General features: G+C 30.9%; 61 protein-coding genes and 1 tRNA gene (2 of these 62 cut by a window edge). 60 read left to right on the top strand and 2 right to left on the bottom strand.

Translation table 11 applies throughout. From position 1 onward, the window contains the following. Positions 1-1,020, bottom strand: partial view of a redox-regulated ATPase YchF gene (ychF, locus tag CCE28_RS13040; RefSeq protein ID WP_095134169.1) — the 5' portion only. Its footprint begins 72 nt before the window's first position; the window shows 1,020 of its 1,092 coding nt (coding positions 1-1,020); its start codon is at positions 1,018-1,020; the stop codon falls past the left edge of the window. Positions 1,021-1,158: 138 nt separating this feature from the next. Between ychF and CCE28_RS13045 the strand changes: the two genes are divergently transcribed. The 48 genes from CCE28_RS13045 (at position 1,159) to pyrR (ending at position 45,263) form a co-directional block, all read left to right on the top strand. After that, positions 1,159-2,334 carry a hypothetical protein gene (locus CCE28_RS13045; RefSeq protein WP_095134170.1) on the top strand — a complete coding sequence of 392 codons (1,176 nt, stop codon included), beginning with the start codon at positions 1,159-1,161 and terminating at the stop codon, positions 2,332-2,334. 77 nt (positions 2,335-2,411) lie between these two features. Then, positions 2,412-3,689 carry an EF-P 5-aminopentanol modification-associated protein YfmF gene (yfmF, locus tag CCE28_RS13050; protein WP_095134171.1) on the top strand — a complete coding sequence of 426 codons (1,278 nt, stop codon included), beginning with the start codon at positions 2,412-2,414 and terminating at the stop codon, positions 3,687-3,689. Then, entirely contained in the window at positions 3,689-4,972 is a 1,284-nt protein-coding gene (gene yfmH, locus CCE28_RS13055) for an EF-P 5-aminopentanol modification-associated protein YfmH (RefSeq protein ID WP_095134172.1), read from the top strand. The genes yfmF and yfmH overlap by 1 nt, the downstream gene beginning before the upstream one ends. Positions 4,973-5,061: 89 nt before the next feature. Next, complete coding sequence (lgt, locus tag CCE28_RS13060) at positions 5,062-5,802, top strand: prolipoprotein diacylglyceryl transferase (RefSeq protein ID WP_095134173.1); 741 nt, start codon at positions 5,062-5,064, stop codon at positions 5,800-5,802. Positions 5,803-5,938: 136 nt separating this feature from the next. Continuing rightward, entirely contained in the window at positions 5,939-6,070 is a 132-nt protein-coding gene (locus tag CCE28_RS13065) for an aspartyl-phosphate phosphatase Spo0E family protein (protein WP_095134174.1), read from the top strand. Positions 6,071-6,482: 412 nt separating this feature from the next. Further along, positions 6,483-6,914 (top strand): division/cell wall cluster transcriptional repressor MraZ, encoded by a 432-nt coding sequence (gene mraZ, locus CCE28_RS13070; RefSeq protein WP_095134257.1) that lies wholly within the window; start codon positions 6,483-6,485, stop codon positions 6,912-6,914. A 59-nt stretch (positions 6,915-6,973) separates the two neighbouring features. Next, positions 6,974-7,909: a 16S rRNA (cytosine(1402)-N(4))-methyltransferase RsmH gene (gene rsmH / locus CCE28_RS13075; protein ID WP_095134175.1), complete on the top strand. Its 936-nt coding sequence runs from the start codon at positions 6,974-6,976 to the stop codon at positions 7,907-7,909. 29 nt (positions 7,910-7,938) lie between these two features. Next, a complete protein-coding gene (locus CCE28_RS13080) occupies positions 7,939-8,445 on the top strand; it encodes a septum formation initiator family protein (protein WP_176461822.1) in 507 nt (168 codons plus the stop codon). Positions 8,446-8,462: 17 nt separating this feature from the next. Further along, complete coding sequence (locus tag CCE28_RS13085; RefSeq protein ID WP_095134177.1) at positions 8,463-10,451, top strand: stage V sporulation protein D; 1,989 nt, start codon at positions 8,463-8,465, stop codon at positions 10,449-10,451. A 235-nt stretch (positions 10,452-10,686) separates the two neighbouring features. Beyond that, positions 10,687-12,144 carry a UDP-N-acetylmuramoyl-L-alanyl-D-glutamate--2,6-diaminopimelate ligase gene (locus tag CCE28_RS13090; RefSeq protein WP_095134178.1) on the top strand — a complete coding sequence of 486 codons (1,458 nt, stop codon included), beginning with the start codon at positions 10,687-10,689 and terminating at the stop codon, positions 12,142-12,144. Next, complete coding sequence (locus CCE28_RS13095) at positions 12,145-13,515, top strand: UDP-N-acetylmuramoyl-tripeptide--D-alanyl-D-alanine ligase (protein ID WP_095134179.1); 1,371 nt, start codon at positions 12,145-12,147, stop codon at positions 13,513-13,515. Positions 13,516-13,519: 4 nt separating this feature from the next. Further along, positions 13,520-14,491, top strand: a complete 972-nt coding sequence (mraY, locus tag CCE28_RS13100) for a phospho-N-acetylmuramoyl-pentapeptide-transferase (RefSeq protein WP_095134180.1) — start codon at positions 13,520-13,522, stop codon at positions 14,489-14,491. A gap of 25 nt (positions 14,492-14,516) precedes the next feature. Then, the gene (murD, locus tag CCE28_RS13105; protein WP_095134181.1) at positions 14,517-15,869 is read left to right on the top strand and encodes a UDP-N-acetylmuramoyl-L-alanine--D-glutamate ligase; all 1,353 of its coding nucleotides are present in this window, start codon (positions 14,517-14,519) and stop codon (positions 15,867-15,869) included. Positions 15,870-15,874: 5 nt separating this feature from the next. Further along, the gene (spoVE, locus tag CCE28_RS13110) at positions 15,875-16,978 is read left to right on the top strand and encodes a stage V sporulation protein E (protein ID WP_095134182.1); all 1,104 of its coding nucleotides are present in this window, start codon (positions 15,875-15,877) and stop codon (positions 16,976-16,978) included. Positions 16,979-16,982: 4 nt separating this feature from the next. Continuing rightward, on the top strand, positions 16,983-18,089 hold the full coding sequence (gene murG, locus CCE28_RS13115) for an undecaprenyldiphospho-muramoylpentapeptide beta-N-acetylglucosaminyltransferase (RefSeq protein WP_095134183.1): 1,107 nt from the start codon (positions 16,983-16,985) through the stop codon (positions 18,087-18,089). Positions 18,090-18,218: 129 nt separating this feature from the next. Continuing rightward, entirely contained in the window at positions 18,219-19,472 is a 1,254-nt protein-coding gene (gene murA, locus CCE28_RS13120) for a UDP-N-acetylglucosamine 1-carboxyvinyltransferase (RefSeq protein WP_095134184.1), read from the top strand. Positions 19,473-19,533: 61 nt separating this feature from the next. Next, positions 19,534-20,277, top strand: coding sequence for a cell division protein FtsQ/DivIB (locus CCE28_RS13125; protein ID WP_176461823.1), 744 nt, complete (start codon positions 19,534-19,536; stop codon positions 20,275-20,277). 10 nt (positions 20,278-20,287) lie between these two features. Beyond that, complete coding sequence (locus CCE28_RS13130; protein ID WP_095134186.1) at positions 20,288-21,025, top strand: DUF881 domain-containing protein; 738 nt, start codon at positions 20,288-20,290, stop codon at positions 21,023-21,025. A 13-nt stretch (positions 21,026-21,038) separates the two neighbouring features. After that, the gene (locus CCE28_RS13135; RefSeq protein WP_095134187.1) at positions 21,039-21,761 is read left to right on the top strand and encodes a DUF881 domain-containing protein; all 723 of its coding nucleotides are present in this window, start codon (positions 21,039-21,041) and stop codon (positions 21,759-21,761) included. After that, positions 21,762-22,103 carry a small basic family protein gene (locus CCE28_RS13140; protein ID WP_095134188.1) on the top strand — a complete coding sequence of 114 codons (342 nt, stop codon included), beginning with the start codon at positions 21,762-21,764 and terminating at the stop codon, positions 22,101-22,103. Positions 22,104-22,270: 167 nt separating this feature from the next. Further along, the gene (gene ftsZ / locus CCE28_RS13145; RefSeq protein WP_095134189.1) at positions 22,271-23,359 is read left to right on the top strand and encodes a cell division protein FtsZ; all 1,089 of its coding nucleotides are present in this window, start codon (positions 22,271-22,273) and stop codon (positions 23,357-23,359) included. 205 nt (positions 23,360-23,564) lie between these two features. Continuing rightward, the gene (gene spoIIGA / locus CCE28_RS13150) at positions 23,565-24,449 is read left to right on the top strand and encodes a sigma-E processing peptidase SpoIIGA (RefSeq protein WP_095134190.1); all 885 of its coding nucleotides are present in this window, start codon (positions 23,565-23,567) and stop codon (positions 24,447-24,449) included. Between the two features lie 47 nt (positions 24,450-24,496). After that, positions 24,497-25,210: an RNA polymerase sporulation sigma factor SigE gene (gene sigE / locus CCE28_RS13155; protein WP_095134258.1), complete on the top strand. Its 714-nt coding sequence runs from the start codon at positions 24,497-24,499 to the stop codon at positions 25,208-25,210. 139 nt (positions 25,211-25,349) lie between these two features. Then, a complete protein-coding gene (gene sigG, locus CCE28_RS13160; RefSeq protein WP_095134191.1) occupies positions 25,350-26,123 on the top strand; it encodes an RNA polymerase sporulation sigma factor SigG in 774 nt (257 codons plus the stop codon). A gap of 146 nt (positions 26,124-26,269) precedes the next feature. Further along, a complete protein-coding gene (locus CCE28_RS13165) occupies positions 26,270-26,605 on the top strand; it encodes a YlmC/YmxH family sporulation protein (protein WP_095134192.1) in 336 nt (111 codons plus the stop codon). A 60-nt stretch (positions 26,606-26,665) separates the two neighbouring features. After that, positions 26,666-27,121 carry a transcriptional regulator NrdR gene (gene nrdR, locus CCE28_RS13170; RefSeq protein WP_095134193.1) on the top strand — a complete coding sequence of 152 codons (456 nt, stop codon included), beginning with the start codon at positions 26,666-26,668 and terminating at the stop codon, positions 27,119-27,121. A 100-nt stretch (positions 27,122-27,221) separates the two neighbouring features. Next, the gene (pgeF, locus tag CCE28_RS13175) at positions 27,222-28,034 is read left to right on the top strand and encodes a peptidoglycan editing factor PgeF (RefSeq protein ID WP_095134194.1); all 813 of its coding nucleotides are present in this window, start codon (positions 27,222-27,224) and stop codon (positions 28,032-28,034) included. Between the two features lie 13 nt (positions 28,035-28,047). Then, the gene (locus tag CCE28_RS13180; RefSeq protein ID WP_095134195.1) at positions 28,048-28,725 is read left to right on the top strand and encodes a response regulator transcription factor; all 678 of its coding nucleotides are present in this window, start codon (positions 28,048-28,050) and stop codon (positions 28,723-28,725) included. A 327-nt stretch (positions 28,726-29,052) separates the two neighbouring features. After that, on the top strand, positions 29,053-30,522 hold the full coding sequence (gene pnpS, locus CCE28_RS13185) for a two-component system histidine kinase PnpS (protein ID WP_408607032.1): 1,470 nt from the start codon (positions 29,053-29,055) through the stop codon (positions 30,520-30,522). An 84-nt stretch (positions 30,523-30,606) separates the two neighbouring features. Beyond that, entirely contained in the window at positions 30,607-31,521 is a 915-nt protein-coding gene (locus CCE28_RS13190; protein ID WP_242972977.1) for a YIEGIA family protein, read from the top strand. A 12-nt stretch (positions 31,522-31,533) separates the two neighbouring features. Further along, the gene (locus CCE28_RS13195) at positions 31,534-31,731 is read left to right on the top strand and encodes a capping complex subunit for YIEGIA (protein WP_095134197.1); all 198 of its coding nucleotides are present in this window, start codon (positions 31,534-31,536) and stop codon (positions 31,729-31,731) included. Between the two features lie 99 nt (positions 31,732-31,830). After that, positions 31,831-33,153 carry a DUF512 domain-containing protein gene (locus tag CCE28_RS13200; protein WP_095134198.1) on the top strand — a complete coding sequence of 441 codons (1,323 nt, stop codon included), beginning with the start codon at positions 31,831-31,833 and terminating at the stop codon, positions 33,151-33,153. A gap of 20 nt (positions 33,154-33,173) precedes the next feature. Then, on the top strand, positions 33,174-34,496 hold the full coding sequence (gene der, locus CCE28_RS13205) for a ribosome biogenesis GTPase Der (protein WP_095134199.1): 1,323 nt from the start codon (positions 33,174-33,176) through the stop codon (positions 34,494-34,496). Positions 34,497-34,507: 11 nt separating this feature from the next. Next, positions 34,508-35,542, top strand: a complete 1,035-nt coding sequence (locus CCE28_RS13210; protein ID WP_095134200.1) for an NAD(P)H-dependent glycerol-3-phosphate dehydrogenase — start codon at positions 34,508-34,510, stop codon at positions 35,540-35,542. 140 nt (positions 35,543-35,682) lie between these two features. Continuing rightward, positions 35,683-37,161: a stage IV sporulation protein A gene (gene spoIVA, locus CCE28_RS13215; protein ID WP_095134201.1), complete on the top strand. Its 1,479-nt coding sequence runs from the start codon at positions 35,683-35,685 to the stop codon at positions 37,159-37,161. Between the two features lie 44 nt (positions 37,162-37,205). Continuing rightward, positions 37,206-37,282, top strand: a tRNA-Pro gene (locus CCE28_RS13220). Between the two features lie 268 nt (positions 37,283-37,550). Then, on the top strand, positions 37,551-38,798 hold the full coding sequence (locus CCE28_RS13225; RefSeq protein ID WP_176461827.1) for an HlyD family efflux transporter periplasmic adaptor subunit: 1,248 nt from the start codon (positions 37,551-37,553) through the stop codon (positions 38,796-38,798). A 20-nt stretch (positions 38,799-38,818) separates the two neighbouring features. After that, the gene (locus tag CCE28_RS13230; protein WP_095134203.1) at positions 38,819-39,511 is read left to right on the top strand and encodes a YggS family pyridoxal phosphate-dependent enzyme; all 693 of its coding nucleotides are present in this window, start codon (positions 38,819-38,821) and stop codon (positions 39,509-39,511) included. A gap of 11 nt (positions 39,512-39,522) precedes the next feature. Next, the gene (locus CCE28_RS13235; RefSeq protein WP_095134204.1) at positions 39,523-39,957 is read left to right on the top strand and encodes a cell division protein SepF; all 435 of its coding nucleotides are present in this window, start codon (positions 39,523-39,525) and stop codon (positions 39,955-39,957) included. Positions 39,958-39,975: 18 nt separating this feature from the next. Then, positions 39,976-40,239, top strand: coding sequence for a YggT family protein (locus CCE28_RS13240; RefSeq protein ID WP_095134205.1), 264 nt, complete (start codon positions 39,976-39,978; stop codon positions 40,237-40,239). Between the two features lie 13 nt (positions 40,240-40,252). Beyond that, positions 40,253-41,041 carry a YlmH family RNA-binding protein gene (locus tag CCE28_RS13245; protein WP_095134206.1) on the top strand — a complete coding sequence of 263 codons (789 nt, stop codon included), beginning with the start codon at positions 40,253-40,255 and terminating at the stop codon, positions 41,039-41,041. 12 nt (positions 41,042-41,053) lie between these two features. Beyond that, the gene (locus CCE28_RS13250) at positions 41,054-41,503 is read left to right on the top strand and encodes a DivIVA domain-containing protein (RefSeq protein WP_095134207.1); all 450 of its coding nucleotides are present in this window, start codon (positions 41,054-41,056) and stop codon (positions 41,501-41,503) included. Between the two features lie 13 nt (positions 41,504-41,516). Beyond that, entirely contained in the window at positions 41,517-42,212 is a 696-nt protein-coding gene (locus tag CCE28_RS13255) for a 5'-methylthioadenosine/adenosylhomocysteine nucleosidase (RefSeq protein WP_095134208.1), read from the top strand. 137 nt (positions 42,213-42,349) lie between these two features. Beyond that, the gene (locus CCE28_RS13260) at positions 42,350-42,628 is read left to right on the top strand and encodes a DUF5665 domain-containing protein (RefSeq protein ID WP_095134260.1); all 279 of its coding nucleotides are present in this window, start codon (positions 42,350-42,352) and stop codon (positions 42,626-42,628) included. A gap of 10 nt (positions 42,629-42,638) precedes the next feature. Beyond that, positions 42,639-43,256 carry a TraR/DksA C4-type zinc finger protein gene (locus CCE28_RS13265; protein ID WP_095134209.1) on the top strand — a complete coding sequence of 206 codons (618 nt, stop codon included), beginning with the start codon at positions 42,639-42,641 and terminating at the stop codon, positions 43,254-43,256. 78 nt (positions 43,257-43,334) lie between these two features. Further along, positions 43,335-43,772 carry a signal peptidase II gene (gene lspA, locus CCE28_RS13270; protein ID WP_095134210.1) on the top strand — a complete coding sequence of 146 codons (438 nt, stop codon included), beginning with the start codon at positions 43,335-43,337 and terminating at the stop codon, positions 43,770-43,772. A gap of 8 nt (positions 43,773-43,780) precedes the next feature. Further along, complete coding sequence (locus CCE28_RS13275) at positions 43,781-44,710, top strand: RluA family pseudouridine synthase (RefSeq protein WP_095134211.1); 930 nt, start codon at positions 43,781-43,783, stop codon at positions 44,708-44,710. A 10-nt stretch (positions 44,711-44,720) separates the two neighbouring features. Continuing rightward, positions 44,721-45,263: a bifunctional pyr operon transcriptional regulator/uracil phosphoribosyltransferase PyrR gene (gene pyrR, locus CCE28_RS13280; protein WP_095134212.1), complete on the top strand. Its 543-nt coding sequence runs from the start codon at positions 44,721-44,723 to the stop codon at positions 45,261-45,263. Here the strand turns inward: pyrR and CCE28_RS13285 are convergent. Next, the gene (locus tag CCE28_RS13285; RefSeq protein WP_095134213.1) at positions 45,260-47,041 is read right to left on the bottom strand and encodes an Rqc2 family fibronectin-binding protein; all 1,782 of its coding nucleotides are present in this window, start codon (positions 47,039-47,041) and stop codon (positions 45,260-45,262) included. The two genes, pyrR and CCE28_RS13285, sit on opposite strands and share 4 nt — an antisense overlap. Before the next feature lie 245 nt (positions 47,042-47,286). On the opposite strand from CCE28_RS13285, the gene CCE28_RS13290 reads away from it, so the two are divergent. The 12 genes from CCE28_RS13290 to pknB all read left to right on the top strand — a co-directional run. Next, positions 47,287-48,168: a YicC/YloC family endoribonuclease gene (locus tag CCE28_RS13290; protein WP_095134214.1), complete on the top strand. Its 882-nt coding sequence runs from the start codon at positions 47,287-47,289 to the stop codon at positions 48,166-48,168. A gap of 11 nt (positions 48,169-48,179) precedes the next feature. Continuing rightward, a complete protein-coding gene (gene remA / locus CCE28_RS13295) occupies positions 48,180-48,449 on the top strand; it encodes an extracellular matrix/biofilm regulator RemA (protein ID WP_095134215.1) in 270 nt (89 codons plus the stop codon). Between the two features lie 23 nt (positions 48,450-48,472). Beyond that, a complete protein-coding gene (gene gmk, locus CCE28_RS13300) occupies positions 48,473-49,090 on the top strand; it encodes a guanylate kinase (RefSeq protein ID WP_095134216.1) in 618 nt (205 codons plus the stop codon). After that, entirely contained in the window at positions 49,084-49,287 is a 204-nt protein-coding gene (gene rpoZ / locus CCE28_RS13305) for a DNA-directed RNA polymerase subunit omega (protein ID WP_095134217.1), read from the top strand. The genes gmk and rpoZ overlap by 7 nt, the downstream gene beginning before the upstream one ends. 67 nt (positions 49,288-49,354) lie before the next feature. Beyond that, complete coding sequence (gene priA, locus CCE28_RS13310; RefSeq protein WP_095134218.1) at positions 49,355-51,802, top strand: primosomal protein N'; 2,448 nt, start codon at positions 49,355-49,357, stop codon at positions 51,800-51,802. Positions 51,803-51,813: 11 nt separating this feature from the next. Next, a complete protein-coding gene (gene def / locus CCE28_RS13315) occupies positions 51,814-52,254 on the top strand; it encodes a peptide deformylase (protein ID WP_095134219.1) in 441 nt (146 codons plus the stop codon). A 16-nt stretch (positions 52,255-52,270) separates the two neighbouring features. Further along, positions 52,271-53,200 (top strand): methionyl-tRNA formyltransferase, encoded by a 930-nt coding sequence (gene fmt / locus CCE28_RS13320; protein ID WP_095134220.1) that lies wholly within the window; start codon positions 52,271-52,273, stop codon positions 53,198-53,200. Position 53,201: 1 nt separating this feature from the next. Continuing rightward, positions 53,202-53,954, top strand: a complete 753-nt coding sequence (locus tag CCE28_RS13325) for a DUF116 domain-containing protein (RefSeq protein ID WP_095134221.1) — start codon at positions 53,202-53,204, stop codon at positions 53,952-53,954. A gap of 5 nt (positions 53,955-53,959) precedes the next feature. Then, a complete protein-coding gene (locus CCE28_RS13330) occupies positions 53,960-54,655 on the top strand; it encodes a zinc metallopeptidase (protein ID WP_095134222.1) in 696 nt (231 codons plus the stop codon). A gap of 59 nt (positions 54,656-54,714) precedes the next feature. Next, on the top strand, positions 54,715-56,055 hold the full coding sequence (gene rsmB, locus CCE28_RS13335; protein ID WP_242972979.1) for a 16S rRNA (cytosine(967)-C(5))-methyltransferase RsmB: 1,341 nt from the start codon (positions 54,715-54,717) through the stop codon (positions 56,053-56,055). 231 nt (positions 56,056-56,286) lie between these two features. Further along, complete coding sequence (locus CCE28_RS13340; RefSeq protein WP_095134223.1) at positions 56,287-57,009, top strand: Stp1/IreP family PP2C-type Ser/Thr phosphatase; 723 nt, start codon at positions 56,287-56,289, stop codon at positions 57,007-57,009. 18 nt (positions 57,010-57,027) lie between these two features. Continuing rightward, on the top strand, positions 57,028-57,671 hold the beginning of the coding sequence (gene pknB / locus CCE28_RS13345; protein WP_095134224.1) for a Stk1 family PASTA domain-containing Ser/Thr kinase. 1,276 nt of this gene lie beyond the right edge of the window; 644 of the gene's 1,920 nt are visible here — the first part of the coding sequence; the start codon lies at positions 57,028-57,030; its stop codon lies off the right edge, out of view.

The following is a 57,671-nucleotide window of genomic DNA, read 5'->3' on the forward strand; positions in this document are numbered from 1 at the left end:
TCCCTTTTCCTTAGCAGCTGCCATAGAACCTGTTTCGACTAAATCGTTAAAGGCGATAGTCTCTGCACGGATAAATCCTCTTTCCATATCAGTGTGGATCTTTCCTGCTGCTTGAGGTGCCTTAGTACCTATCTTAATAGTCCAAGCACGAACTTCTTGAGGCCCAGCTGTTAAGAAACTCATAAGTCCTAATAATCTGTATCCGGCTTGTATAAGTCTATCAAGTCCTGATTCTGATAATCCTAGTTCTTCTAAGAACTCAGCCTTTTCATCATCTTCAAGTTGAGAAATCTCTTCTTCTATCTTAGCACATACTATAACTACTTCTGCATCTTCAGTTTTAGCATGTTCCTTAACTTCTTTAACCATGTCGTTTTCTTCACCTGAGATTAAATCATCTTCAGATACGTTAGATACATAAATAATAGGTTTATATGATAGAAGGTTAAATCCTTTAACCATTTCCTTTTCATCATCTGTTAAATCAAGTACACGAGCTGATTGTCCATTTTCTAATACTTCTTTAATTCTTTCTAATAATTCAACTTCAGCCTTTAATGACTTATCTGACTTTAAAAGTTTTTTAGCTTTCATAAGTCTTCTATCTATAATCTCAATATCTGAGAATATTAATTCAAGATTGATAGTCTCAATATCTCTAAGTGGTCCTACAGAACCATCTACGTGGACTACGTTAGGATCTTCAAAACATCTTACTACATGTACTATAGCTTCTACTTCTCTAATGTGAGACAAGAATTTGTTTCCAAGACCTTCCCCTTTAGATGCTCCCTTTACAAGTCCAGCAATATCATAAAATTCAATTGCAGTAGGAACTAATTTTTTAGAATCATATATTTCTCTAAGTACGTCTAGTCTTTCATCTGGTACTGAAACAACTCCCACATTAGGATCTATTGTACAGAATGGGTAATTTGCAGATTCTGCTCCTGCCTTAGTTACTGCGTTAAATAATGTACTTTTACCTACGTTTGGTAAACCAACTATACCTAATTTCATTCTATTTATCTTCCTTTCAAAATCGTTCTACGACATATTCATACAAATTAGATTATAACCCATATAAAAGCCTAGTTCAACAACTATAAAATCATATTAAGACAATAGTTTAAATATAAATAAAGTAGGGGGTGTAATATGTTTAAATATATTTTGGCCTTTATCCTTGGAATAGTTATAGTAGGAGTTATGGAATCCTTTGGTATTGTTGAAAGATATTTTATTATTTTTTTTACTATAAATATGTTTTTATTAATAAAAAATATGGGGAAAATTAAAATAAAAAATGCTATATATTTGATAGTGTGTATTATTTGTGGCTTTATTATTACCAGCTATTGTTCCTTTTACTTAGAATATGATGGTAGAGGAGAAACTATAAGAGGAACTTTTAAATATAAGGAAGAAACAGCCGTATTAGTAATTTTTGAAGGTGAGCCTAAAAAATATAATTTGCCTATACTTTTAAAAAATATAAAAGGAAATAAAAGATTTAAACCTATACTTACCACACCTATTAAACTATATAAGACAAAGAGAATATACGAACACATGGGAAATAGTAATTATGAACAGATTTGTAATAATATATATTTAAAATTAGTAAATAAATTAGGGGAAGGATATGATGTGTTTTTAGGCTATTCTAAAAGCATTCCCTATTACGAAGATATAATTAATAAGAAAATATTTAAAAATAACTATAAGAGAATAATCGTAGTTCCCATAGCACTAACTGAGTCAAAGGTCTATTATAATACAATTAATCATATATCTATGAAAAAGGCCTATTATAAGGAGTGTCAGTTTAAGTTTGCTAAACCTCTTTATTCAAGTAAAAATGTAGTTTCAAGTATTATTAGAAGTATTAATAATAGACAAGAGGGATTAGACAAGAATAAAATAGGAATAATTTTAATAGGAGAAGCGTCTAAAAACTTGGAAAATAAATTTGTAGAACATAGAAGTATAAAAGAAGAAGAAGCCTTTGTGGAGAAAATAAAAAAAGGACTAGTAGATTTAGGTTATGATGAACGAAAGATTTTATATGATTTCGACTATCCTAATGAAGAACATATGGAAAAATTATTAATCCAACTTCAACAATATGGAATAGAAAAAATATTTATTGTAAATACTGGAGATATTGTAGATACTATTACTAATCAATATATAGTTCATAAAATTGTAGAGGATGCTAAGAATATGGAAGATATTGAAGTTCTATATATTAAAGGTTGGGGTGAAGATGATTTATTAGTAGAAGCCATAGAATTTAAAATAAGGTCAATTAATGTTGAAAAATGGAATTAAATTATGAATATATATGGATATACTGGTAAATTTTAAATATAATACTATATAGTAGGACTTATTAAGGAGGGGTATATTTGCCAAATTTATACAAAAGCACTATAGATAAAAATGTAAATTTACATATTATTAAAACTAGGAAATTTAAAACTAATCTCATCAATGTTTTTCTAAAAAGACCTTTAAGACAAGAAGAAGTGAGTAAAAATGCTTTGCTTACCATGGTACTAGGTAGAGGTAGTAAAAATTATCCTAATACAAAGGTATTATCAGAAGAACTTGAAAATTTGTATGGGGCAGCCTTTATATGGGATACGGCTAAAAAAGGTGAAAAAAATATTATTAGAATTGCTTTTCAAATGGTGAATGATATGTATGTTAAGGATGATGATGTACTTAAAAAGGGTCTTAACATATTAAATGATTTTATTAATAATCCTCTAGTAGAAAATGATAAATTTAATGAGGAGTATGTAGAACAAGAAAAGAAAAATTTAATAGAGCGTATTGAAGCACAGAAAAATGATAAGATGAGATATGCTTATGATAGATGTATAGAAGAAATGTGTAAGGGAGAACCCTTTGCACTTAGTGAGTATGGGAATATTGAGGATGTATCTAATATTACATCCGAGGAACTTTATAGTCACTATAAGGATATAATTAAATCTTCTGAAATAGACATATGTGTAGTAGGAGATGTTAAAAGAGACGAAATTAAAAAAACTATAGAAGAAAATCTAAAGTTTAATATAGATAACGTAGTTCCTGTAAAGAGAGAAAAAATAAGTGGTGCAAAGGAAAATGTAGAAATAGTAACAGAGGAAATGGATATAAACCAAGGTAAATTAACCCTAGGTTATAAAACTAATGTGGCCTATGAGGATAAGTTATATAATCCATTAGTAGTTTATTCATCCATATTAGGTGGTGGAGTAAATTCTAAGTTGTTTAAAAATGTACGTGAAAGAGAAAGTCTATGCTATTATGTTTTTTCTAGAATAGAAAAGTTTAAATCCTTAATGTTTATAGCATCGGGTATTGAATTTGACAAATATGAAAAGGCCCTTGAAGTAATTGAAGAGCAAATAGATAGTATGAAAAATGGAGATTTTAATGAGGAAGATATTATAAGTGCTAAGAATTCCATTATTACTTCTGTCAGGTCTATGACGGATAGTGCGGGAATGCTTTCTGACTTTTATTATACTCAGTCTATAAGTAAGACTGATGATTCTATTGAAGAGATTATTGAAAAAATAAGAAGAGTAACTAAGGAAGAAATAATTGAGGTGGCAAATAAGATTAAGCTAGATACTATATACTTCCTTAAAAACAAAGGGGAGGTTAAATAATGGAGAATAAAATCATACAAAGTTCCATATTAAAAGAGAGTATGTCTTATAAAAAGTTAGACTGTGGATTAGAAGTTTATTATATGCCAAAGACGGGATATAGTAAGCAATATGCCATCTTTGCTACTAAATACGGTTCTAACGATAGTAAATTTATAATTCCAGGGGAAAGTGAAGAGACCCATGTACCCGATGGTATAGCTCATTTTCTTGAGCACAAACTCTTTGAGGAAAAGGAAGGAAGTATATTTGATAAGTTTTCAGAACTAGGTTCAAGTGTTAACGCATATACAAACTTTACCTCAACTTGTTATTTATTTTCATGCACAGATAGATTCTATGAAAACTTAGAACTTCTTATGAATTTTGTTCAAAATCCATATTTTACTGATGAAAATGTGGAAAAGGAGAAGGGAATCATATCTCAAGAGATACGTATGTATGATGACAATTCTGGTTGGAAAGTATTTTTTAATGCCCTACGTGCCATGTATCATAATCATCCAGTAAAAATAGACATAGCTGGAACTGTGGAGAGTATTACTAAAATAACTAAAGAAGATTTATATAAGTGTTATAATACTTTTTATAATTTAAACAATATGGTTGTTTTTGTAGTAGGTGATCTTGAGGAAGAGAAGGTATTTAAAACTATAGAAGACAATTTGAAGGAAGAACATACTTTAGGAGAAATAAAGAGGATTTATCCTAATGAACCAAATAGTGTTGTTAAAAAGATTGTAGAGGAAAAATTAGATGTATCTATTCCATTATTTAATGTATGTTTTAAAGATTCGCGTGTGGGCACAGATGGAAAAGAACTTCTTAAAAAAGAAATAAGTACAAAGATTTTATTAGATATGCTATTTGGAAAAAGTTCTGAACTATATTCTAAATTATATGAAGAGGGACTTATTAATGATTCTTTTGAGGCTGATTATACAGGAGACATTGATTATGGCCATTCTATGGTAGGTGGAGAATCAAAGGATCCTAAATTAGTTAAGGATAAAATTATGGAGCATGTGGAAAAAATAAAAAAAGAAGGCCTTTGTGAGAAAAGTTTTGAAAGGGTTAAGAAAAAGTTATTAGGAAAGCATCTAAGCTCATATAATTCTGTAGATAATATAGCAACCACATTTATTGCTTATAAGTTTAAGAATATGAATATATTCGATTATGTGGAAGTATTAGACGGAATTGACTTTAATCATGTTAATGAAAGATTTAAAGATCATATAAAAGAAGAGACTAGTGCTTTATCTATAGTTAGTCCAAAGTAAATTTGTAAATAGATTTACAATTGATTATAATTAAGTAGATGGTTGTCAGAAATTCTGACAACCAAATTTTAATGTAAGGGGTGACACTTATGGATCCAGTAGCTTTTTATGCATTTGGGATAGGTATTAGGTGGTATGGTATTTTAATAGCCTCAGGAATACTTTTAGGAACACTAGTAGCAATTAAGCGTGCTAAAAGGGTTGGTATTAATGAAGAGAATATATTAGATATGTTGCTATTTGCAGTTCCTGCCGCAATAGTAGGGGCAAGAGTCTATTATGTAATATTTAATTGGGAATATTACGCAGGAGATTTTTATAAGATAATAAATGTAAGACAAGGTGGTCTCGCCATACACGGAGGTGTAATAGGAGGAGCATTAGTAGCTTATATATTTTGTAAAAGTAAAAATATATCCTTTCCTAAAATGGCGGATATATGTGCACCAAGTTTGATTTTAGGACAAGCCATAGGAAGATGGGGAAATTTTGTCAACCAAGAAGCATATGGTGGACCCACAGACTTACCTTGGGGAATAGTAGTAGATGGAGTAAAAGTTCATCCTACATTCTTATACGAATCCTTATGGAACTTCATGGTATTTGGAGTTTTGCTTTGGTATGACAAAAGGAAAAAATTCGACGGGGAATTATTTCTTTTTTACTTAATGTTATATTCTGTAGCAAGATTCTTTATAGAGGGGTTAAGGACTGATAGCTTAATGTTTGCAGGCATGAGAGTTGCTCAACTAATAAGTGTTGGCGCAATACTTATTTCCTTGTTTTTAGTCTATTTAGGAAGAAAAAAGAAACATAATGATAAGATATAAAAGAAAAATGAAAAAAATGGTAAAAAAATTCTCAGATTAAATTGACATTATATGTAATTTGTAATATCATGTTCTTACGCCACTTTTTATCACGAAAAAACCACAAAATTTCTGTTGAAATCAGGGAGGAAATATAATGTCAAAGCGTGATATTGAGAATTTAAGATATAAACTATATAATTTAATTGAAAATAAGTCGAGTTATGACGAAATTTACAAAGCCAGTACAGACTTAGATAAATTGATAGTTTCATATTACAGAAAATAGATTACATAGATTATAAAGTCTTTAAGATTAATTCTTAAAGACTTTTTTACTTTTTTGTTTTCTTACCCCACTTTCCTCCACACTATAGTAGAAAAAGTTGAAAATAAAGGATTTTCATAGGGGGGAGAGAAGTGGAGGAGATTTTCACTATAAAGAAACTAAAGGGGAGACTAAATACCTATATTTCTAATAAAAGACACATAAGTGGAGGAGGAAATATAAAAAAAATAAAAGCTGAATGTAAGATTTTGCAATGCATAGACAGGGAATTGTAGTATTTCTTTTCTATGTATTTTTTATGTGAAAAATATTTATATTTAATAGAAGGAATTTGCTTTTTATGATAGAATTAATTATAAAGTGGTAAAAAGTGGTGCACAGTGGAGGAGTTTCCCAAAAGAGGGGTGGAAATGTGTTTATAGGTGAACATTTTCATACAATTGACTCAAAGGGCAGAATTATAGTTCCTTCTAAGTTCAGAGATGAACTTGGAGATTCTTTTATAGTTACAAAGGGACTTGATAACTGTTTATTTGTGTACCCCCAAAATGAGTGGAAGCGATTTGAAGAAAAATTAAGAACTCTACCTTTAACAAGTAGAGACGCGAGAGCATTTGTAAGATTATTTTTCTCTGGAGCTACTGAATGTAGTTTGGACAAGCAGGGGAGAATTAACTTACCAGCTAACTTAAGACAGCACGCTAAAATTGACAAAGAAGTTGTAACAATAGGAGTTTCTACAAGAGTGGAAATTTGGAGTAAGGAAGAATGGGACAGATATAATGATAGCGACGAGCTAAGTTACGATGCAATAGCAGAGAAAATGGTAGAACTAGGAATTTAAATAAAAGAATAGACAATGGGAGATAATAATTATAAAAGCAATGAAAGCAGGTGATACTTTTGGAATTCAAGCATGTGTCTGTACTACTAAAGGAAACAGTAGATAATTTGAAAATTAAACCAAATGGTATATATGTGGATGGTACCTTAGGTGGAGGTGGACATTCTTCATATATATGTGAGCAATTATCTAAAGAGGGAACTTTGATTGGCATAGACCAGGATAAAGACGCTTTAAAATCTGCATCTAAGAGATTAGAAGCATATGAAAACAATAAAATTTTTGTACATAGTAATTTTTCTAATATTAAAAATGTGTTAGAGGAACTTGAAATAGATGGAATAGATGGAATGATTCTAGATTTAGGAGTATCTTCATATCAGTTAGATGAGGGAGAAAGAGGATTTTCTTATCAACAGGATGCAGCCCTTGATATGAGAATGAACAGGGATATTGGATTCACTGCATGGAATGTAGTAAATGAATATGATGAATCAGAAATATTTAGAATTATAAAAGAGTATGGTGAAGATAGATGGGCCAAAAGAATTGCCAAATTCATAGTGGAAGAGAGACAAGAGAAAAATATAGATACAACCCTAGAACTTGTAGAAGTTATAAAAAAAGCAATTCCAGCTGCAGCTAGAAGAGAAGGGCCACATCCGGCTAAGAGAACTTTCCAAGCCATAAGAATCGAAGTGAATAATGAATTAGGAATTATAGAAAATACCATAAAGGATGCCGTAGAAAAATTAAATAAAGGTGGTAGACTTTCTATCATAACATTCCACTCGTTAGAGGATAGAATAGTTAAAAACACTTTTAAAGAATTAAGTATTGCATGCACTTGTCCGCCTGAATTTCCCATGTGTATGTGTGGAGGTAAAGCTAAGGTAAAAAGAATAACTAAAAAGCCTATATTGCCGTCAAAGGAAGAAATTGATGTAAACCCACGTTCAAGAAGTGCTAAATTAAGAGTAGCGCAAAAACTTTAATGTTCTAAATAATAAAGAGGGTGAATAAGTTGTTAGTAGCAAAACGTAAGTATAGTTATTATGAGGAGAATATTCCTGAAAGGGAAGAAAAGAAACAAATAGAGAATAAAACAAATAGAAAAAATAAAAAAGGTGATAAGTTATTTTTTTATAAAGTACAAACTATAGTCACTCTTTTGATTACGGCAACTTTTTGCGTGGGAATACTAGCAGGTTATGCAGAAATCAGCAAATTAAAGTACGAAGTGAATAATTTAGCTAAGGAATCAAAAAAAGCTCAATCTGAAATAAATAGACTAAAGGTTGAAATTGATAAGGTAAAGAGAAGTGATTTGATAGAAGAAAAAGCCAATACTACTTTAGGGATGCAATACCCGGAGAAAAGGCAAATGGTATTTTTAGAAGTGGATGATTTTGATTTGAAAAGAAATTTGAAGCAAGATACTAAGATTGTAGAAGAAACTAGCTTTATGGATGTTGTTAAAGGGACCATGGGCAAAATGATAACTAGTATAAAAGGCAATTTTAATATTTAGTAGGGGGGAAACTTAAATTGGCAATACCCAGCATTACAAACAAAAAAAGACTAGTCTTATTATTGTTTTTATCTAGCATAGCTTTACTTCTACTAGTATTTCGCCTTGGGTGGATTCAAATTGTAAAAGGTGAAAAGTATAGAGAAATGGCCCAAGTACAACAAACTAGAGATATTCCTATTCCTGCTAAAAGGGGAATAATCTATGATAGAAATGGAAAAGAATTAGCTATAAGTGCAAGCACTTATACTGTGTGGGCAAGGCCAACTGAAGTAACTAAATCGGGTAAAGCTGATGATACTGTAGCTAAGTTGGCTGAAATCCTTGGTGAAAATGAAGAAGACATAAGGAAAAAAGTCACTAGAAAGAATACAAGTTTAGTAAAAGTTAAAAAATGGATAGAAAAAGAAACGGCAGATAGTATAAGAAAAGAAGGGCTAAAGGGTATATCCATAGCAGAAGACAATAGAAGATATTATCCCTTTGGAAATTTTGCATCCCATGTGATAGGTCATACTACAGATGACAATATGGGCCTATCGGGAGTGGAACTTAAATATGATAAATATTTAAGTGGTCTACCTGGTCGTTGGATAAAAAATACGGATGCAGCAGGAAGACAACTTTATTATGGGACGGATAAGTATTATGAAGCTGAAAATGGATTGAATGTGGTGTTAACCATAGATGAAATAATTCAGCATTTTACTGAAAAGGCCCTTAGTAACACATTGGCTGCTACCAAGGCTAAAAGAGTATTTGGTATAGTTATGGATCCTAAAACAGGAGATGTATTGGCCATGTCAGTTAAACCGGATTATGACCCTAATGATGCAAGAACTCCATTAGACGAAAATCTTAAAAGGGAGTATGATGTGGCTGATAATAAGGAAAAGTCAAAAATTTGGAATAAGATGTGGAGAAATCCAATAATTAGTGATACGTACGAACCTGGATCCACCTTCAAACTCATAACTTCAGCAGCTGGACTAGAGGAGGGAGTAGTGGCACCTGATTCATCTTTTCACTCTCCAGGATATATTGTTGTAGCTGGACAAAGACTAAAATGTTGGAGATATTATAGACCTCATGGACATCAATCCTTTACAGAAGGAGTACAAAATTCTTGCAACCCCGTCTTTGTAGAGGTAGGTCAAAGGCTAGGAATAGAAAAATACTACGAGTACTTAGATGCTTTTGGATTTACTAATACTACAGGTATTGATTTGCCAGGGGAAGGAAGAGCGATAATACAAAATAAAAATATAATAGGACCGGTTGAACTTGCAACCATGTCATACGGCCAAGGGATATCAGTAACTCCACTTCAATTAATAAGTGCCATTTCAGCTGTTGGAAATGATGGTAAACTCATGAAACCTAGAATAGTAAAAGAATTAGTTGATGATGAGGGAAATGTCATACATAGATATGAACCTAATATGGTTAGACAAGTAATATCTGAAAAAACAGCTAAGGAACTAAGCACCATAATGGAGAGTGTTGTTTCTGATGGATCTGGTAAGAAGGCCTATATACCAGGTTATAGAGTAGGTGGAAAGACTGGAACGGCAGATAAAGTAATTGATGGAAGGTATGCAAAGGGAAAAACTTATTCATCCTTTATATCGTTAGCTCCTGCCAATGATCCAAAGTTAGCTGTTTTAGTAGTAGTAGATGAACCCCAAGGGGTTAGATTTGGTAGTTTAACTGCAGCACCAGCTGTAGGGGAAATATTAAAGGATTCCCTTAGATATCTTGAAGTAGAGCCTCAATTTAATGAGGAAGAAGTTAAAGAATACGAAAAGGCAGAAGTGTCCGTACCAGAAATAAGAAACCTTCCATTAAAGGAAGCTGCTCAAATTTTAAGTAAAAACAATCTAAGATATGAAACAGAACCTATGAATGTAGAAAATTCTGATATTACAATCATAGATCAGTTTCCAAAGCCTGGAGCTAAGGTGTTGGAGAATTCAGTTATAATATTATATTTAAAGAAGGAATAACTTAAATCTTAGGCAAATACTAGATTTGTTAACAATCTAAATCTAAAATATAGATAAATTGTGTTATAATTAGAATAAATGAAAAATAATCAAGGCAACTTAAGTCGAAGTTATATCACTTTGGATTAAGTTGCCTTTTCGTGAGTTTTGTTTATAATTATAGTTTGAGGTCTATAATACTAAGATTAAATGCCTTTAAGGCCATAAAAAAGAATTTCCATGAGGGGTGTAGTTTATGAAATTAAAAGATATAATTAATGAAATAGATGTAATAGATACAAGTGGAGACTTAAATGTGGAAATAAACAATATTTGTTATGACTCTAGAAATATAAAAGAAGGAGATTTGTTTGTGTGTGTCAAAGGCTTTAAGGTAGATGGACACAAATACATAGATTCGGTTATAAAAAAAGGGGCTAAAGCCCTTGTTGTAGAAGACGAAGTGAATTTAGAAGGGGTAACCTTAGTTAAAGTTTCTAATTCAAGAAAGGCTATGGCAAGAATTGGAGCTAACTTTTATGGGAACCCAACTAACCAAATGGAAGTCATAGGTATTACAGGAACTAATGGTAAAACTACTATTACCTATTTGATTAATAGTATTTTAGATAATAAAAATGTAAAATCTGGAATTATAGGAACTATATGTCATAAGATATTAAATAGGGAGTATAAAGCCAATAACACTACACCAGAAGCATTTGAATTACAAAAAATGTTTAAAGAAATGAAAAATGCGGATGTGGATGTGGCTATTATGGAGGTTTCATCCCATTCAATAGAGTTAAATAGAGTTGACAGTATTAATTTTTCTATAGGTATATTTACCAATTTAACGAAGGATCATTTAGATTATCACGAAGATATGAATAATTATTATGAAGCTAAGAAAAAATTGTTTTTCATGACTAACAAAGCAAATATAATAAATGTGGATGACCCTTATGGAAAAAAATTAGTAGAAGAATTAGAATCTACTCATATTGAAACTATTACATATGGAATAGATAATGAATGTGATATAAAAGCTGAAAATATGAGTATAACCCCAAAGGGTGCTAGTTTCACATTAGTTACCCCTAAATTCAGTGGAGAGATTAAATTAAATACACCTGGTAAATTTTCCATATATAATGGATTAGCAGCAGCTAGTGCAGCTTATATTTTAGGATATTCCTTTAAGGATATTAAAGAGGGTCTAGAGAATAATAAAGGGGTTTCAGGTAGATTTGAGAAAGTAGAAAATTCTAAAGGATACAATGTGATTGTAGATTACTCCCATACACCAGATTCTTTAGAGAATGCCTTGATGACAGCTAAAGAGTTTAGCAAAGGAAAGATAATAACTGTATTTGGTTGTGGTGGTGATAGAGATAGGACGAAAAGACCTATGATGGGGAACATAGCAGGAAAATTATCTGATTACGTGGTTATAACAAGTGATAATCCAAGAAGTGAAGAACCAAATAGTATTTTAGATCATATAGAAAAAGGAATTATTGAGACTAATTGTGAATATAAAAAAATAGTAGACAGAAAAGAAGGAATAAGGGAGGCTATTAAAATGGCAAAGAAGGATGACGTAGTTTTAATAGCTGGAAAAGGTCATGAGACTTATCAAATATTAGGGGATAAGACTATAGATTTTGATGACAGATTAGTGGCTAAGGCCATTATTGAGGGGGAAATGTAGATGGAAATTAGTATAGGTGAAATAGTTAAATGTACTAATGGTCAATTAATTAAAGGCAATACAGAGGAAGAAATCAGAAGAATATCTACTGACTCTAGAGATATAAAAGAGAATGACATGTTCATAGCCTTAATTGGTGAAAATTTTGATGGACATAAATTTTTAAAACCAGCAGTTAATAAAGGGGCAAAAACCTTATTAGTAAGTGAGTATGAAAATCACATAGAAGGAGTAACTATAATTAAAGTAGAAGATACACTTAAGGCCATGCAACAAATTGCCAAGTATTACATTTCGAAATTTGATATTTTAAAGGTGGCTGTAACAGGTAGTACAGGCAAGACTACTACTAAAGATATGATATACAATGTTCTTAGTAAAAAGTATAAAGTATTAAAGAATAAGGGAAACTTCAATAATCATATAGGACTTCCTAAAACTGTATTTGAATTAGACAGTACCTATGAAGCTTGCATACTTGAAATGGGTATGAGTGGATTTGATGAAATAGATTTATTAGCAAATATAGTAAGGCCCCATATAGGCGTTATAACTAATGTGGGTTTGTCACACATAGAAAGATTAGGATCACAAGAAAACATATGTAGGGCCAAAATGGAAATTAAGAATTATTTTAATGAAAATAATACCTTAATATTAAATGGTGATGATAAATTCCTATGTGAGGAAAAAGGAGAAAAATATAATGTTGTAAAAGTTGGGTTAAACCCAAAATCCCAGCTTAAAGGAGAAATAAAAAAGGACTTACACAAGGATGGAATCATATTTAATGTGACATATGAGGATAAAGACTATGAATTCAGATTAAATGTGGCTGGAATACATAATGTATACAATGCCCTTAATGGAATAATGGTAGGAATTATAGGAAATGTGCCTATGGACAAAATAAAAGAAGCCATTTCTGAATTTGAAAGTGGAAAGATGAGATTAAATATAAAAGAAAATGGTGAAATTCTAATTATAGATGACACATATAACGCAAGTCCAGATTCGATGGAAGCTGGAATTAATGTACTTAAAAATATTGGAAAGAATAGAAAAATTGCCATACTAGGAGATATGCTAGAGATGGGAGAATATGCTAAGAACGCCCACTATAATATAGGGCATAGGGTAAGCGAAGAGAACATAGATATATTAATAGCCGTTGGAAATGACGCACTCCATTATAAAACTGGAGCTATGGGAAATGGAATGGATAGCAACAGAACTTTCTTCTTTAAAACTAATCAGGAAGTAATAAAGTTTTTAAAAGACTTTGTGAAGGAAGATGACACTTTCCTAATTAAAGGTTCTAGGGGAATGAAGATGGAAGAACTAGTAAAATACCTGCAAGAGAGGAGATAAATAGATGAGTTATTTACAAATGATTATAGTTACAGGAGCATCCTTTTTTATTACTTTAATATTAGGACCAATTGTTATACCAATTCTCCAAAGACTTAAAGTCGGACAAAGCATAAGAGATGAGGGGCCAAAGTCCCATATGAGTAAATCCGGGACTCCTACCATGGGTGGAATAATGATGGTTTTGGCAGTTCTAATTACTACATTAACAGCAGGATTGTCTGGAGAGCAAATGAAGGATTTATATGTGATGCTATTTGCTACTATATCATTTGGACTAATAGGGTTCATAGATGATTTTATAAAAGTTGTACTAAAGAGAAATTTAGGATTAAGAGCATATCAAAAGTTAATCGGGCAAGTGTTAATTGCTCTTATATTAGCTATTTATTTTTTGAAAACTTCAAGTTATAAGGCAAATATATATATACCTTTTATTGATACTAGTATAGATTTTGGCATATTATATATTCCCTTTATAGTTTTATTTGTTGTAGGAACAACTAACAGTGTTAATTTAACAGATGGATTAGATGGGTTAGCTTCTGGTGTGACTTTAATAATAGCAGCTTTCTTTAGTCTAGTAGCCGTTAAGATGGGAATGCCTAGTGTAGCCATATTTTGTGGTGCGTTAACAGGTGCATGTTTAGGTTTTTTAAGATTCAATGCATATCCTGCAAAGGTATTTATGGGAGATACGGGTTCAATGGCCTTAGGTGGTGCTATTGCAGCAGTTAGTATACTTACTAACTTGACTATGATAATTCCAATTGTAGGCGGAATATATTTTATAGAGGCCTTATCTGTTATTATACAAGTAGTTTCGTTTAAGCTTACAGGTAAAAGAGTATTTAAAATGAGTCCACTTCATCATCACTTTGAATTATGTGGATGGAGAGAAACTAAGGTAGTGATTGTATTTTGGTTAACTACTTTTGTTTTATGTATGATCGGACTATTTGGAATTAGAATATAATTAGCTAGAAAGCAGGTGTTTTTTAATGGATTTAAAAGGTAAAAAAGTACTGATTGTAGGTATGGGCAAATCAGGCATAGCCACAGTGAATACATTATCAGAACAAGGGGCTATAGTTTATACTTATGATAAAAAAACTAAAGAGGAATTAAAGGACATATTATTAAAAATTAATGAAAATAAGATAGCAGAAATGTATAGTGAATTTCCAAATAGTGAAGAATTTGATTTGATAGTATTAAGTCCTGGAGTTCCTACTGACTTAGAATTTATAAAAGAAGCTAAATCAGGGAATGTGGAAGTTATTGGGGAATTAGAGCTTGCTTATCGATTATGCAATGGAACTTTTATTGCCATAACAGGAACTAATGGAAAAACTACTACTACAGCTTTGACAGGAGAAATATTTAAAAATGCTAAAAAGGATACTTATGTGGTAGGAAACATAGGGGTGGCGGCCATATCAAAGGCACCTTTAGCTAAAAATACTTCCATAATGGTTACAGAAGTAAGTAGTTTCCAACTAGAGAGCATCAAAGAGTTTAAGCCTCATATAGGAGCCATATTAAACATTACACCAGATCATTTAAACAGACATAAGACTATGGAAAATTACATAAAGGCTAAGGCTGATATATTTAGAAATCAAAATGAAAATGACTTTATTATATTAAATAAGGATAATGAAGAAACTTATAAGTTATCAAATAAATGTAAGTCAAAGGTCATATTCTTTAGTAGAAAGGAAATCTTACAAGAAGGTGCATATGTAAAAGATAAAACTATTATTGTAAAGAAGGATAATAGGTCATACGAAATCTGTCATACTTCTGATTTACAAATTCCAGGAACGCATAATCTGGAAAATGCCCTTGCAGCTACGGCTATATGCTTTTGGGCTGGAATAGATGTGGCGTCTATTAGAAAAACCTTAAAGGAATTCATGGGAGTAGAACATAGAACAGAATTTGTTAGTGAGATAAATGGAGTTAGATATATTAATGACTCAAAGGGAACCAATCCTGATGCATCCATAAAAGCCATAGAAGCTATGAAAAATCCTATATTACTAATAGCAGGTGGAATGGATAAGGGAAGTGATTTTACTGAGTTTATAAGTTCTTTTAATGGTAAAGTAAAAAATATGATTTTACTAGGAGAAACGGCTAAAAAAATAGAGGAAACAGCTAAAGAAAATGAATTTTACAATATAACTATCGTAAAGGACATGAATGAAGCTGTTAAAGCTGCAAGTGCTATGGCAGTAAGTGGTGATTGTGTATTATTATCACCTGCTTGTGCAAGTTGGGATATGTATAAGAGTTACGAAGTGAGGGGAAAAGATTTTAAAGAGTGTGTTCTAAACTTAAGGGGGTAAAAGGTATGGCTAAAAGGAAATCAAGCGACTTTACTTTACTATTGCTAGTGCTAATATTAGTAGTAATAGGAGTTATTATGGTTTTTAGTTCTAGCCATTACTATGCACTTACCAAACTAAATGATTCCTATTATTTTCTAAAAAGGGAACTTTTATGGGCTACTATAGGTATGATAGGTATGATATTTACTATGAATTTTGATTATTTTAAATACAGAAAGTTAGCACCATATGCCTTTGGTTTGAGTATAGTACTTTTATTGTTAGTATTGACACCGCTAGGAAAGGAATTCAATGGAGCCAGGCGGTGGATTGGCGTAGGTAGCTTTACTATAATGCCAGGGGAGATAAGTAAAATTTGTGCTATACTATTTGTGGCATCTAGCTTATCTTCTGTGGGAGATAAAATAAAGAAGTTCTTATCTGGAGTGTGCCCTTATATACTTATAATAGGAATATATATGGGACTTATATTACTACAACCTAATATGAGTACGGCTGTAACAATAGGTGCAGTAATTGCTTGTATGATGTTCATTGCAGGCATGAGGTGGTTTCACGTTATAGTAATGGGCATGGGGGGCTTTTTTGCTCTTGCAGCAATGGTTGTGGCAGCTCCCTATAGAATGAAGAGATTAACTGGATTTTTAGATCCCTTTAAAGATCCAATGGGAACAGGATATCAAGTTATACAATCCCTATATGCATTAGGTTCAGGTGGGTTATTTGGAGTGGGATTAGGAAGAAGTATGCAAAAATACTTATATATCCCAGAGCCTCAAAATGATTTTATTTTTGCCATAATAGGGGAAGAACTAGGATTTGTTGGGTGTATGGTAATTATTATACTATATGTACTCTTAATTTGGAGAGGAGTTAGAATTGCCGTAAATGCACCAGATACCTTCGGATGTCTATTAGCATCAGGGATTACATCAATGGTTGCAGTACAGACTATAATAAACATTGCTGTTGCCACATCATCCATGCCAGTTACGGGTATGGCCCTTCCTTTCATAAGTTGGGGAGGAAATTCTCTTGCTATATTTATGGCATCAATTGGAATATTGCTAAATGTTTCAAGGTATTCTAATTTAGATAGGAGTTGACGTAATGAAAGTACTAATTACAGGTGGGGGTACTGGAGGTCATATATATCCAGCTATTGCCATTGCAAATAAAATAAAAGATGAAATCAAAACAGCTCAAATATTATTTGTAGGTACAGAAAAGGGATTAGAAAGTGAATTGGTCCCTAAGGAAGGCTACAATCTAGAGACAATAAAGGTAAGTGGATTTAAAAGAAAAATTTCCTTGGATACGGCAAAATCACTAGTAGACTTGGCCTGTGGTCTAAAGGATTCCATAAAGGTAATATTGAAGTTTAAACCAGATATTGTTATTGGAACTGGTGGATATGTATGTGGCCCTGTGGTATTTATAGCTTCAATGCTCAATATAAAAACAGTTATTCATGAGCAAAATGTCATACCAGGAGTAACTAATAAGATATTGGGTAAGTTTGTTAATAGAGTTTTAGTAAGCTTTCATGAGTCTAAGAAATACTTTGATAATGATAAAAAAGTCTATGTTACAGGAAATCCAATTAGAAAAGAATTTATAAAAATAAGTCAGGAAAGTTCTAAAGAACAAATAGGAGCAAAAGAGGACGAATTTGTAGTTTTATCCTTTGGGGGAAGTCGAGGAGCTGAAAAAATAAATAAAATTATGGCCAAAGTCATAGAAAAAACCTATGATAATAAAAAAATAAAAATAATCCATGTAACAGGAAGTAGACACCATAAAGAAGTAATGGATTTCTTTAAAGAAAAGGGTATAGGAAACAATATTAAGGATTCTGTAAAAGAATATATATATGATATGGCAAAATATATGGGAGCAGCAGATTTGGCCATATGTCGTGCTGGGGCTATAACTTTAGCTGAGATAACGGCTATGGGAATACCATCTATTTTAATACCATCTCCTTATGTTACTAATAATCATCAAGAACATAATGCTAGGGTACTAGAAGATAAAGGGGCTGCCATATTGGTTAAAGAGGCTGAATTTGATGAAGACATTATACTTGAGAATATATATAAACTATCAAAAGAAAAAGATAAATTAAATACGATGGCTAAAAAGAGTAGGGAGATAGCAAAACCAAATGCTACTGATATAATTTATTCTAATATACTAGAAGTACTAAAATCATAAAGTAGATAAATATTTTCCTATCTATGGGAACACCTTCGAGATTAATGCATAAAATGATTAATATATTAGGTATTGTGCGTATCTTAAGTTGTATATGAAATATTTGTGAAAAACTCGGAGGTGTAGTTTATGAGCCGACTGCTAGTAAAGGGCCAAAATAAATTAAATGGAGAACTGGCAATCAAAGGAGCAAAAAATGCAGTTTTACCTATTTTGGCTGCTACTATTTTGAACAAAGGTGAAAGTATCTTATTTGATGCGCCTCATCTTAGTGATGTTGATGCTATGATTAATATATTACAATCTATAGGTTGTAAAATAGAATTTGAAAATTCCATAATGAAAGTTGATACTAGTAATCTAAGTTCACACGAAATTCCAGAACATTTAGTAAGAGAAATGAGATCGTCCATATTTTTAATGGGGCCAATGTTGGCCAGATGTGGAAAAATAAAGATAAGTTACCCAGGAGGATGCGAAATTGGTCCTAGACCTATAGACCTACATTTAAAAGCTTTGAGACAATTAGGAGTAAAAATTAAAGAGGCTCATGGATTTTTGGAATGTGAAGTGGTAAAATTAGATGGTACAGAAATACATTTAGATTATCCTAGTGTAGGGGCTACAGAAAATACCATGCTATTAGCAGTAATGGCAAATGGTACTACTAAGATCCGAAATGCAGCAAAGGAGCCAGAGATAGTTGAGTTGCAAACTTACCTAAATAAAATGGGTGCAAAAGTATCTGGAGCTGGAACTAGTCAAATCACTATTGAAGGGGTAAAAAAGTTAAATAGAGTTGAGCATAAAATAATGGCAGATAGGATTGTGGCAGGAACCATGTTAGTGGCAGGTGCCATGGCAGGTGGAGATATTATTTTAAAAAATATAGTTATAGATCACATAAAACCTATCATATCTAAGTTAAGAGAATCAGGCTGTATTATAGAAGAAAAAACTGATTCTTTAAGATTGAAAACTCATAAAAGAATAAAGGCTATTGAAATGACTAAAACACTGCCTTATCCTGGTTTCCCAACGGATATGCAGGCTCAATTTATGTCCCTTATGGCTATTGCTAAAGGAACTAGTATAATTACAGAAACTGTATTTGAAAACCGATTTAAACATGTGGATGAACTTATGCGAATGGGAGCTAATATTAAAATAGATGGTAGAGTAGCTGTTATTCAAGGTGTGCCCGAGTTAACAGGAGCTAATGTTACTGCCAAAGATTTAAGAGGGGGAGCAGCTTTAGTTTTAGCAGGACTAGGTGCAGAAGGAATTACTATAGTAAATAATGTTAAGCATATAGATCGAGGTTATGATAGAATTGAAGAAATGTTAAAATGTTTAGGAGCAGAAGTTTATCGATTGAATTAAGAAGCAGCTTAAGCTGCTCTTAAATAATACAAAAAAGTGGACAAACAGTGGGATGGTTATGATGAAAAAAAGTAGTGTGGGATTAAAAGTTAATAAAGAAAAGAAATTGTTCATATTTACTATAATGATATTAATAACCATAATTTCATTTATTTTAGTATTTAAAACAGAGTTATTTAGTGTGAAGTATGTGGAAGTTTTAGGAATAGAAAACTTAACAAAGGAAATTGTGGTAGAAGAGGCTGGAATTAATTTTGGCGGTCATATATTGAAAGAAGATTTAGAGAATATTAAACTAAATGTAGAATATGATCCATATGTTAAAAGTGCCCTAGTAGAAAGAAGAATTCCTAATAAAATAGTTATAAACATAGAGGAAAGAAAAGAAAAAGCTCTAATTAACTTTATGGATACATACTTAATCATTGATGAAGAGGGTGTAGTTCTAAGGTCTAGCTTTAATAGAGAAAATTTGATTTTAATTAAAGGCATAGAGTTTGACAATTTTGTTGAAGGAGAAAAATTATCAGTAAAGGATGAAAAGCAATTTAAATATGCCTTACATATGGTGGATAGCAGTGAGAAGAACGGAATAAATCTAAAGGAAATAAATGTTAGTGACTTAAATGATGTTAAAATAAATATTAATGGGTATTTAATATGTAACTTAGGTTCTGGTGAAGAACTAGACAGAAAGTTAAATACCTTGAGAAAAATTATAAAAGATTTAGAAAAGAAAGATATAGTAAGGGGTATTGTAGATATGAGCCATAACGGCTATCCTACCTATAGACCTATAGAATAGGAGGGATAAAATGAACAAAATCAAAGCAAGAATGTCTATTGGAGTAATTTGTATGATTTTAGGGTTAGTTTTAGCTTTACAGTTTAGATCAGTACAGAATAATTATCTTCAAGGAATTGGCTCAGCCCAAAAGGCTCAAGATTTGGCTGTGGAACTTAAGAAAGTTAGACGGGAAAAGGAAGCTCTAAAAAGTGAAATAAATTCTTTGGAAGGTAAGATAAAAGAAATAGAGGAAGCAGAGGCTAAAGAGGACGTTCTTGTAAGAAATATTAGAAATGAATTAGAGAAGTACAAAATAATTTCTGGATTTAAAAGGGTAAAAGGACCAGGTGTAGTTGTAGTCATAGATGATCCTCCCGTGGATCCACAATTTCCTACAGATGTTAGTATTATAATGTATAATTATGATTTATTGTTGAGTTTAATAAATAAATTAAATGATGCGGGAGCAGAAGCTATATCCATAAATGAGCAAAGGGTTGTATCACAAACAGAGATAAATTTAGCAGGAAGTAATGTTAATATTAACTCTGTACCAACGGCGCCTCCATTTATAGTTAAGGCTATTGGTAATCCTGATACTTTAGCATCTACTTTAAATATTAGATTTGGTATAGTAGAGCAAATGAGAAGTGAAAGGTATAATTTAAGGGTAACAGTGGAGCGAAAGAATGAGATATTAATTCCTAGATATAACGAAGTAATTAAATTTAGATATGCACAGCCTGTAGAAGAAGAGGGACAATAATAGAGGTGAACTCATGAATAATAAAAGTGGTAAGTGGGTTATATTGTTTTTTTGCTTAATACTAGGAATAACCATTTCTTTAGAACTTAAAAATGTAAAGGAAAGGTACTTATATGCACCTTTGAAGGAAATACATGATTATAAAATTGTCCTTGAGAGTGAAAAACAAGAAATAAAGAAAATCAAAGAAGTTATAAGAGAAATGAATAAAAAAATACTTGCCTATGAGAATATTAAAGATGATGATGGTAAATTGAAATATGAAATGCTTGATGAACTAAAAAACCAAAAGGCCATGGCAGGCTTTAGTGAATTAGAGGGACCAGGAATAATATTAACCGTAGATGATAGTAAAAGAGATTTATTTGAAGGAGAAGACCCTAATAATGTAATAGTTCATGACGCAGATGTGTTAAATTTGGTGAATGATTTGAAAGTAGCCGGATCAGAGGCTATATCCATAAATGGACAAAGAATAATTAATACGACAGAACTAATATGTGCAGGCCATAGTATAAGGATAAACAATCAATTTTTTGCTCAACCCTTTGTAATAAAAGCTATAGGAGAGCCTAAAACTTTAGAAGCATCCTTAATAGCACCTGGTACATATGGGGCATTACTTAAGGAATTTGGACTATATATTGAGGTTAATACCTCTTCTCACATTAATATACCTGCTTATGAGGAAGGTCTTAATGTGAAATACATGAAAGTTATAAAAGAAGGTGAGTAAATGTATATTGCTATATTAGGATTAATAATAGGTATTGTATTAGGATTTTATGTACCAATTACCTATCCAACATCTTATTCTCTGTACATGTCAGTAGCAATATTAGCAGCATTGGATTCAGTATTCGGTGGAGTCAGAGCATATGTTCAAGAAAAATTTGAAACATTTATATTCATAACAGGTTTTTTTGGTAATGCAATTTTGGCAGGGTTACTAGCATATATAGGAGATAAACTGGGAGTTCCTCTATACTATGCGGCCATATTCACTTTTGGTGGCAGATTATTCCAAAATTTTGCCATCTTGAGAAGATTAATGATAGAAAAAATTAGAGAAAAATAATATTTTTTTCTTATAAAAAAAGGAAATTTTGATAAGGATGTTGAATTTACTATAGTAGCCTAGCTATAGTATTTGAAAAAATAATGTTTACTTAAAATAGAGTTAGACTATGCTCCAAACATGATAATATATTTAGGATGTTCATAGCTAAAAGAGGAGGTAATTTCATGTTAGAATTTGATGTGGATATGGAACAATTTGCGCAGATAAAAGTTGTTGGAGTCGGCGGCGGCGGAAACAATGCTGTTAATAGAATGATTGAGTCCCAATTAAAAGGTGTGCAATTTATTGCTGTAAATACAGATAAGCAAGCTCTTTTTACTTCAAAAGCAGAGTATAAAATCCAAATAGGGGACAAGCTTACTAAGGGATTAGGAGCTGGAGCAAATCCTGATATTGGTAGAAAAGCTGCTGAGGAAAGTAAAGAGGAGATATATCAAGCATTACAAGGTGCTGATATGGTTTTTGTAACTGCTGGTATGGGAGGCGGTACAGGAACAGGTGCGGCTCCAGTAGTAGCTCAAATAGCAAAAGAAATGGGTATATTAACTGTAGGTGTTGTGACTAAGCCATTTACTTTTGAAGGTAAAAGAAGAATGCAGCACGCAGAAAAGGGAACAAAGGATTTAAAGGATAAGGTTGACACTTTGGTAACTATTCCTAATGATAGATTATTACAGGTGGCAGAAAAGAAAACTTCCATAATGGATGCTTTTAAAATTGCAGATGATGTACTAAAACAAGGTGTACAAGGTATATCTGACTTAATCGCAGTTCCTGGTCTTGTGAACCTAGACTTTGCAGATGTTAAGACTATCATGTTTGAACAGGGCTTAGCTCATATGGGTGTTGGACGAGTTAGTGGAGAAAATAGAGCAGTTGAAGCAGCTAAGCAAGCTATTCAAAGTCCTCTTCTTGAGACTTCAATTCAAGGTGCTAAGGGTGTACTTTTAAATATTACAGGTGGAGGAAGCTTAGGATTATTTGAAGTTAACGAGGCAGCTGAATTAGTTTCTCAAGCGGCAGATCCAGATGCAAATATTATATTTGGTGCTGTGATTGATGAAAGTTTAAAGGATGAACTTGTAATTACTGTTATAGCTACTGGATTTGATAATGAGAAAAATCCAATGCCTAAAACTTCTATCTTAACGAGAGAAGAAGGTAATGAGGATGTTAAAGAAGAGGTTAAAGTTGAGGAAACTCAAGTTGAAGATAACTTGGATATACCTACTTTTTTAAGAAGAAGAAGATAATATTAAGTTAATTAAAAATGTAACTAAAACATAAAGTTTTAGTTACATTTTTTTTGTCGTAAAATAACAGATTATAAGGGTAAATAACCCTTTTTCGACTACATAGAATGACAAGGTTTTAAAAAAAAATAATATATAATAGACATATCCTAAGGGACATGGGAATATTTTTTAAAAAGAGATTATGCTAAATGGGGGATTAGGTATGTATGAAGTATATGCTGAGTATCTTTTTTTAGAAAATTTACTTATGAATTGGATTATATTACATTTAACGGCACATTTTAGCAAATTTGAAGTGAGGAAATATAAAATATGGGTTGGAGCAATAGTTGGTGCTTTATATGCATTTGTATTTTTCTTTCCATCACTTAGTTTTATGTACTCCATGATAATGAAGATAGTTATTTCTATCTTAATAGTTGTACTTACTTTCATGCCATATAAGTTTATTGATTTTTTAAAACTAGTGGGTATTTTTTATTTAATATCCTTTATGTTTGGAGGGGCCGCATTTGCATTATTCTATTTTACTGGATTTGAAGGTATAGTTAGTAATGGTATATTCTATATTGGAAATTTTACAACAAAATTATTAATATACTCTGGTATTGTATCTTATATCCTAATTAAATTTTGTTGGGAGCATGTACAAGAAAAAATTTCTAGGGAAAAACTATACATTCCAGTTTCAATAGAAGTGGAAAATCATAAAAGTAGCGTAAAGGCATTAGTAGATACGGGAAATTCATTGGAAGATCCTCTATCAAAATATCCTGTAATAGTAGTAGAGTACAGTGCCATAAAAGATTTAATTCCAAATGATATAAAAGATATGTTGACTAATAATAATATTAGTTATGATGTATTTCTAAAAATAGGTAATGACTCTAATTGGAATAGTAGAATTAGGGTAATTCCATTTAATTCATTGGGAAAGGAAAATGGAATGCTAATAGGCTTTAGGCCAGATATGGTAAATGTGGAAGGTAAGAAACATATTAAAAATATTATAGTAGGAATATATACTAAAAGATTATCCAAAAATGGAGATTATAGTGCTTTACTACATCCAGATATTCTTAAGTAAATTTACATCAAATGGGAGGCGTTAAAGTGTTTAAAATAGTATCTAACATGAGGAGATTATATAAAAAGTTTATAATTAATATTAAGATTAAACTAGGAATATTTCAGATAAAAGATGTGTTTTATATTGGGGGGAGTGAAGCCCTTCCTCCACCACTGAAACCTCACGAAGAAATGGAACTATTGTCTAAGCTTAATGTGGACAGCAATTATGTTAGAACAGTTTTAATAGAGCGTAATTTAAGACTAGTAGTGTACATAGCTAGAAAATTTGAAAATACAGGTATAGGCGTAGAAGACCTAATTTCAATAGGAACTATAGGGCTTATAAAAGCTGTTAATACTTTTGATCCAGAGAAGAAAATTAAATTAGCCACATATGCTTCAAGGTGTATTGAAAATGAAATACTAATGTATTTGAGAAGAAATAGTAAAGCAAAGGCGGAGATATCCTTTGATGAGCCTTTAAACATTGATTGGGATGGTAACGAATTATTACTATCAGATATATTAGGAACGGAAAATGATATTATATATAAATTTTTAGAAGAAGAAGTAGATAAAGAACTATTAGACTTAGCTTTGACAAAGTTATCAAATAGGGAGAAAAAAATAATGGAACTTAGATTCGGCCTTAGAAATGGACAGGAAAAGACCCAAAAAGAAGTGGCGGATTTGTTAGGTATCTCTCAATCCTATATATCTAGATTGGAAAAGAGAATAATATTTAGATTGCAAAAAGAAATAAAGAAGATAACTTAATAGGTAAAAACAATAGGTAGGATACATTCCTACCTTTTTTCTATTTTTTGGATATAGGAAAGTGTATAAACATAAAATTAAGAGGCAATAATTTTATTAAGTAAGGGGGCAATAAAAGGTAGAAGCGGAGGAATAAGTAATGCATGTAAACAAAGTAGAGATTTGTGGTGTTAATACATCTAAACTTCCTGTGCTTACAAATAATGAAATGAAAAAATTATTTGGAAGAATTCACGCCGGAGATTTATCAGCTAGAGAAGAGTTTATAAGGGGAAATTTAAGACTAGTACTAAGTGTAATTCAAAGATTTAACAACAGAGGCGAGCATGTAGATGACTTATTTCAAGTAGGGTGTATAGGGTTAATAAAGGCAATTGACAATTTCGACTTGAGTCACAATGTAAGATTTTCCACTTATGCAGTACCAATGATAATAGGAGAGATAAGAAGATATTTAAGAGATAATAACTCTATAAGAGTAAGTAGATCATTGAGAGATACAGCATATAAAGCGCTTCAAGTTAGGGACCAATTGATAAATAAAAATGCTAAAGAACCTACTGTAACAGAAATAGCAAGGGTATTAGATATGCCAAGGGAAGATGTGGTATTTGCACTAGATGCAATCCAAGATCCCATATCTTTATTTGAACCTATATATCACGATAGTGGAGATGCCATATTTGTTATGGATCAAGTAAGTGATGAAAAAAGTGAAGATGAAATTTGGCTAGAAGGTATAGCATTGAGAGAGGCCCTTCGAAAACTAAATAACAGGGAGAAGCATATTTTAACATTGAGATTTTTCGAAGGTAGAACTCAGATGGAAGTTGCAGATGAAATAGGTATATCTCAAGCTCAAGTTTCAAGATTAGAAAAAACTGCTCTAAAGCATATGAAAAAATACATATAAATTAAAAGGGAAAGCATAATGGCTTTCCCTTTTAATTTAAAATGTAGTAATTTAATTTAAAGAGAAATAATATACTATTAATAATCAGTATTTGAATGAGTACATAATAAAGGGCATATTTGTTTTGAGTTTAGGAGGGATAAAAGGTGATAAGTACAGGTGAATTGAGAGAAAAGGAAATAATAAACGTGTCAGACGGTAAAAAATTAGGATTTGTATCAGATATAGAAATAAACTTAGAAAAGGGAAGAGTGGTATCTGTTATAGTTCCCACTGAAGGCAGGTTTTTAGGAATATTTGGTAAATATAATGAATATGTAATACCTTGGAGAGAAATAAATAAAATTGGAGTAGATGTAGTATTAGTTAATTCTAAAAGCGTGGTAGAAACTAATAAGGATAAGGTCGAGGAATATGAAGAGGAATATGAAGAAATGCCTGTGGAAAAGGAGATTTTTATTAAAAAAGAAGGAAATATATAGACATATAGGAAAAGAAATATTATAATTTGAGTAAAAGTAGATAAAATAGGGGGTGCACATATGAACTGCCCGTTTTGTGAGTGTTTTGATACAAAGGTTGTGGATTCACGACCTACTGAAGAAGGACAAGTAATAAGACGTAGAAGAGAATGCAGCAAATGTAAAAAGAGATTTACTACATATGAAAAAATAGAAGAGATTCCTTTGATAATAATTAAAAAAAATGGAAATAGGGAAGCCTATAATAGAAATAAAGTATTAAATGGTATAATAAGGGCTTGTGAGAAAAGGCCTGTATCCTTAAAGAATATTGAGAAAATAGTAGATAATATAGAAAGAAATCTTCACAATTCAATGGAAAAAGAAATAAAAAGTACATATGTAGGTGAATTAGTAATGAATGCCTTAAAGGAAATAGATGAGGTTGCCTATGTGAGATTTGCATCTGTATATAGACAATTTAGGGACATTAATACTTTTATGGAAGAATTAAAAAAGATGTTGGATGAAAAATAAAAATCATAAAATATATATAAATAATAGCAAGTTATATAACTTGCTATTATTTATATATATTTTTACCTTATTAAAAATTTCAAGTAAGGAGTTGATTAAGATGCCTTTTATATTAAAGGAAAGCACTAATGGTGCAAAATATTATGCTATAGATGAGTTTGATAAAACTAATATGGTAAAGACGTGCTTTACTACAAAGATGGGTGGGGTAAGTAATGGTGAATTTTCCACTTTAAACATGGGAACTAAGACCAATGATAAAAGGGAGAATATAATTAAAAACTATGAAATCATATGTGAGGCTCTAGGTATAAGGATGGAGAACTTAGTATTATCTGATCAAGTCCACAAAGATGAAATTAAAATCGTGCATATGGAGGATAAAGGTAAAGGCATTTTATGTGAAAGTGATATTAAGGAAATTGATGGATTAATAACGTCACAAAAGGATATTTGCTTAGTGACTCAGTATGCAGATTGTGTTCCTGTATATATATTTGATAAGAAAAATAAAGTAATATCTTTAGTACATTCTGGATGGCGAGGGACTGTAAAGAAAATAAGTAAAAAGGCAATTGAAATTATGAAAGATGTATATAATACAAATCCTTCAGACTGCATAGGAGCAATAGGGCCTTCTATAGGAGTTTGTTGCTATGAGGTAGACGAAAGGGTCATAGAAGAGTTTAAAAAACATTTTAATAATGTGGAGGATTTTGTGAAAAATAAGAAAAATGGAAAATATAATCTGGACCTATGGGAAGCAAATAAAAGTATATTAAAAGACACGGGTTTAAATGAAGAAAATATAATAGTTAGCCATGTATGTACCATGTGTAATGAAGAACTATTTTCATATAGAAGGGATAATGGAAATACGGGAAGAATGGCAGCAATGATGCAGTTACTGTGAAGGGAGACACAAAATGAAAAAAATATTAGTAGTAGATGACGAGGAATATATACGTGAACTTATAGAATTTAATTTAAAGAATAATGGCTATGAGGTGATTACTAGTGAAGATGGAGAGATGGCTATCAAAACGGCTAAAGAAGAAAAACCTGATTTAATAGTGCTAGATTTAATGTTACCCAAACTAAGTGGATTTGGCGTGTGTAAGGAGATCAGAGCCCATGAGGAAATAGGAAGTACACCTATTATAATGCTCACAGCTAAAAATGATGAGGGAAATAAAATTGAAGGTTTAGATGCAGGAGCTGATGATTATGTGACAAAGCCCTTTAGTGTGAAGGAATTGTTAGCTAGAGTAAGGGCTGTTTTAAGAAGATATGATAAAAATCATAAGAATAATAATGAAATAGCCATAAAAGATTTAACTATAAACTTAGATAGCCATGAAGTTAGAAGAAATGAAAAAAATATAGATCTAACTAATAAGGAGTTTGAACTATTAAAAGTATTAATTGAGAATAAAGGAAAGGTTCTTAATAGAAATTTTTTATTAGACCATGTATGGGGATATGATTATTTTGGAGATTCAAGAACTGTAGATGTTCATATAAGATATTTAAGAAAAAAAATAGAAGATACTAATAATGAATTTATAGAAACTGTAAGAGGAGTAGGATATAAATTAAGATAGGGTGATTTAATGAAGAAAAAAATATTGATAGTATATGGTACACTCATGATAATTGGTATTATGCTTACAGGTTTTTTGGCTTTTAGTTTAATTAAAACTAATTACACCATGAAAATTGAAGAACAATTAGTAAGTAATGGAGAACTTATAAATGAATTTATTAGTGAAAAATTAGAAAGTGGTTCTATGGATTATATGGAATTTGATAAATATGCTATGAAATATGCTATGAAGTCAAAAGTGAGAGTAACTTTTATAGATAAAAATGGGAAAGTTCTGGGTGACTCGGAGGTTAGTGAAGACCTAGTAGATCTTATGGAAAATCATATGTATAGATCAGAGGTTCAAAAGGCTTTAAAAGGTTATATAGGAAAGGATATAAGAACTAGTAGCACCACTAATGTGGAATATATTTATGTGGCAATTCCCTTAAAAGTCCATAATGAAATATATGGTGTAACCCGAGTGGCGTTCCCCCTTACAGAAATTAGAAAAATTAATTTGACTCTATTAAAATATATAATTTTATCTGTAATATGTGGGATTTTTTTAAGTTTGATAATTGGTTATAGATATGTGGACAATACTACTAAACCCATAAAGGAAATAACAGAAATATCAAGGAAGATTGCCAAGGAAAATTATAAAGGGAAAGTGGAAGTTCGTGGAGATGACGAAATAAGAATTTTAGCAGAAAATTTTAATATTATGGTGGAAAAATTAAATAATACAATAAATGAAACTAGGGATAAGAATATTAAATTAAAGTCCACTTTAAGTAGTATGAAGGCAGGTATATTTGCTGTTGATAAAGAATTAAATGTAATACTTGTAAATCATGCAGCAAAGGAATTTCTCGGTATAAAAGAGGAAAATGTGTATAAAAGACATATGGATGAAGTAGTACAGAATGAAGAATTAAAAGTCCTATTAAAAGATTTATTAATGGTGGGAGAGAGTACAGAAAAGAAGGTGGAAGTAAAATTATTAGAAAAAAGAATTTTAAAGATTTATACAAATCCAATAAAATTGGATTTAGACCCTAATAGGGTATTGGGAGTCATGGCCCTTGTTGAAGATATAACTGAAATCACAAGATTAGAAAATATGAGAAGTCAATTTGTGGCCAATGTTACTCATGAATTAAAGACTCCTCTCACATCTATAAGTGGATTTATAGAAACATTAAAATCTGGTGCTATTGATAATAAAAGTGTGAGAAGTAGATTTTTAGATATTATAGAAATAGAAACGGAGAGATTAAATAGACTTATAGACGATATACTTACCTTATCTGAGATAGAAAATAGAAGTTCAAATACTAGAAAAGAAGAAATAAATGTAAAATCCAGTATAGAAGAAGTGTTTTTCATAATGAAAAGAATAGGAGAAGAAAAGAATATAGAATGTGATCTTGAAATATCATCTTCCCTATCTAGTATATACGGAAACAGAGATTGGTTTAAACAAATGCTAATAAATTTAATAGGTAATGGAATAAAGTATACTAATGAAAATGGAAAAATATATATAAAAGTTTATGAAAAATATAATAAAATCATAATATCTGTTAAGGATACGGGAATAGGAATACCAAAAGAGGACATTCCAAGACTTTTTGAAAGGTTTTACAGGGTGGATAAGGCTAGAAGTAGGAAAGTTGGTGGAACGGGCTTAGGCTTAGCTATAGTAAAGCATATAATCCTATCCTTTAAAGGAAGTATTTCTATAAATAGTACCTTAGGTGAAGGTTCGGAGTTTGTTATTAAATTACCTATAAAAAAGATGCATAAGTAAACTTATGCATCTTTTTTTAATTAAAAATTTTAAAATGCAAATACTAAATAGAAGACATAAGATATTTAGTTAGGAGATGATTATGTGCATGACTTCATTGTATCTATGTTGCCTTCGTTTATGATGGGAATTTTGGCTAGAATATATATGATAAGAATAGATCAAAGGCAATATCCTAGTTACCCTCAAGGATTAATATCTCATTTTACTTTAGGAATTATAGCGGCTTTTTTAGGAGCTGTGGCATTACCTGCATTAGTAGAAAAGGAGTTTGGAGCTGTAACATTCTTAGCAGTAGCGGCTCAACAATTTAGGGATGTAAGGAGTATGGAGAGAGAAAGTTTGGATAATATAGAGCCTACTGAATTAGTTCAAAGGGGCACAGCATATATAGAGGATATTGCAAAGGCTTTTGAAGCTAGAAACTATATGGTTATACTAACATCTTTGTCAACTAGCTTGACCATATATTGTGTGAAAATTATTTATTCAAATATATATGTAGAGTTTATTGTGGGCATATGTGTAGGAACAATAGTCATGCTATTTTTAAAATTCCTGTTAATGAGACAATCCATAAGACAAATAGGAGAAGTGAGAAGTGCTAAAATGGTATTTGATGGGCCCATATTATTAGTAGACGATGTAGTTATAACTAATGTGGGATTAGATGCTACAAAGGATTTTTATTTAAAGTATGGATTGGCTGCAGAGATAATTCCTAGAGACGAAGATGCCATTGAAACTTTGGCTAATGTGGGACAAAGCCAAACTATACTTCATAATATATATGTGCAACTTGGTATAAAAAGGGATTCGGACGATGTTGAATACGCTCCTTTTGCTAAAAGAAATTTAGAAACGGGAAGTATGATAATCATATGTATACCATTAATTAAAGATGAGAAACTTCTTTTAGAGAGTATACAAGGAACGCCTATTTTAGAGACTGCTAAAAGAAAAACCTTATATAGAAATAGTTTTAAAAAAATGTCTTAGGAGGGATTGAAATTGGATATAGGTATAAAAGATTCAATAGTGGCTATAGTTACTACAGATAGAAATTCCATTTCTAATTATTGTTCTGTTCCTATATTTTATGCAGATACTAAGGAACAAAAGGAAAGTCTAGCTGTGAACTTATCTAAAATTACCATGTCAGCAATTCATGATTTAGAAAATGGTTGTTTTGTGTTAATAAGGCATTAAATACTTGACTAACATAAGATTTCCAATTATAGTGTATATATGTTTTTTTTATGATATAATTTTTAAGGTAAATTTATTTGATAAAGGGTGTACTCAATAATGGAAGTAAATGTAGAAAAATTTAAAAATATAATATTAGATGTGGAAAAGGGCAGTATTGGAGAAGAATTAGGTATAGAGCCAGGAGATATATTGCTTAAAGTCAATAATGTAGAAATAAGAGATATAATTGAATATATGTTCTTAATTTCTGACGAATACATAGAGATGGAAATTCAAAAAAGAAATGGTGAAATTGAAGTCCATAGTATAGAAAAGGATTATGATGAGGAAATGGGGATAACATTTGAAAATCCCATCATAGATAAGGCTAAGAGTTGTAAAAATAAATGTATTTTTTGTTTTATAGATCAGCTACCACCTAATATGAGAAAGACATTGTACTTTAAGGATGATGATTCTAGATTGTCTTTTTTACAGGGAAACTTCATAACCCTTACTAATATGGGTGATGAAGACATAGAAAAGATAATAAAATATAGAATTAGTCCTATAAATGTGTCAATCCATACGACAAATCCAGATATAAGGATGGAAATGTTAAATAATAAAACAGCTTGTAATGTATATGAGAGATTACAAAAATTAGCAGAAGCTCAGATTACTATAAATGGACAGATTGTTCTGTGTCCTAATGTGAATGATAAAGAAAACTTAGATAAAACTATTAAGGATTTATATAATCTTTATCCAAGTGTACAAAGTATTGCTATTGTTCCTGTAGGTATTACTAAATATAGAAAAAATCTTTATCCTCTAGAAATATTTAATAAAGAAAGTGCAAAGGAAACTATTGAACAAATTAAAAGGTGGCAAGATAAATTTTTAAAAGAAAAAGGTATTAGATTTGTTCATTTGTCAGATGAATTTTACATTATAGGAAATGAGGAGTTTCCACCGTATGATGATTATGAAGGTTTTCCCCAAATAGAAAACGGGGTAGGACTTATGGTTAAATTAAAGGATGAATTTGAAAAATATTTAGATTCTTTAGATGGGGATACTAATCATAAGACAATAAGTATTGCAACAGGTAAATCTGCCAAAAAATTTATAGATGATTTGGCTAGTAAAGTAAATAAAAAATATCCTAATATTCATATAAATGTATATGAAATAAAGAATAATTTCTTCGGAGAAACTATAACGGTGTCAGGCCTTATAACTGCCACTGATATAGTCGAACAGCTAAAAGGTAAAATATTAGGAGAGAGTCTTTTAATAACTGAGAGTATGCTAAGGACTGATACGGATGTATTCTTAGATGATTTAACAATAAGTGATGTGGAAAAATTATTAAAGGTAAAAGTTAAAGTAACAAAAAATAATGGAAAAGACTTTATAGAAAATATAATAAATTAAAGTTTGTGGAGGTGCAGAAGGTGGCAAAACCAGTTGTGGCAATTGTTGGAAGACCAAATGTAGGAAAATCTACTTTCTTCAATAGAATAGCAGGAAAGAGAATATCCATAGTAGAAGATACTCCTGGAGTAACTAGAGATAGAATATATGCAGATGCTGAATGGTTAAATCATAAATTCACTTTAATAGATACGGGTGGAATGGAACCTGACTCTAAGGATATAATATTATCACAAATGAGAAATCAGGTTTATATGGCTCTAGATACGGCAGATGTAATCTTGTTTATAGTAGATGGAAGAACGGGATTAGTAGCACAAGATGAAGAAGTAGCTAATATTTTACGAAGAACGGGTAAACCTGTTATATTGGTGGTGAATAAAGTTGATAATAGAGACTTACCAGATTCTTTTTATGATTTTTACCAATTAGGAATGGGAGAGCCCTTTGCAATTTCGTCTACCAATGCCCTAGGATTAGGAGATTTATTAGATGAAGCAGTAGCTAACTTCCCAAAGGATAAGGATTTAGACTATGATGATGATCAAATAAAGGTAGCAGTTATAGGAAAACCTAATGCTGGAAAATCTTCTATAATAAACAAAATATTAGGAGAAGAGAGAGTAATAGTTAGTGATATAGCAGGAACCACTAGAGATGCTATAGATACGCCATTTACCCATGGTGATGACGAATATGTATTAATAGATACGGCAGGGATAAGAAGAAAGAGTAAAGTAAATGAGAACATAGAAAAATATAGTGTTATAAGGGCCCTGAGTGCCATTGAAAGGGCTGATGTATGCTTAACTATGATAGATGCTACTGAAGGGGTAACAGAGCAGGACAAAAAGGTTGCAGGGTATGCCCATGAAGAAGGAAAAGGTAGCATTATAGTAGTAAACAAGTGGGATCTAGTGGAAAAAGACACTCACACTATGTCTGAATTTACTAAAATGATTAGAAGTGAGTTAGCTTTTATGAGTTATGCACCAATAATATTTGTATCAGCTCTTACGGGACAAAGAATAAATAAATTATTAGAACTAATTAAGTTTGTATCTAATCAACATAGTATGAGGATACCTACAGGAAGATTAAATGATGTAATAAATGAGGCAATACTATTGAATCAACCTCCTTCTGACAAGGGAAAGAGATTAAGAATTTATTATGCAACTCAAGCTTCTGTTAGACCACCTAAGATAGTAATATTTATAAATGACAAGGAACTTGCTCATTTTTCATATTCAAGGTATTTGGAAAACAAAATCAGAGAAACCTTTGGATTCGAAGGAACACCTATTAGTATCTTATATAGGGAAAGAGATAGCAAATACTAGGGGGAGTATTTATGAAAAAGATAAATGTTGGTGTAATTGGAGCTGGGAGCTGGGGAACTGCACTAGCCATATCTCTAGCTAAAAAGGGTCATAGAGTAAATCTATGGGCAAGAGAGGAAACTCTATTTAATAAAATTAAAAAAAGTAGAGAAAACATAAAGTACTTGCCTGGAGTGTTATTACCAGAAAATATTAAATTATATAATAATATAGATGATACTGTAAAGGATATGGATCTAATATTAGTAGCAGTACCATCTCAGGCCGTTAGAAATGTATTGGAATTATGTAAAAAGAATATTAAAGAAGAAGCTGTAATAGTGAATGTGGCAAAGGGATTAGAAAAGAACACCTTACTTAGAATATCTCAAGTGGTAGAGGAAATTCTTCCTAAGAATGAATATTGTGTTTTATCAGGGCCATCCCATGCAGAAGAAGTATCTAGAGACATGCCAACTACATTGGTTGCTGCTGCCTATTCTAAAGAATGTGCTGAATTTGTACAAGATGTATTTATTACTCCAAAACTAAGAGTATATACTAACCCAGATGTGGTAGGTGTAGAACTAGGAGGAGCTCTTAAGAATGTAATTGCCTTAGGAGCAGGTATATCAGATGGTCTTGGATATGGAGATAATGCAAAAGCGGCACTGATGACTAGGGGAATAAGAGAAATTTCAAGATTAGGTCAAGTTATGGGAGCTAGCACAAACACTTTTGCAGGCCTTACTGGAATTGGAGATTTAATTGTAACTTGTACCAGTATGCATAGTAGGAATAGAAGATGTGGTATAAAGCTAGGCGAAGGGATGAAAGTGGATGAGGCTGTGGATTCTATAGGTATGGTAGTAGAAGGTATAACCACTACTAATGTGGCTTACAATTTATCTAAAAAGTATAATGTGGATATGCCTATAACAACAGAAATATATAGAATATTAAATGAAGAAAGAGATGTAAAAGAAGCTGTAGTAGATTTAATGATGAGAAGTAAGACCCATGAAATTGAAGAAGTTGCAAATGATGTTCAGTGGAAAGATAGCTAGTTAATAGCTATCTTTTTTTATGTGAAAAAAATTCTTAAAACCCACTCTTAAAAGTAATAATAAATTTTTTTAGACATATATATATACTGTTAGTATGTCTAATTTATATAGGGAACAATTATAATGGGAGGGGGAAAATAATGGAAAACTTTGATATATATAGAGACATTGCAGAAAGAACGCAAGGAGATATATATATAGGTGTGGTAGGTCCTGTAAGAACTGGAAAATCTACCTTTATAAAAAGATTTATGGACCTAATGGTTATACCTAATATTGAAAATGCCCATATGAGAGAGCGTGCCAAGGATGAGCTTCCTCAAAGTGGTGCAGGAAGAACTATAATGACTACTGAACCAAAATTCGTTCCTAATGAAGCTGTACAACTTAGCATAGATGAAAATGCTAATGTTAAAGTTAGATTAGTTGATTGTGTTGGGTATTTAGTAGATGGTGCTATTGGTTATGAAGAAGAGGGAAAACCTAGAATGGTAAAAACTCCATGGTATGATAAGGAGATTCCTTTTGCAGAGGCAGCAGAAATAGGAACTAAAAAAGTTATAACAGACCATTCAACTATAGGTTTAGTAATATTAACTGATGGAACTGTTACTGATATTGATAGAAATAAATATATACAGGCAGAAAATCGAGTAATGGAAGAATTAAAATCATTAAATAAACCATTTGTCATTGTACTTAACTCTTTAAATCCACATGGTGAAATGGCACTAGAACTGAAGGAGCAGTTAGAGGAAAAATACAAAGTTCCAGTAGTAGTTGCAGACTGTGCTAAGATGGACATGGCACATATTAATGAGATTCTTAAAAACGTACTATTTGAGTTTCCTATTAGAGAGATTAATATATCACTTCCAGGATGGATGGATGGGTTAGATTCAGATCATTGGGTTAAAAAAGATATTATGAAGCTAGTGAGAGATTGGAGTAATGATGTTAGAAACATTAATGATATTAAGAATAACATGGATGGATTTAAAGATGTAGATATAATATCAGAAGCCCTACTTAATAATATACAATTAGGTAAAGGGGTTACAAATATAGATATGAAGGCAAAAGAGGGAATGTTCTATTCTGTTTTAGAAGAAATAACAGGACATAAAATAGATGGAGATCATGAACTTTTAGGATTAATAACAGAATTTTCTAGAGCTAAAAGGGAATTTGATAGGGTAGAGACGGCTCTTAATGATGTACGTGAAACTGGTTATGGACTAGTACCTCCAAGCTTAAAGGAGTTAGAACTAGAAGAACCTGAAATATTCAAACATGGAAATAGATTTGGAGTTAAATTAAGAGCAAATGCACCATCACTTCATATTATTAGAGCTGATATTGCCACAGAAGTATCACCTATTGTAGGAACAGAGAAACAAAGTGAAGAATTAGTTAAGTATTTACTAGATGAATTTGAATCTGATCCTACTAAAATTTGGGAAACTAATATGTTTGGAAAATCATTACATGATATGGTAAAAGAACAATTACAACATAAACTATATACCATGCCTGATGATGCTAGAAGTAAAATGCAAAAGACTCTACAAAAAATTATTAATGATGGTAATAATGGATTGATATGTATAATTCTTTAAAGATTGTAAAATAATAAATTTAATGTTATTATAGTTATATATTTCTGGGTGTAGCGCAGCTTGGTAGCGCGCTAGAATGGGGTTCTAGAGGCCCTGGGTTCAAATCCCAGCACTCAGACCATGAAAAAGGCTACTTGTTTTTTAAGTAGCCTCATTTTTTTACTTTATAGGAGATTATATAAACTCCTATAAAGTAAAAAAATGAAAGGGGTGTGGGGGAAGAATTCCCCTGCCTCTTTAAAGGAGGGTATTCAGATTGCGTTAGCAGACGCCTACGGGAACCATAGGGTTCCATAACGAATCATACGAAGTATGGTTTTTTTGTAGTTTATGAAGGAAAATCGTGCTCCTGTGCAGAAGTAATACTAGTGTGAGAGGAGGAATGAAACATTTCTAGGAAGCGTAAAAAAAATAATAAATTAAAATACTTTATATTTGCAATAATTATTTGTTATATTATTTTAAAAATATGGCCTTTGGTGTTTTATTCAAATGATACTGTTGTGGCTCAATATGGAAATCTACAAGTTATTGATCAGGTGGATGGATATATTCTAAGGGATGAAAAGATACTTAAGGCAAATTATGAGGGTGAAATCAAATATTTTGCGGAAGATGGACAAAAGGTTGAAAATGGGTATAAAGTATTAGAAATTCAAAAGGATAAAGTTGAAGATGAGACTCGCAAAAAGTTAGAAATTATAAATCAAAGAATAAATAACTTAGAAAATAAAAAATTTTTTAAGACTGATATAGATAAATTAAATAAGGAAATAAATAATATAATAGAGGAGATACAAGAGAGTTCTAAAAATAATAATGTGGAAAAAATAGTAGACTTAAAAAAAGAACTTAAAATAAAATTAGATAAGAAGAACATAATAGCAGGAGATAAAAGTTTTTATAATAAAAATATTGATATGTTGAAAAAGGAACAAGAAGAGTTGAAGATTAAAATAGACAATGATATTCAAGTAATGAAAAGTCCCGTATCTGGATTGATAAGCTATTATATTGATGGTTTAGAAGATATATTTACTCTTAATAATATGGCAACAATAGATTTAGAAAAGGTAAAAGAGGCTAACTATGATGTAACAAATTTAAGAGAATCGAAAAATGCGATAATTAACCAGCCACTATATAAAGTTGTAAATAATACCACCTGGTATCTAGTTGCTGAAGTAGATAATAATAAAATTGACAAATATAAAGAAGGAAGAAGAATAAAGATAAAAATTTCTGATAGTCAAGTGGAAGGGAAGATATATAGAATTATAAAAAATGAGGACAAGTTCATTGTCATATTTAAAATAAATCAATATATGGAGAATTTCCATAAAATTAGACAGACTAAAGCTGAAATATCTGTAATTGATTATGAGGGATTAAAAATACCAAAGGACTCCTTAATAAAAAAGGATGGTCTTGTAGGTGTATATGTATTAGATGTAAATAGATATGCAGTATTTAAAGAGATAAGCATAGTAGGTTATGATGACGAGTTTGTAATAATAAAGAGTAATTTCTTTTATAAAAAAGTGAATGAAGAAATAAAGACAATAAAAACTGTAAAATTATATGATGAAGTTGTGAGAAATGGAGATAGAATAAGAGAAGGGCAAATTATATACTAATTATTTGAAGGAGGATACGCATGAGTATAAAAGAAAATATAGACCATGTTAGAAGCGAAATTGATGAAATTTGTAAGAAGGTAGATAGAGATTCGAATGAAGTGACTTTGATTGCAGTAACAAAAACTATTGACACGGCCAGAATTGGACAAGCTTTAAATGAAAATATTAAGGATGTTGGAGAAAACAAAGTTCAAGAAATTATGAATAAGTATGAAGAGATTAAAGATGCTAAAATACATATGATAGGTCACCTACAGACAAACAAAGTTAAATATATAATTGATAAGGTCTCATTAATTCATTCTCTAGACAGGGTGAGTTTGGCAAAAGAAATTAATAAGAGGGCTAAACAACATAATATAATCATGGATACATTAGTACAGGTTAATGTGGCTAATGAGGAAACAAAATTTGGGTTAAAGGTAGAAGCGGTTGAAAGTTTTTTAGAAGAAATAAAACATATGGAAAATATAAGGGTAGTAGGACTTATGACTATAGCCCCATATGAAGAAGATTCAGAAAATGTAAGAATATATTTTAAGGGATTAAAAAAGATATTTGAAGAACTTAAAGGAAAAGATTATTCAAATGTGAATATGAAATATTTGTCTATGGGAATGACAAATGATTATAAAGTAGCAATAGAAGAAGGTGCTAACTTTATAAGGATAGGAACTGGAATTTTTGGACTAAGAAATTATGATAAATAAGGAGGACGAAAATGGGTGGTAAGTTTGTAGATAAGGTGAAATACTTCATGGGATTAGATGATTATGATGAGGATGAGGAAATTATGGATACACCTGTAGAAGTGGAAGAAGAGGTAAAAACTATAAACAATGCTAAGAAAGTGCTTAATATACATACTAACTCTCAAATGAAAGTTATGGTATGTGAACCGGTTGAATTTGAGGAATGCCCTAAAATAGTTGATAATTTAAAAAATAGAAAACCTGTAATAATAAACTTAGAAAAATTAGATAATGATTTGGCAAAAAAAATATTTGATTTTTTAAATGGTGCCGTATATGCAGTTGATGGCAATATTCAAAAAATTTCTAAGGGGATTTTTATATTAGCTCCTAACAATGTGGATATAGGTGGAAATATAAGTGAAGAATTTAAAAATAAAGGTATTTTCCCATGGCAAAAATAATAATTTGGTGGTGAAAGAATGTACATATTAAAAGTATCAATTAATTATTTTTTTAGAGTAATAGAATATTTAGTTATTGCAAGGATACTATTATCTTGGATAAGTAATAATCCCTATGGAGGTGTGCATAGGTTTCTGCATCAAGTGACAGAGCCCATATTGGCGCCATTTAGAGAGTTATCCTATAGAATAGGCATAGGAGGAGGTATGATAGACTTATCACCTATCTTTGCCATATTCTTTCTACAATTAGTAAATGGATTAATAAATAGCATATTATAGAAAGTGTGATAACTTGATAAATAGAGATAGATTTTTAACTCATATAAGAGATTCAGAAGACAGACAAACAATGACTAAAATATTAAATAAAGCACAAAAGAGTTTGAAAAATTATATAGTATGTGGAACTGAATTCTATAGTCCATATGAGATAAATATGGCCATACCTATAATTGAACAAATTCATGATTTGAATTACTTTATATATGGAGCATATGAAAATGCAGAGAGAAAAATTATTATTTTTTATCCATCCATATTTGAACTTACAAAGGAAGATTATCCTATAGGAATAATAAAAGTAGAGGGTAATTTTAACAAAAGTACCTTAAGCCATAGGGATTTTTTAGGAGCTATATTAGGTCTTGGCTTAAAAAGAGGAAAAATTGGAGATATTTTAATCAATGAAAATGAAGCCTTAATAATTGGATATAAAGAAATTAATGAGTTTATAAGGTTGAATTTAACAAAGATAGGAAGAAATAATATATCCATAGAACATGTGGACTTGGATTATAAAATAGAAAAAGAAGATAAATATAAAATGGTCACTTCAACTGTGGCTTCTTTAAGATTGGATAGTGTAGTGGCTACAGGATTTTCCATATCTAGAAGCATAGCTACTAAATTAATTAAAGGTGATAAGGTGAAGGTGAATTGGAAACTACAACCTCAGCCTTCAACACTAGTTTCTTCTGGAGATGTGATTTCTGTAAGAGGAAAAGGAAGAATTGAAGTTTTCCATGTTGGTGGAAAAACTAAAAAAGATAGATATAAAGTCCAAATTAAGAGAATGCTTTAGGGAGAGGATTTAATGATAACACCACTAGATATACAAAATAAAGAATTTAAAAAGTCTATGAGGGGATATAAAGAAAGTGAAGTAGATGAGTTTTTAGATGAAATCATTAATGATTATGAAAAACTATATAAGGATAATAAAGAATTAAATGATAAAATTGAAATGGTGCAAGAACAAATTAAAAAGTATGAAACTATAGAGAAAACTCTAAGGGATACATTAGTAGTAGCCCAAAGTACTGCAGAGGATGTTGGATCTAATGCAAGAAAACAAGCAGAGATTATAATACAAGAGGCGGAAGCTAAAGCTAAGAACATAATAGGTGAGGCTAATAATGAAGTTTTAAATATAAACAAGGAATATGAGCAAGCAAAACAACAACTAAATATATTTAAAACTAGATTTAAAACTTTACTAGAATCCCAACTAGAGACTATGGAAAAAATTACTGAAGAAATATAATAGGAGGCATAATATGAAAAAGTTTGGAATTATAGGAGCAATGGATGAAGAAACGATTATAATTAAGGAAAAAATGGAAGTGAAAAATAGTACTGAAATGGCAGGTATGACATTCCATGAAGGTATATTTTGTAATAAAGATGTGGTTTTAGTAAGATGCGGTATAGGAAAGGTTAATGCAGCCATTTGTACTCAAATATTAATTAGTAACTTCAAAGTAGATACTATAATAAATACAGGTGTAGCAGGGGCCGTAGACTCTGAACTTAATATTGGAGATGTGGTAATATCTAAGGATGTATTAGAACATGACTTTGATGTTACTAACTTTGGTGGATATAAGTTAGGACAAATTCCTAGAATGGATACATGGATATTTGGAGCTGATGAAAAACTTATAGAAGCAGCTACTAAGGCTAGAAATGACATGGAATATAAAACAAAAGTAGGAAGGGTTTTATCAGGAGATGTATTTGTGGCATGTAAAGATAAAAAGGCATTTTTATGGAATGAATTTGGAGGCCTTTGTACAGAAATGGAAGGTGCTTCAATAGGACATACATGCCATGTAAATAAGGTGCCATTTTTAGTAATAAGATCAATTTCAGATAAGGCAAATGGTGAAGCTACAGATAATTTTGGGGAATTTGTAAACAACGCAGCTAAAAATTCCATGAAAATGTTAGAAGGAATATTAAACTCATTATAGAAATAGAAAGAGTATGGCAAATGCCATGCTCTTTATTTAGTTTTTATGAAAATATGAGCAGTGTCTTTAAGAATTATAATTATAAAAATGATCTAAATGGAAATAATAAAATAGTAGAATATGTTAGGAGAACTTTTATGAAAGATGAACTTTTGGCCGAAATTAATGAAAAGGTCTCAAAGCTATCCAATGATATGGAAAAAGCAAAAATTGCAGAATATGTAGAGTTGATGGAAAATCCCAAAAGAATTTTATACTTAAACTTTATGATTGGATTAGCAAGGGGTCTTGGAACAGCCATAGGGTTAACAGTTTTAGCAGCTCTGACACTCTATATCTTGTATCAATTTGTGGATTTGCCATTAATAGGAAGCTACATAGCTAAATTAATAGAAATAATAGAAAACTATAAATAAGGAGCTAAAAATGGACAGAGATAAATTATCTTATTTTAAGAATAAACTCATGAAAGAAAAGGAAAATGCTATAAACACTGTAGAATTATCTAATAGAAATGAAAACAATGATGCCCTAAAGGATTATAATTATGAATTATCCTCCTATGATAATCATCCAGCAGACATGGGAACAGAAACCTTTCAAATGGAAATGAATATGTGTTTAAAAAATGATGAAAAACTGTATATAAGAGATATTGACAATGCATTAGAGAGAATAGAAAAGGGTACTTATGGAACTTGTTCCATGTGTAACAAACCTATTAAAGAAGAACGATTAGAATTTATGCCAACAGCCATAAACTGTATAAAATGCGAAAAAGAAGATGGGCTAGAGCTTAATGAAATTTTGCAAACGCGTCCTGTGGAAGAAGATGTATTAGGAGCACCCTTTGGTGAAAATTCTTTAGATAAGGCTAATTTTAATGGTTTTGATGGAGAAGATGCTCTTCAAGAAGTTAATAGAAACAACAAGACAAAGCATGAATCCCTAGACTGGTATGATAATAACTATGATAATACCATATCTGGAGTAGTGGAAGAAGTAGATAAAATAAGTGAATCATATTATGAAGAACAAAAGTGAAGCCTGTGCTTCACTTTTTTAAGTAAAGTAATTGAAATTGTGATATAATCAGAGAGACAGCATTTTAGGGGGGAGTTTATGAACTATATAATTATAGTAGGAATAATTTTAATAGACCAATTTACTAAATACTTAACTCAAGCAAATATGCATGTAAATGAGACAATACCAATTATCAATAATATATTTCATTTAACCTATGTGCAAAATCCAGGTGCGGCCTTTGGAATACTTAGAAATCAAAAGTGGTTTTTTGTAGTAGTGACTATTGTAGTTTTAGGTGGAGTATTTATATATTCTATTAAAAATAAGAACATGCATAAGCTCATGAGTGTAAGTTTAAGTTTAATAGTAGCTGGAGCTATAGGGAATTTCATAGATAGGGTAAGATTAGATTATGTAATTGATTATTTTGATTTTAGAATATGGCCCGTATTTAACATAGCAGATATTAGTATAGTTGTAGGAGCCATATTGTTATCCTATTATTTAATAAAGTATGATGAAGATTATTAGAAAGGAAGATGTATTTGGACCTAGAAATATTTAGTGTACAAAACGAAGATTCGAAAAAGAGATTGGATGCATATATTTCTTCTAAGTTAGAAAGTGAATCAAGAAATTATATTCAAAAGCTCATACAAGATGGAAATGTATCTGTAGGTGGAAAGGTGGAAACTTCTAAAAAATATAAGGTAAAAGAAGGAGATACAATAGAAATATCAATTCCAGAACCTGAAGTTTTAAAAGTAGAAGCCCAAGACATTCCCGTTGAAATAGTATATGAAGATGATCATATGGTGGTAGTAAATAAGCCTAGAAATATGGTAGTACATCCAGCACCAGGTCATAGGGATGGTACTTTAGTTAATGCCCTACTTTATCATTGCGAATACTTATCATCTATAAATGGTGTAATAAGGCCTGGAATTGTACATAGAATAGACAAGGATACTAGTGGACTTTTAATGGTGGCAAAGAATAATGTGGCCCATAATTTTTTAGCAGAACAATTAAAAGACCATTCTATAACAAGAAAATATATGGCAATAGTACATGGGAATATAAGGGAAGATAGAGGTACTATAGAGGCTCCAATAGGAAGACATCCTGTTGATAGATTAAAAAGATGGGTTGTAACTAAAAATAGTAAACATGCCATAACTCATTTTAAAGTAGTAGAAAGATTTGGTGATTATACTCTAATAGAGGCCCAGTTAGAAACAGGAAGAACTCACCAAATTAGAGTTCATATGGCCTATATTAAACATCCACTCATTGGAGATCCTTTATATGGAGTTAAAAAGGAAAAAATAAATATAGTAGGACAAGCATTACATGCTAAGACATTAGGATTTATACATCCTAAAACTAAGGAATATTTAGAATTTGATTCACATTTACCTGAATACTTTTCTCATATACTAGAAAAATTAAGAAATAGTAAAAAATAGAGGTGAGAATATGAGTTATAAAGCTAAAATTTTAGATGAAAAAGCCATACAAAGGGCTACCACAAGAATAGCCCATGAGATTATTGAAAAAAATAAGGGAATTGAAAATATAGTTATAGTTGGTATTAAAACTAGGGGGGTTCCTTTTGCTAAAAGGATTGTAGAAAAGATAGAGGAAATTGAAGGACAAAAGGTTAATTGGGGAAGTCTAGATATAACCTTATATAGGGATGACCTTACAAAAGTAAGTGATAATCCTATTGTTAATAGTAATAATATTGAATGTAATATTAATGGAAAAGTGGTTGTATTAGTGGATGATGTTCTTTATACAGGAAGAACCGTAAGAGCTGCCATGGACGCTATTATGGATGTTGGAAGGCCTAATAGTATACAATTGGCCATATTAATAGATAGAGGTCATAGGGAACTACCTATAAGGGCTGATTTTGTTGGCAAAAATGTGCCAACATCTAATGAGGAAATTGTAAAAGTACAATTTGAAGAAATAGACGGAACTAACATAGTACTTATAGAAGAAACTAGTCACTAAGAGTGACTAGTTTCTTTGTTTTTTTCTAATATTTCATATAAATCTTTCCTAGGAGTTACATACATGGTATTATAATCATCATAAATAACCATGCCCAGTTTGGCTCCACTAGGTTTTTTTACGTTTTTAATTAAAGTATAATCTACAGGAACTTGACTAGATAGTTTACCTTTACTATGAAATGCAGCAAGCTCTGCAGCTTCTTTTATGGTACTTTCAGGAACTTCTTGACCTTTAGTACTTATTATTACATGGGAACCAGGAATATCCTTTGTATGAAACCATAAATCCTTTTTAGAAGAAAATTTTAAAGTTAAATAATCATTTTGCTTATTATTTTTTCCAACATATATGGTAAAACCATCAGAAGATAGAAAGTTAACAAATTCCATCTTACGTTCTTTTTTCTTCTTAGGAATATTTCTTTTTTTAAGATAACCTTCTTCTATTAACTCTAATCTTAATTCTTCCAATTCATTCATAGACCTAATTATTTCTAAAGAATGATTTACTTGTTCAAAATATTTTATTTCGTTACGAGTTTCCTCTAGTTGGTTAATAATTTCTCTCTTAGCTGTTTTAGACTTATTGTATTTTTTAAAATATCTTTGAGCATTTTGAGAAGGTGATAATTTTTTATCTAAATCAATAGTTATATATTCTTCATCTGGGTTATAATAGTTTAAAAGATGAACCTTTGCTTCACCTTCCTTGATTTGATATAAGTTTGCCGTAATGAGTTCACCATAGATTTTATATTTTTCCGAATCTATAGCAGTATTAAATTCCCTATTTAATTTTTTTTCCTTCTTAACGAGTTTGCTTAAATTAGTACTTACAATTTTTCTTATGTTACTAGACTTTTGCTTTAACCTATCTAATATATCCTTTTGGGAATAAAAATACTCTAACATATTGCTTATACTATGTAGTTTATCTACCCTATAAAATTGTTCATCTATGAACTGGGGAATCACATTAAAATCTATAATTTCATTTTCAAGAAAAGATTTTATAATATAAGGTATGAAATTGTGCTCCTTAATAATTGACTCAAGTTTAATAAGTGATTTTGTTAACATATTCAGTTCTTCATCACTTAAGTCAGTAACATTCATGTTATAATCTAAATTAGCCATATGGCATATACCCCTAGCAGAACTAGGACTTATTCCCTGAAAATGGGTATAGATATATTTAAACAAGGGTAAATCTAACTGCTCATTTTCCCTATGAATTTCTATATGAGAATCATTTAGAAGGTTAGCCTTATTTTGAGAAGGAGGAAAAATATATTCTCTTCCAGGTAAAACTTCCCTATATCTGTTTATATCAGATGGGATTCTCTTGATACTGTCTATTATTATGTTGGTTTCCTTATCGATTAAGATAATATTGCTGTGTTTACCCATAATTTCTATTATAAGTCTCTTAATTTTCATGACTCCTAGTTCGTCATAAGATTCAAAATCTATATATATGATTCTTTCCATGTCCTTTTGACTAATATGAACGATCTTACTACCTTGTAAATGCTTTCTCATAAGCATACAAAACATAGGTGGAGATTTTGGGTTTTCCTTTTGTACATTAGTAAAATGTAATCGGGGATATTTACTTGTAGCAGATATTAATAATTTATATTTATTTTTAAAAGCTCTTATATTAAGAATTATTTCATCTGCTTCTGGTTGATACACTTTATCTATCTTTGAATTTATTAAAGCAGATTTTAATTCGCTACATATTGCAGAAATTGTAATACCATCAAAGGGCATAATGTAACCTCCATATTCATAATTTATCCATAAAGTATAACATTTTTTAAAAAATATTAAAAGATTGTATATGAAACTCCTATTATTAAAAAAATATATTAATAATAGAATATAACGATTTTTTTATGTATAATTAGTTTGAAGAAAATTATAGCAAATATACCTTATATTTTAAAGGTAAAAATGATATAATGTAGTATTGTGAGAAGGATTTTACAAGTACCTTATGGAAGGATGAATAAACTATGATTAAAAGTATGACCGGATTTGGAAGAGGTGAAAATGCAGATAATAAAAGGCAATTCACTGTTGAGATAAAAACTGTAAATCACAGATATAATGATATTGTAATTAGAATGCCTAAAAAGTTAAATTATCTAGAAGAGAATATAAAGAAATTGGTAAAGGAAAAAATTAATAGAGGTAGAGTAGAAATATATGTATCTCTTGAAAATGTTGGACAATCAGAAGTAAATATAAGTTTAAATAGAGAGTTAGCAGCAGAGTATATAGACGTATTAAAGACTCTATCAAAAGAATTTCAGATAGTAGATGATATTTCAGCTACTTTTGTATCTAAATTTCCAGAGGTTGTTAAGATCGAAGATAAGGAAGAAGATCAAGAAGAAATTTGGAATTGTTTAAAAGTGAGTGTAATGGGTGCATTAGAACAATTAGTGAATATGAGACTAGAAGAAGGACAAAAATTAGCTTTAGATATTGAAAAAAGATGTTATAATATTGACAATGTAGTTGAAGAAATAAAATTACGTTCACCAAAAATCGTGGAAGAACACAGAGAAAAATTAAGACAAAGGATAGAAGACATGCTAGGTGATAGCTATGAAATAGATGATCAGAGGTTAGCTGTTGAAGTGGCATATATGGCAGATAAAAGTAATATAACTGAAGAAATTGTAAGGTTGAAAAGTCATATAGACCAATTGAATAATTCACTAAAATCAACTGGCTCTATAGGAAGAAAATTAGACTTTCTTATTCAAGAGATGAACCGTGAAATCAATACTATAGGTTCTAAAACTAATGATTTAGAAGTGACAAACTACGTTGTGGATGTTAAAAGTGAACTTGAAAAGATAAGAGAACAAGTGCAAAATATTGAATAAGGGGGATACATATGAATATTAAGCTTATTAATATTGGGTTTGGAAATATAGTATCTGCAAATAGAATAATTGCAATTGTAAGCCCTGAATCAGCACCTATAAAAAGAGTTATTCAAGAGGCAAGAGATAGAGGTATGCTTATAGATGCTACATACGGAAGACGGACAAGGGCTGTTATAATAACAGATAGTGACCACATAATATTATCTGCTGTTCAACCAGAAACTGTAGCACATAGATTAGTAAACAAAGAAGAACATTCAAAGGATTGTACAGATTAGAAAGAAGTTAAAGGAGATGGAACATGAGAACGGGACAACTAATAGTCATATCTGGACCCTCTGGCGCGGGAAAAGGTACGGTATGTAAGCAACTATTAAGAGAAATAGAAAATTTAAAAATATCTGTTTCGGCAACTACGAGAGATCCTCGTGAAGGAGAAGTAAATGGCATAAATTATCATTTCACAGAAAAAGAAGTGTTTTTAAAGGGAATAGAAGAAGATAAATTTCTAGAGCATGCGAAAGTATATGATAATTATTATGGAACTCCTAAGAAATATGTAATGAAAGAAATTGAAAATGGAAACAATGTATTATTAGAGATAGATATACAAGGAGCTTTGCAGGTAAAAGAAAAATACCCAGAAGGTGTATTTATATTCATATTGCCACCTTCTATGCAAGAATTAAAAAATAGAATAGTTGGTAGGGGAACTGAAACAGCAGAAGCTATAGAAAAGAGATTTAAAAGCGCCTATGAAGAAATTAAGTATGTTGAAAAATATGACTATTGTGTAGTAAATGATAAAGTAGAGTTGGCAGTTGAGAGAATAAAAGCTATAATTACTGCAGAAACTTGTAAGGTTAAGCATGATATAGAAGAAATTATAAGTAAATTTAGGGAGGAATCAATATGTTAAATCCATCAATAAATGACTTAATGTCAAAGGTAGATAGCAGATACACACTAGTGGTAGCTGCATCTAAAAGAGCTAGAGAAATAATAGAAGGTGAAGAGAGTTTAATTAGAGTAGCATCTAATAAGCCTGTTACCATAGCAACCCATGAGATTGCACAGGATAAAGTTCACTATGAAAGAGATGAGGAAGACCTGTAAAGGAGTAGAATTTCTACTCCTTTATTTTTCGATTAAATAAAAATATGAGTAAAGAGGGTGGTCTAATATGAAGTTATTTGCAAATTTAATAGTTAATAATAAAAGTAAAAATACAGATATGGAATATACTTATGAAATACCAGACCATCTAGCAGATATAGTACAAAAGGGTTCTAAGGTAATAGTTCCCTTTGGTAAAATAAATAATATTATAGAAGCATATGTACTGGATATATATGAAAATAAAGAAGCTCCATTTAAAAATACTAAAAAAATAAAAGATGTGGTAGAAGAGGATAGTATTTTAACAAAGGAATTAATAGGTCTTTGCAAATGGATGAAGGAAAAGTATTTATGTACTTATATGGAAGCCATAAGGTGTGTAATTCCAAGGGGATCTTCTTTAAAAATAAAAAAAGAAATTCAATTGAATGAGGAAAATTATATTAACTATAATACAAATTCTAAAATTGAACAACATATTATTGATTACCTTAAAGAAAAGGGGAAGAGTACATATACTAATTTAATTAAAAATGTAAAATATAAAAGTATATATGAGCCCTTAAAGAGATTAGAAAATAGAAAAATAATAACTATAACAGAAAAGTTAATAAGAGATGCAAAAGAATTAAGTACTAAAATTGTGGAAATACAAGACATAAACTACGAAAACTTAAATAAAAGGGCAAAAAAACAAATAGAAATAATGGACTATTTAAAGGTACATAAAAGGGATACACTAAATAACTTGAAAAAGTCTATAGGTCTATCTAACAATGGACCTATAAATAGTTTAGTAGAAAAAAATTTAATAAGGGTATATGAAGAAAGAAAGTTTAGAACTGTTTATGATCATGTAGATAAAATTAAAAGACATGTAAATTTAACAGAAGAACAAGTTAAAGCTATTAATAAAGTAGAACCCTTTTTAGATAAAGAAAAATACAAGACCTTTTTAATTCATGGAGTCACAGGAAGTGGCAAGACTGAAGTTTATGTAGATTTAATAAACAAGGTATTAAAAGAGGGAAAAGAGGCAATTATTTTGGTCCCTGAAATATCCTTAGCTACTCAGATGATAAGAAGAATAAAAGGTGTATTTGGACATGTGGTAGGTATACTCCATAGTAGATTATCTTTAGGTGAAAGACTGGATGAATGGGAAAAAATAAGAAAAGGCCATGTGAAGATTGTAATTGGAGCAAGAAGTGCCATATTTAGCCCATTTAAAAACTTAGGAATAATAATAATAGACGAAGAACATGAATATAGCTACAAATCAGAAAATAGACCTAGATATCATACAATAGAAGTGGCCAAGTTTAGAGCTATAAAAAACCAATGTCCCTTAATTTTAGGTTCAGCTACTCCATCTATAGAAGCTTATTATAAGGCTATTAATAAAGAATATGAAAAAATAGAATTAATTAGTAGATATAATAAAAAGCCATTACCGAAAGTTACGGTGGTGGATATGAGAGAAGAACTGAAAATGGGGAATAAAAGTATATTCAGTCAAGCTTTATATGAAGAATTAGAGAAAAATGTGAAAAATAAAAAACAAAGTATTTTGTTTCTAAATAGAAGGGGACATTCTACATTTATATCCTGTAGGAACTGTGGATATGTATTGAAATGCCCTAAATGTGATGTATCTCTTACGTATCATTCAAAAAAAGGTGGGGTTACCTGTCATTATTGTGGATTTAAAACTAGTCCTCCACAGATTTGTCCTGAATGTAGAAGTAAGTATATAAAATATTTCGGAGCTGGAACTGAGAAAATAGAGAATATGACTAAAAAACTCTTTCCAAAGGCTAAAATAGGTAGACTAGATCTAGATACCACATCTAAAAAGGGATCTATGGATAACATATTGGAAAGCTTTAAAAATGGAGAAATAGATATATTAATAGGTACTCAAATGGTTGCTAAAGGACTAGATTTTCCTAATGTGACCTTAGTAGGAGTCATAGCAGCAGACATAAGTTTGAACATTCCTGATTTTAGATCATCTGAAAGAACTTTTCAATTAATAACTCAGGTGGCAGGACGGGCTGGACGAGGTGAAGATGAAGGACGAGTTATAGTACAGACCTACTCTCCAGAACATTTTGCCCTTCAAAATGCCCAAAATCATGATTACACAAGTTTTTATAATGAAGAAATATTAATGAGGAAAGTTGCTAATTATCCACCCTATTGTAATATTGTAAACATAATATTTTCTGGAGAAGATGAAAGGGAGATAATAAAAGTAGCACAGGATTTTGCAGATAGAATTAAGCTTAATATGAATAATGAAAAAATGTCTAGTGACAATGAAATCTATGGGCCTAATCCTGCATTAATATCTAAAGTAAAGCTAAAACATAGATGGCAGTTGATCATTAAAACTGTTGACCAAAACCTAATTAGGGGTATAATAAATTATGTAGATACTAATTTTAGACGAGATGAAAGAGGTAGAGTATTAATTAGTATTGATATAAACCCATATAGTATGCTTTAAGGAGGATAAAAATGGCAATAAGAAATATTTTAAAAGATGGAGATCCAACTTTAAGAAAAAAATCTAGAGTTGTACAAAAAATAGGTGAAAGAGAAATTACCTTAATAGAGGATATGATAGATACTATGTATAATGCCAATGGGGTGGGTCTAGCAGCACCACAAGTTGGAGTATTAAAAAGAATTATAGTGATAGACATAGGAGATGGATTAATAGAACTTATAAATCCAGAAATAATACATTCTGAAGAAGAACAAATTGACCAAGAAGGGTGCCTAAGTGTGCCAGGAGTTACAGGGGAAGTAAGTAGACCTAAGAAGGTAGTAGCAAGAGGATTAAATAGAAAAGGTGAATTGATAGAGGTTGAAGGAGAAGACCTAATGGCAAGAGCAATTTGCCATGAAATTGATCACTTAGAAGGAATATTATTCACAGATAAAGTAATTAAGTAGGAGGAATTAAATATAGATGAGAATTATATTTATGGGAACACCAGATTTTGCAGTCCCTTGCTTAGATGTGGTAGCAAAGGAACACGAATTATTAGCTGTGGTAACCCAGCCAGATAGACCTAAGGGACGAGGGAAAAAACTTGCAGCACCTCCTGTAAAGGAAAAAGCCCTAGAGTATGGTGTAAAAGTATATCAACCACAAAGAGTAAGAAATGAGGAATTTATAAACACAATTAAAGAATATAAACCTGATTGTATTGTAGTAGTAGCCTTTGGTCAAATTCTACCAAAGGAATTATTAGATATACCAAAGTTTGGATGTATTAATGTTCACGCATCCTTATTACCTAAATATAGGGGAGCAGCTCCAATAAACTGGGCCATAATTAATGGAGAAAAAACTACTGGTGTAACGACCATGTATATGGATGTGGGCCTAGATACTGGAGATATGATTTTGAAAAGTGAAGTAGAAATAGGCCAAATGACCGCTGGGGAATTGCACGACGAGTTAATGATTGATGGTGCTGAGCTTTTAAAATCCACATTGAAGGAAATTAGTGAAAATAAGGCTCCTAGGGAAAAGCAAAAGGATGAAGAAAGTTCTTATGCACCTATTATGGACAAAAAATTAGGAGAAATAGATTGGAATAAAACTAATGAGGATATAAGAAACCTAATAAGGGGAGTTAATCCTTGGCCAAGTGCATATAGTACTTATGATGGAGTTAAGTTTAAGATTTGGAATTGTGAACTTAAAAATGTAGATGATGAAAAAGGAAAAAATGGAGAAATTCTACATGTGAGTAAAGAGGGGATTTTAGTAAAAACTTCTACAGGAGCCCTTTTAATAACTGAAATCCAATTTCCAAATAGTAAAAGGATGAAAGTAGATGCATACTTAAGAGGTAATGATTTAGAAAAGGGAATTATTTTAGGAGCATAATATGAAAAATAATAATTTGTTATTTATAAGAATTCTTTTCTTGATTATGGTAATAGTAGTTGGCGTAGGGGCTTTAGCCTTATATTTAATTAATTCTAGCAATCTAGTATTATACAAGATTATTTTGAGTATAATACTAATAATTTCATTTTTAGTAACTTCTTTTATTTTAATAACTAGTATTATTTTAATAAATTTAGTTAAGAAAAAAAGTATATCTAATTTTCAAAAATCTTATTTGATAAAGACTATAAGATATATATACGTTCCTGTATTATATCTAGCTAATATATTAAATATAGATAAAAATAAAATTAGAGGGGTATTTGCTCAAATAAATAATAGAATTGTATTATCTACAGAGATGAAAATAGATCCGGAGCATATATTAGTCCTATTGCCCCACTGTATTCAAAAGTCTAGTTGCCCCCATAGAGTTACTACTAATATAGAAAATTGTAAAAAATGTGGACAATGCAACATTGATGGCATAGTTAGGCTAAAGGAAAAGTACAATATAAATGTAGTTGTGTCTACAGGTGGAACTTTGGCTAGGAAAATAATAAAAGAGACCCATCCTAAAGCAATTATAGCAGTTGCTTGTGAAAGGGACCTAAGTGCGGGCATATTGGATGTAAGAAAGATCCCAGTAATTGGTGTGTTAAATGAAAGGCCAGAAGGGCCTTGCATCAATACGAGAGTAAGTATTGATAAAATAGAAGATAGCATAAATTATTTGCTTGGGAAGGAGTAGATAATATGTTTTACAGCCCATATTATGGATTTGGACCAGGAATGATATTCGTTTTAATAGCTATGGTATTTGTTACTTATGCTCAAATGAAGGTTAAAACCACATTCAACAAGTATTTACAAGTGAAAAATGATACGGGGTTAACAGGATATCATGTGGCTAGAAAAATTTTAGATAGAAATGGACTTGGTGATGTATCTGTAGAAATGACACCAGGTCAACTTACAGATCATTATGATCCAAGAACTAGGGTGGTAAGATTATCACCCTATGTATATAAGGGAAATACTATTGCATCTATAAGTGTGGCAGCTCACGAATGTGGCCATGCAATACAACATGGAAATGGATATATTCCCCTTACCTTAAGAAATGCAATTGCACCCATAGCCAATATTGGATCTCGTTTTGTTTGGATATTAGTTATGGCTGGTTTCGTATTTGGAGCTACAGGTCTTATAGATTTGGGAATTTTATTTTACTTGGCATCAGTTATATTTCAAATTATTACTCTACCAGTAGAGTTAAATGCCAGTAGCAGAGCCATTGAACAAATGGATATAAATGGGGTTATAACGGTGAATGAAATTAAACCTTGTAAAAAGGTTTTAAGAGCGGCGGCCCTAACATACGTAGGTGCTATGGCTGTAGCAATCGCACAATTATTTAGATTGATTTTGCTTAGAAATCAACGTGATTAATAATTTAATGCACCCCTAGGGGTGCATTAAATTATTAAATAGACTAAAGGGAGGCAGTAATGGATAAAGTAAACGCTAGAAAAATAGCATTAGATATTTTAAATGATATTGAGGAGAATAAAGCTTATTCTAATATATCCATAAGAAAACATTTAAGAGATAGAAATATATCTAAAGTAGATAGAAATTTAATTAGAGAGTTAGTATATGGTGTATTGGAGAATAAGATATATTTAGATTATGGTATAAGATCCTATTCAAAGATAAGATTAAAAAAAATAGATAAATCTATTTTGAATGTACTGAGAATGTCATTTTATCAACTTATATATTTAGATAAAATTCCTAAATTTGCTGTAGTTGATGAAGCTGTAAATATGAGTAAAAAAATAAATTTTAAGACTAAGGGATTTGTGAATGCACTACTTAGGAATTTTATAAGAAACGATTTGAAAATAAGCGTAGATAAGATTAAGAGCGATGAAATAGAATATCTGTCTGTAATATATTCTCATCCTCAGTGGCTAGTTGAAAGATGGTTAAAGGAATTTGGAAGGGATTTTACTAAAGATTTACTTAAAGCTAATAATGAAACCCCAAAACTAACTGTAAGAATCAATACATTAAAAGTAAAAAAAGATGATCTAATAGATGAGCTGAAAAAAGAAAAAATAAGGGTAGCAGAGTGTACATATGTGGAAGAAGGATTAACGTTAGAAGGAGTTTCTAACTTAGATAAATTAAAGGCTTTCAAAGAGGGAAAATTTCAAGTACAAGATGAAAGTTCCATGTTAGTAAGTAAAATTTTAAATCCTAAGGCAGGAGATAAAATTTTAGATGTATGTTCTGCACCTGGTGGCAAGGCTACACATATGGCTCAAATAATGAATAATAAAGGACAAATTGTAGCTAGAGACATTCATGAGCATAAATTGAAGCTTATACATGAGAATTCTAATAGATTAGGAATTAATATAATAAAGACTCAGAAGTGGGATGCTACCAATTTAGATGAATCTCAAATAAATAAGTATGATAAAGTTTTAGTAGATGCCCCTTGTAGTGGTCTTGGAATTATAAGACGAAAACCTGAATTAAAATATAATAAAACTAGTGAGGATATTAGTAGTATAAGTGAATTACAACTTGAAATTTTAAATATAGCATCAAAGTATGTGAAGCTTGGGGGTACATTACTATATAGTACATGTACCATTGAAAAGGTGGAAAATGACCTGGTTGTGGAAAAGTTTTTAAATTCAAACAAGAATTTTATAGTGGAAAAAATTGAAGAAGAAAGTGTCCTAAATTTAGTTGGGGATAATGGTTTTGTAAAATTATATCCTAATATGGAAAAAACAGATGGTTTTTTCATTGCAAAATTAAAAAAAATAACATAGCCAAATATGTGATATAATAAATTTGCAATATTAAACTCAGATTATTCATGGAAAATTTGAAAGGGTGCAAGTAGTTTTGATTATAATGCTTTCATCAAGGTCGAAGGGATACCCGTACGGTACGTTGAAAATTTGATGGGTGTCTTAGAAGCAAAAGGACGCAGCAGAGTTTTGAATTTTCTATGAATAATATGGGTTAAACATATTTAGTTATACATGTGAGGTGAGCAAATGAGATTAGGAGCTTGTACTCATAAGGGTAAGGTAAGGGACTTAAATGAGGACGCTTTTTATGTAACTGAAAATGATATACAGCTCTTTGCTGTGGCGGATGGTATGGGTGGCCATAATGCAGGAGAAGTGGCAAGTGAAACAGCTATACATACTATAGCTGAATATATTAATAAAAATAAAGAGATGATTAATTCTAAGGACAGTATATTAGCTTTATTAAAGGAAGCTGTACAAAAGGCTAATGAACATGTTTATCATAAAGCTGAAAAGAATACAGGATATAAGGGAATGGGCACTACTTTGACTGTTGCACTTTTATTAACTAAGATTTATTTAGCCCATGTAGGAGATAGTAGGGCATATCTTATAGAAGAGGAAAAAATTAGTCAAATAACAGATGATCACTCTCTAGTGGCTGAGTTGTTAAAAAATGGAACTATTACAGAGGATGAAGCTAAAGTTCATCCCCAAAGAAATATGATAACTCGTGCTATAGGAACGGATAAAAAGGTGAAAATTGACCTTTATTCTAGTCCTGTTAAAAAGGGAGACATATTAGTTCTATGTACAGATGGTCTATCAAATTTAATGGAGGATTGGGAGATTAGGGACAAGTTTTTAAAGAGTCCTTCAATTGATCTTGCGTGCAATGAATTAGTCCAGTTGGCCAATGATAGAGGTGGCGTAGATAATATAACCGTAATAGCTGTACAGATATAGTAAAAGAGAGGTGAAAAAATGATAGGAAAAGTTTTAGGAGATAGATATGAATTAATAGAAAGAATAGGTGGAGGTGGAATGGCTTTAGTGTATAAGGCCAAATGTAACCTTTTAAATAGATATGTTGCTGTAAAAATACTAAGACCAGAGTTTGAAAGTGATGAGGAATTTATCAAATCTTTTAGACAAGAGTCTCAATCAGCTGCTAGTTTGTCCCATCATAATATTGTAAATATATATGATGTGGGGAAAGAAAATGATACGGATTATATAGTTATGGAATATGTGGAGAATAAGACTTTAAAGCAAATTATTAAAGAAGAAGGTCCATTGAATTCTAATAGAGTAATCAAGATAGGTAAACAAATAGCCCTAGCTCTTGAACATGCCCATAGTAACCATATTATTCATAGGGACATTAAACCCCATAATATTTTAGTAACTTCAAATGATACGGCAAAGGTAACAGATTTTGGAATAGCTAGAGCTGTAACTTCATCTACAATAACCAATGCGGGAAATGTTATAGGATCAGTTCATTATTTCTCTCCAGAACAAGCTAGAGGAGGGTACATTTCAGAAAAATCAGACATTTACTCTTTGGGAATAGTCCTTTATGAAATGGCCACGGGCACATTGCCTTTTGAAGGGGAGAAACCTCT

Source organism: Anaeromicrobium sediminis (genome assembly GCF_002270055.1).
In the GTDB taxonomy this organism is placed as follows: Bacteria; Bacillota; Clostridia; order Peptostreptococcales; family Thermotaleaceae; genus Anaeromicrobium; species Anaeromicrobium sediminis.

What these genes read in the sequence shown, in the direction of transcription:
- CCE28_RS13045 (WP_095134170.1), top strand. Translation starts at nt 1,159, where the DNA reads ATGTTTAAATATATTTTGGCCTTTATCCTTGGAATAGTTATAGTAGGA.
- yfmH (WP_095134172.1), top strand. Translation starts at nt 3,689, where the DNA reads ATGGAGAATAAAATCATACAAAGTTCCATATTAAAAGAGAGTATGTCT.
- lgt (WP_095134173.1), top strand. Translation starts at nt 5,062, where the DNA reads ATGGATCCAGTAGCTTTTTATGCATTTGGGATAGGTATTAGGTGGTAT.
- CCE28_RS13065 (WP_095134174.1), top strand. Translation starts at nt 5,939, where the DNA reads ATGTCAAAGCGTGATATTGAGAATTTAAGATATAAACTATATAATTTA.
- CCE28_RS13090 (WP_095134178.1), top strand. Translation starts at nt 10,687, where the DNA reads ATGAAATTAAAAGATATAATTAATGAAATAGATGTAATAGATACAAGT.
- CCE28_RS13095 (WP_095134179.1), top strand. Translation starts at nt 12,145, where the DNA reads ATGGAAATTAGTATAGGTGAAATAGTTAAATGTACTAATGGTCAATTA.
- mraY (WP_095134180.1), top strand. Translation starts at nt 13,520, where the DNA reads ATGAGTTATTTACAAATGATTATAGTTACAGGAGCATCCTTTTTTATT.
- murD (WP_095134181.1), top strand. Translation starts at nt 14,517, where the DNA reads ATGGATTTAAAAGGTAAAAAAGTACTGATTGTAGGTATGGGCAAATCA.
- spoVE (WP_095134182.1), top strand. Translation starts at nt 15,875, where the DNA reads ATGGCTAAAAGGAAATCAAGCGACTTTACTTTACTATTGCTAGTGCTA.
- murG (WP_095134183.1), top strand. Translation starts at nt 16,983, where the DNA reads ATGAAAGTACTAATTACAGGTGGGGGTACTGGAGGTCATATATATCCA.
- murA (WP_095134184.1), top strand. Translation starts at nt 18,219, where the DNA reads ATGAGCCGACTGCTAGTAAAGGGCCAAAATAAATTAAATGGAGAACTG.
- CCE28_RS13125 (WP_176461823.1), top strand. Translation starts at nt 19,534, where the DNA reads ATGAAAAAAAGTAGTGTGGGATTAAAAGTTAATAAAGAAAAGAAATTG.
- CCE28_RS13130 (WP_095134186.1), top strand. Translation starts at nt 20,288, where the DNA reads ATGAACAAAATCAAAGCAAGAATGTCTATTGGAGTAATTTGTATGATT.
- CCE28_RS13135 (WP_095134187.1), top strand. Translation starts at nt 21,039, where the DNA reads ATGAATAATAAAAGTGGTAAGTGGGTTATATTGTTTTTTTGCTTAATA.
- CCE28_RS13140 (WP_095134188.1), top strand. Translation starts at nt 21,762, where the DNA reads ATGTATATTGCTATATTAGGATTAATAATAGGTATTGTATTAGGATTT.
- ftsZ (WP_095134189.1), top strand. Translation starts at nt 22,271, where the DNA reads ATGTTAGAATTTGATGTGGATATGGAACAATTTGCGCAGATAAAAGTT.
- spoIIGA (WP_095134190.1), top strand. Translation starts at nt 23,565, where the DNA reads ATGTATGAAGTATATGCTGAGTATCTTTTTTTAGAAAATTTACTTATG.
- sigE (WP_095134258.1), top strand. Translation starts at nt 24,497, where the DNA reads ATGAGGAGATTATATAAAAAGTTTATAATTAATATTAAGATTAAACTA.
- sigG (WP_095134191.1), top strand. Translation starts at nt 25,350, where the DNA reads ATGCATGTAAACAAAGTAGAGATTTGTGGTGTTAATACATCTAAACTT.
- nrdR (WP_095134193.1), top strand. Translation starts at nt 26,666, where the DNA reads ATGAACTGCCCGTTTTGTGAGTGTTTTGATACAAAGGTTGTGGATTCA.
- pgeF (WP_095134194.1), top strand. Translation starts at nt 27,222, where the DNA reads ATGCCTTTTATATTAAAGGAAAGCACTAATGGTGCAAAATATTATGCT.
- CCE28_RS13180 (WP_095134195.1), top strand. Translation starts at nt 28,048, where the DNA reads ATGAAAAAAATATTAGTAGTAGATGACGAGGAATATATACGTGAACTT.
- pnpS (WP_408607032.1), top strand. Translation starts at nt 29,053, where the DNA reads ATGTATAGATCAGAGGTTCAAAAGGCTTTAAAAGGTTATATAGGAAAG.
- CCE28_RS13200 (WP_095134198.1), top strand. Translation starts at nt 31,831, where the DNA reads ATGGAAGTAAATGTAGAAAAATTTAAAAATATAATATTAGATGTGGAA.
- CCE28_RS13210 (WP_095134200.1), top strand. Translation starts at nt 34,508, where the DNA reads ATGAAAAAGATAAATGTTGGTGTAATTGGAGCTGGGAGCTGGGGAACT.
- spoIVA (WP_095134201.1), top strand. Translation starts at nt 35,683, where the DNA reads ATGGAAAACTTTGATATATATAGAGACATTGCAGAAAGAACGCAAGGA.
- CCE28_RS13230 (WP_095134203.1), top strand. Translation starts at nt 38,819, where the DNA reads ATGAGTATAAAAGAAAATATAGACCATGTTAGAAGCGAAATTGATGAA.
- CCE28_RS13235 (WP_095134204.1), top strand. Translation starts at nt 39,523, where the DNA reads ATGGGTGGTAAGTTTGTAGATAAGGTGAAATACTTCATGGGATTAGAT.
- CCE28_RS13240 (WP_095134205.1), top strand. Translation starts at nt 39,976, where the DNA reads ATGTACATATTAAAAGTATCAATTAATTATTTTTTTAGAGTAATAGAA.
- CCE28_RS13250 (WP_095134207.1), top strand. Translation starts at nt 41,054, where the DNA reads ATGATAACACCACTAGATATACAAAATAAAGAATTTAAAAAGTCTATG.
- CCE28_RS13255 (WP_095134208.1), top strand. Translation starts at nt 41,517, where the DNA reads ATGAAAAAGTTTGGAATTATAGGAGCAATGGATGAAGAAACGATTATA.
- CCE28_RS13260 (WP_095134260.1), top strand. Translation starts at nt 42,350, where the DNA reads ATGAAAGATGAACTTTTGGCCGAAATTAATGAAAAGGTCTCAAAGCTA.
- CCE28_RS13265 (WP_095134209.1), top strand. Translation starts at nt 42,639, where the DNA reads ATGGACAGAGATAAATTATCTTATTTTAAGAATAAACTCATGAAAGAA.
- lspA (WP_095134210.1), top strand. Translation starts at nt 43,335, where the DNA reads ATGAACTATATAATTATAGTAGGAATAATTTTAATAGACCAATTTACT.
- CCE28_RS13275 (WP_095134211.1), top strand. Translation starts at nt 43,781, where the DNA reads ATGTATTTGGACCTAGAAATATTTAGTGTACAAAACGAAGATTCGAAA.
- pyrR (WP_095134212.1), top strand. Translation starts at nt 44,721, where the DNA reads ATGAGTTATAAAGCTAAAATTTTAGATGAAAAAGCCATACAAAGGGCT.
- CCE28_RS13285 (WP_095134213.1), bottom strand. Translation starts at nt 47,041, where the DNA reads ATGCCCTTTGATGGTATTACAATTTCTGCAATATGTAGCGAATTAAAA.
- CCE28_RS13290 (WP_095134214.1), top strand. Translation starts at nt 47,287, where the DNA reads ATGATTAAAAGTATGACCGGATTTGGAAGAGGTGAAAATGCAGATAAT.
- remA (WP_095134215.1), top strand. Translation starts at nt 48,180, where the DNA reads ATGAATATTAAGCTTATTAATATTGGGTTTGGAAATATAGTATCTGCA.
- gmk (WP_095134216.1), top strand. Translation starts at nt 48,473, where the DNA reads ATGAGAACGGGACAACTAATAGTCATATCTGGACCCTCTGGCGCGGGA.
- rpoZ (WP_095134217.1), top strand. Translation starts at nt 49,084, where the DNA reads ATGTTAAATCCATCAATAAATGACTTAATGTCAAAGGTAGATAGCAGA.
- priA (WP_095134218.1), top strand. Translation starts at nt 49,355, where the DNA reads ATGAAGTTATTTGCAAATTTAATAGTTAATAATAAAAGTAAAAATACA.
- def (WP_095134219.1), top strand. Translation starts at nt 51,814, where the DNA reads ATGGCAATAAGAAATATTTTAAAAGATGGAGATCCAACTTTAAGAAAA.
- fmt (WP_095134220.1), top strand. Translation starts at nt 52,271, where the DNA reads ATGAGAATTATATTTATGGGAACACCAGATTTTGCAGTCCCTTGCTTA.
- CCE28_RS13325 (WP_095134221.1), top strand. Translation starts at nt 53,202, where the DNA reads ATGAAAAATAATAATTTGTTATTTATAAGAATTCTTTTCTTGATTATG.
- CCE28_RS13330 (WP_095134222.1), top strand. Translation starts at nt 53,960, where the DNA reads ATGTTTTACAGCCCATATTATGGATTTGGACCAGGAATGATATTCGTT.
- rsmB (WP_242972979.1), top strand. Translation starts at nt 54,715, where the DNA reads ATGGATAAAGTAAACGCTAGAAAAATAGCATTAGATATTTTAAATGAT.
- CCE28_RS13340 (WP_095134223.1), top strand. Translation starts at nt 56,287, where the DNA reads ATGAGATTAGGAGCTTGTACTCATAAGGGTAAGGTAAGGGACTTAAAT.